Source organism: Microcoleus sp. AT9b-C3, assembly GCF_036705485.1.
Classification (GTDB): Bacteria; Cyanobacteriota; Cyanobacteriia; order Cyanobacteriales; family Microcoleaceae; genus Microcoleus.
In genome coordinates, this window is sequence record NZ_JAUBUR010000002.1 from 338,232 (window position 1) to 388,446 (window position 50,215).

Genomic DNA, 50,215 nt, shown 5'->3' on the forward strand with positions numbered 1-50,215 from the left:
TGGCTTTTTAATTAAAACATCAATCGCTCAAAACTCACAATTTGCAAAAATTTTAGGCGGCTACTATTGACTTTTGAGTGATTAATCAACTCATAAAATATTAATTATTTAACTGTGAACTAAACTCAAAACTCACAACTATTCGTTCTCAGCCGTTTTGGGTAATTTAAAGAGAAAAATTAAGATTGAGAAATTAGGAATCTGCACCGATTAACTATCAAGTGTGAAAATTACGCCAAAATATGAGGCTGCGAACAACTCTAGTCAGGGAATGGCTCACGCATTTTTTCCCTCACCTAGAATAGTTCCGAGGTTGTGATTTAGCCGAGTTCACTCGCCCACCACCTGTAGCTTTAGCCACGAAATCTGCAAGAGATCGCCCGCGCGATCTAAATTTCACAGCCGGCAGATTTCGCGCGCCGTCTGGGGCGAGAGCAGCTCAGTCGTTCCATTCACCGCGTGGCGGGACTGGGGGGTTGCGGCGTAAACTCAGAGCCAGCTCGTCTTCGCGGCGCTCGCCTCTGAGCCACTGCTTGATTGCTGTTTCAATGACTTTGCTGGGGTCATTCGTCAAGTGCTTAATTTGGTCCAGGAGTTCAGAATCTATATGGATAGATAGTTCCACTTTTTCTGACGAACTGTGGGAGGGTATACTTGACTGGCTCATAGTTAAAAAATCCTAGTTTTAATTCTTAAGTTTCAATTCTTTTCAGGACAACCCACTGGACTAGATATTTGCAGTCCCTGATTTGCACCCCACCTTTCCTCAACCGCTTAACCGCTTTCTGTACAATGAGACAGAGAAAAGTTTTTTCCTTTTGAGTGTCCGGGCTCGGTCGGACACTTGAAGGGTAATAACTGATACTCTTGAGGTTTGTCTCAGTTGTGGTTTCATCTCAATCCCCAGTAAGAGGTTGAAGTAAGCACTCTACTCTTGCTTGTGTAATCATACAACAAAAAGTATCCTTTGCCGATTAGCTCTTAGATAAAAAACATGACTAACGTCCCTGTATCTCGCATTCGTAATTTTTCGATTATTGCTCACATCGACCACGGAAAATCGACCTTGGCCGATCGCCTGTTGCAGGCGACGGGGACTGTGCAGGCACGGGAGATGAAGGAGCAGTTTTTAGACAATATGGATCTCGAACGCGAACGCGGCATTACGATCAAGCTGCAAGCAGCTCGGATGAATTACACTGCCAAGGACGGTCAGGAGTACGTGCTCAATCTGATCGACACTCCCGGACACGTGGACTTTTCTTACGAGGTGTCGCGATCGCTCGCTGCTTGCGAAGGGGCGCTGCTGGTGGTAGACGCATCTCAAGGCGTGGAAGCACAAACCCTGGCAAATGTCTACCTTGCCTTGGGAAATAATTTGGAAATTATTCCAGTTTTAAATAAAATTGACCTGCCGGGGGCAGAACCGGAACGGGTAAAAGGGGAAATTGAAGAAATTATCGGTCTGGACTGTAGCGGGGCGATTGAGGCTTCGGCTAAGGAAGGAATTGGTATAGATGAGATTTTGGAGTCGATCGTCGAATTGGTGCCTCCGCCGCAGGATACTGTGGACAAACCGCTGCGGGCGCTAATTTTTGATAGTTATTACGACCCTTATCGGGGGGTAATTGTGTATTTCCGGGTGATGGACGGAAGTGTCAAAAAGGGCGATCGAGTTTTGTTGATGATTTCGGGTAAGGAATATGTCATCGATGAATTGGGCATCCTTTCACCGACTCAAGTTCAAGTAGACGAACTGCACGCCGGGGAAGTTGGTTATCTGGCGGCGGCAATTAAAGCCGTAGCTGATGCTCGCGTCGGCGATACGATTACTTTGGTCAAAAAGCCTGCACCGGAGCCTTGGCCGGGTTATACAGAAGCAAAACCGATGGTTTTTTGCGGCTTGTTCCCGATCGATGCTGACCAATTTCCCGATTTGCGGGAAGCTTTAGAAAAACTCAAACTCAACGATGCGGCGCTTTCTTACGAACCGGAAACTTCGAGCGCGATGGGATTTGGTTTCCGCTGCGGTTTCTTGGGTTTGCTGCACATGGAAATTGTGCAAGAAAGACTGGAGAGAGAATACAATTTGAATTTGATTGTTACGGCTCCTTCTGTGGTTTATCAAATCACAACAATTAAAGGAGAAGTATTAACAATTGACAATCCCAGCCACTTGCCAGATCCTCAGTATCGCGAGAAAATTGAGGAACCTTATGTGCGGGTAGAAATGCTGTCGCCGGAGACTTATGTGGGCGCGCTGATGGAACTGTCTCAAAGTCGGCGGGGCATTTTTATGGATATGAAGTATCTGAGTCAAGGCCGAACTACGCTGGTTTACGAGTTGCCTTTGGCGGAGGTGGTGACTGACTTTTTTGACCAGATGAAATCGCGATCGCGCGGCTATGCGAGCATGGAGTATCACATAATTGGCTACCGCGAAAATCCGTTAGTGAAAATGGACATTTTAATTAATGGCGATCCGGTTGACGCTTTGGCGATGATCGTACACCGGGATAAGGCTTATAATGTGGGCCGCGGGTTGACGGAAAAACTGAAGGAGTTGATTCCTCGCCATCAATTTAAGGTGCCGATTCAAGCGACAATTGGCGCTAAGGTGATTGCTTCGGAACACATTCCGGCTTTGCGGAAGGATGTGTTGGCGAAGTGTTACGGCGGTGATATTTCGCGGAAGAAGAAGTTGCTGCAAAAGCAGGCGAAGGGTAAGAAGCGGATGAAGTCTGTGGGTACTGTGGATGTGCCGCAGGAAGCTTTTATGGCTGTGCTGAAGCTCGATCGAGATTCGTAATCTGTGTGGCATTTTGTTAGGAACAGGCAAGATACCTGTTCCACAAATAGTCATTTTTCTTGTAGTTATTTGCGATTACCTAGAACAGGCAAGATGCCTGTTCCACAAAGAGTCTGTTTGATTGTGGGATGGGCATCTTGCCCGTCCCCGTGGGGGCCCAGAAACCGGGTTTTTTTATGAAATACTTCGTTACACACGGTAAATTCGGTAAAAAACCCGGTTTCTTTGTCGCAGTGCGTCCAGGAGTGTTTAAATCCAGATAAATATAAAGAGTTAGGGAAGTTAGATTAATAGCGATTCCCTACGGGATAACTACGCTTCACGCACTTTTGGAGCTTAAGGGCGATCGCACTGTGGCATAATAAAGTTTAGTTTTCAGAGCTCAAATTTATCAAGTAGAATGAGGAACAATATGACAGCGCAGCCAGACTGCTCAATAATGCGCCGATAAAGTTCTAAGATTTCTGTTAAAGTTAGATACCGAATTACGCGAGCTTTTGGTAAAGTTCAGCATTCTTTTTGAGGACGTATTCCATAGTATTCTGGAACGATGTTTCTGGTGGTGCGAGCAAGTTTTCAGCACCCGCAAGCAGTAATGCTTCTAGGGAAACGCCGAGGATCTTGGCGATTTCTTGGAGCTTGTGCAGGCGATCGTCTGGAATTGTGATGGTAATGGTTTGCATTCTGTTTGTGGCTGTGACGATACTCTGAGTTTAGCACGTCAATTGTCTGAGCAGGAGTTAGGGTTTTTAAAAGGGCGATCGCACTTTTGGACGTGAAGGGCGATCGCTTTAATTCTAAACTTGTCTGGAGACTAGACTAGAGGATGATAAAATTGGCGGCAGTTAGGGGATCTTTATGGAATATTTGGATTGTATTTCCAGGACTGAGAGTGATCCGAGAAAACAGCTCTCCAGTAAAAGAATTTGGGCCATTAAAGAAGTTTCCTGGTGCTGCTAAAACATCAGCTCCACTGCTAAAACCAAGACTAGCAGCTAACTGTATCTTGTCATCAGCCGCTAAATCACCGATCTCATCTTGACCATTTGCTGCCCCAAAGACAAAAGTATCCTGACCTCCACCACCATAGAGCAGGTCATTGCCAGCACCTCCAATCAGGCTATCATTGCCAGCGACACCGTAAATGCGATCGTTACCGCCTACACCGTTGAGAGTATCAGGTAAACTTGTGCCAAGGACTTTATCATCTCCCTCAGTTGCAGTGGTTGGCGTTGAATCTTGAACAGTAAATCCGTCAAATTTGTAGCCAATATCTGCCAAAAGTGACAAGTCAACTTTTGTGGGGATTTGTAACCCTGCACCGCCACCGTCACCCAGAAGAGAGGGCAATCCACCACTGCTCACAATACTTCTTAAATGAGATAAGTCAGGAGCGGGTAGAAGAGGCATAGGATTCCCCCCATTAGCAGCCCTGGCGTTGGGGCCGTCAAAAGAGCTTCCATTTATTCGTGCGCTGAAAGCTGGTGGCCCATTCAAAAACCCCAGTGCGTGTTGTAATTCGTGCATGGCACTAATGAAAAGGCTGTTAACACCACCGAAAGCATTAGGAGTGCCAGATTCGCTCGGATTGTCAGTAAAGTCAAATGGCGTTGAATCGACCAAATAGGAGATATTAGTATCAAAAGCAATGCTCCCTACAAAAGGTTCGTAATTTACTCCGTCGATTCGATCGCGGAAAGCTTTTGGATCGGAATACCCGTAAGTTATCCCCGCAGCATTGATAGGACCAGCGCCTACAAAGATCAGGAAATCATCAATTTCCCGATCTAAAACCACAGTCTCTATCTCTTGTGTAGAAGGATTCTGCACTGAAAGTTTAGTGCCAAGGGGAATGTTTTCAAATTCATCTTGAATGACAGATTCCCAGTAGGTAGCTGCGGATTCCAAAACAGCTTGACGGTTGGGGTTATTCTTGAAAAACCCAGTCGTATCAAACCGATAGTCGAATTCAATGTTAAAAGTGCTCACAAAAGAAGGGGCACTGGCGCGACCTTCAACTTTACCTACAGTTTCGTAGTGTTCCAAAGCATTTTTTACGCTCCCAGTAGAAATAGCCTTGGTTGCATCGTAATTCATCATTAGATAGAATTTTTCATCAAACGCTGTCGGTTTTACACGTGCAGGCGTCGGAGTCGTCACAGGCGTTGGAGTCGTCACAGGCGTTGGAGTCGTCACAGGCGTTGGAGTCGTCACAGGCGTTGGAGTCGTCACAGGCGTCGGAGTCGTCACAGGTGTCGGAGTCGTCACAGGTGTCGGAGTCGTCACAGGTGTCGGAGTCGTCACAGGTGTCGGAGTCGGCGCAGGTGTCGGAGTCGGCGCAGGCGTTGGCGTCGTGATAGGCGTCGGAGTCGTCACAGGTGTCGGAGTCGTCACAGGTGTCGGAGTCGTCACAGGCGTCGGAGTCGTCACAGGTGTCGGAGTCGTCACAGGCGTCGGAGTCGTCACAGGCGTCGGTGCAGGTGTCGAAGTCGGCTCCGGTGTCGGAGTCGTTGCACTTGGGGTGATTGAAGGCTTCGGCTCCGGTGTCGGAGTCGTCACAGGCGTCGGAGTCGTCACAGGTGTCGGAGTCGTCACAGGTGTCGGAGTCGGCGCAGGTGTCGGAGTCGGCGCAGGTGCAGGCGTCGGTGCAGGCGTCGGAGTCGTCACAGGCGTCGGAGTCGGCAAAGGCGCAGGCGTCAGACTCACAATCCCGCTAGAATCAGCAATAGTCAATCTGCCATCACCCTCCAAAACTGCCAAATATTGCCTTGTTAACTCATCCTGAATAATCGTGTAGCCAGCATTAACTCCTGTGCCCACATAAATCTTGAGGTCATCAAAGGCAAGATCGTTGCTTAACTTAATTACATCCTCACCCTCTGTATAATCAACAATCAAATCGGCATCCGAAAGCTCAGAACCCCCAGTATTTTTACCAATAAAAAAAGTGTCGTTACCATTGCCCCCCGTTAATGTATCTGCTCCCTGATCTCCATAGAGAATGTCATCCCCGAAGTTGCCAAACAAGCTGTCATTACCTTTACCACCGTAAACTGTATCGTTATCTATTCCGCCATTAACTGTATCCTCGCCTTCGTTGCCGTATATCAAATTATCTCCAGCATTAGCAAATAGCCGATCGTCACCTTTGCCGCCGTAAACTGTATCCTTACCTTTGCCACCGTAAACGGTATCATTACCTTCATTACCGTATAGATTGTCATCTCCTTGCTTGCCGTAGATTAAGTCGTCTGCATCACGGCCAAACACTAAGTCAGAGCCTTGTTGTCCAAATATTAAATCTGTATCGGGGGTGCCATTGAGAGTATCGTCAGCCAACGTTCCATTAATGTTCATGTTGCAATCTCAGTGTGAATACTAGATTTATGCCTATTCGAGCTAAAAGTATTTCTCCATCTCTGAAAAAATGACTTGCTAGCCTGTATTTTGAGATCGAGCGATCGCCCTAAATTTATGCGAAGTCAGGGATTTGCTAGACAAAACTCTTGCATAGCAAAGCTTTGGCCGATCGCACTCACAAAGAGCTCAGTCCGCAGAAGGCGCATTGCTGCCTCCCATTTATTTATCAGGGGCAAATCCAGAAAATTATGCAAAAACCCAGAAAATAAATTAAAAAAATTACTGGCAGTGGCCGAAACTAGAGTCAAAGCGAGAAATTTACCAAAGTTCAGCCTTACTCCCCTGTGGGGTAGCTAACAGTAGTCAGTGACGGCTAAAAAGCCCTCCCCCAAAGGTTTTAACTGGTAAATTGCATTACTTGCGCTTCGGCATTCACTTATCATACGCTAGCTGAGTATGGCAATAAACTGACATACATCAGGAGTTATGTTAGAATTCCATCAGGAAATTTAGAGACACCCATCTATGGCATCCACAAACGATCGCTTCGTCGAAGCAGAAAGCCGCTGGGACTTAAAAACTCTGTACTCCGACTTGGCCGCCGTTAAGGGAAAACCTCTCACCCCCGTAGAAAAGCTGCATCTGCGGGGGTTGCTTTGTGGCTACAGTCCCGCTGAAATCGCCGAAAAGCTGCAAAAGAATCCCAAGGGTGTTGAAACTGACCTGTGTGCCTCTATTTATAAATACGTTAAAGCCTTTGTGGGTAAAGGCGTTGAAAAGATAGAAAACTGGAGAAATATTGCTGAATGGCTTGAGGAAGCTGGATATAAAACTAAGTCACCTGCTAAATTACCTATTCAAGACGATTTATGTGAAAATAGTAAAGTTAACATAACTAATATAATTTGTGATAATAATCAAATAACAATTGATGTTTTCCTACAAATAACTGTCCCGCTACCTTCAGAACTCTCAATACAAAATCTAGACATCAACGATAACAACGGTAACTAAAATTTGGCCACAATTCAACTGATTGGTAGCGTGAAGCGACTAAAATCAGGAAGCGCGATCGCCCTTACGGACTCAAGCAACAACCTCAGCAATAAAATCGATCTGACTATTATGCCAAATATTTACATTATTGGCGGCCCTAAAGGTGCAGGTAAAACTACAGTTTTCCCGACATTATTACCAAATTTTTATTTGGAGAATTTTTGAATATGTCAATGCAGATGCGCGGCCGGAATGTCCTAATTCACTGCTGAGTCACTTGCTATCCTCGCAGGAGGCTTAATGATACAAAGACTGCGAACTTTATCATACTCTGGCACCCATTCCGCCTTTGAGACAACTTTAGCGCCTCATAACTTTCCTCGATTCTTGAGAAACTGTAAGACTCAAGGCTACACAATCCACCTGATGCAAGTTCTGGCTGCAATCTCCCGAAATCGCAATTGAACGGGTGCAACGCAGGGTTGAAAGTGGCGGACATTCTCTTGGCGAAATCGACATAACTTCTCTCATATTGCTTTTGAGATAAATCGACCCTTGTTTTTTCCAACAAGCCCGTCAAGCGCAGCTATCCCGTAGGGCATCGCCCCACCTCAGACCGAAGTCATCAAATCACCACAAACCACAAACCAATAACTGAACTCTGTCAACAGTATTTTTTCGGAAATATTGAAGCTTAAATAAAAATTGCAAGCTGATATTTGCGAATTATAGCACTTTGTTCAAAGTATTGGCAAATGCTAAGTTAATTAAAGATTTTATGAAGTTGAGGTATAAGTCTTTACGCCGATCGCAATTTTGTTATTCTATTAGTAAGTTTCATTCGAGCGACTGAATTTTTGTACTCCAGTCCTACCCCTAAACAGAACGGCAGTTTCCACAATGAGAATTTTAGTCACAGGCGGTGCGGGTTTCCTCGGTTCCCACCTAATCGATCGCTTAATGGCCCAAGGACACGAGGTAGTCTGCCTGGATAATTTTTACACCGGGACTAAACGCAATATCCTCAAATGGCTGGACAACCCGTATTTTGAGCTGATCCGCCACGACATCACGGAACCGATTCGGTTAGAGGTAGATCAGATTTACCATCTGGCTTGTCCCGCTTCTCCCATACACTATCAGTACAACCCTGTCAAGACAATTAAAACAAATGTCATCGGCACGATGAATATGTTGGGATTGGCAAAACGGGTAAAAGCAAGATTCTTTCTCGCTTCCACTTCCGAAGTGTACGGAGATCCTGACGTACATCCACAAACAGAAGATTATCGTGGCAACGTTAATTGTATCGGAATTCGCAGTTGCTATGACGAAGGGAAGCGAGTAGCTGAAACCTTATCTTTTGATTACCATCGGCAAAATGGGGTAGACATTCGAGTTGTGCGAATCTTCAATACCTACGGCCCCCGGATGTTGGAAAATGACGGCAGAGTAGTGAGCAATTTTATTGCTCAAGCTTTGCGAAACCAACCGCTGACTGTATACGGCGACGGTTCCCAAACACGTAGTTTTTGCTACGTTTCTGATTTGGTGGAAGGATTTATTCGTTTGATGAATAGCGACCAAATCGGGCCGATGAATTTGGGTAATCCCGGCGAATACACTATTTTGGAACTGGCACAAAAAATTCAAAACACGATTAATCCAGGGGCAGAAATTATCTTTAAACCGCTGCCGGAAGACGATCCAAAACAGCGACAACCAGATATTACTCGTGCTAAAAATTGGTTGGGGTGGGAGCCAACTGTGCCCCTGGATCAAGGTTTAGAGTTGACTATAAAGGATTTTCGCGATCGCATCGAGGGAAACCAAAAGTAGAGACGTAGAGAGGGGGAGACTGAGAGAGGGGGATGGGAAAAATATTCCGAATTCCCGATTCCCAATTCCCAATTCCCGATTCCCGATTGCCATCTGATTTTTTTTACTAACTTTGAGGACATTTGTATGCATGTTTGCGTCATCGGTACAGGATACGTTGGTTTAGTCACCGGCACTTGTTTGGCCCACATCGGCCACCACGTGATTTGCGTAGACAACAACGAAGAAAAAGTTAAATTAATGAAGTCTGGACAGTCGCCTATTTTTGAACCCGGACTGTCGGAATTAATGTCCTCTGCCTCTGCGTCTGGCAATCTAGAATTTACTTCGGATTTAGCAGCAGGAGTGTCTCACGGAGATATTTTGTTTATTGCCGTGGGGACGCCTCCTTTGCCTACTGGGGAAAGCGATACTCGCTACGTGGAAGCGGTTGCTCGCGGCATTGGAGCTCACCTCGACGGCGATTACAAAGTAATCGTAAACAAATCGACAGTTCCCATCGGTTCGGGGGATTGGGTGCGAAGAATTGTACTCGACGGTTTAGCAGAACGTCAAAAACCTCAAAGCGGTGACGCGGCTACTGGTGAGGAAGTAGCAGCAAAAACAGGCGTTCAATTTGATGTGGTTAGCAACCCGGAATTTTTACGCGAGGGCTGTGCTGTTTTCGATACTTTTAATCCCGATCGCATTGTTCTTGGCAGCAACTCTCGGCGGGCTATGGATATGATGCTACAGTTATACCGGCCGATTGTCGATCGCAAGTTTGCAGAAAATCAGTCTTTGCCGGAAGTTCCTGTGGTGATGACTGATATCAGTTCAGCGGAGATGATTAAGTACGCAGCTAATGCTTTTTTGGCTACGAAGATTAGCTTTATTAATGAAGTTGCTAATATTTGCGATCGTGTCGGTGCAGATGTTAGTCAAGTTGCCCGAGGTATCGGTTTAGATTCGCGGATTGGCAACAAGTTTCTGCAAGCTGGCATTGGTTGGGGCGGTTCTTGTTTCCCCAAAGATGTCTCGGCTTTAGTTCACACTGCTGACGATTACGGCTACGAGGCGCATTTGCTGAAAGCTGCGGTGGAAGTTAACGAACGCCAGCGGTTGATTGCTATTGAAAAGTTGCAACAAGTTTTGAAGATTCTCAAAGGTAAAACAGTAGGACTTTTGGGTTTAACTTTCAAGCCGGATACTGACGATTTGCGGGATGCTCCAGCGCTGAATTTAATCGATAGTTTGAATCGGTTGGGAGCGAAAGTTAAAGCTTACGATCCCATTGTTTCTCAAACAGGGATGCGTCACGGTTTGTCGGGAGTTTTGGTAGAAACTGACCCGGAAAGGTTGGCAGACGGTTGCGATGCTTTGGTGTTGGTGACTGACTGGGAACAGTTTCGTAATTTAGATTACGATAAAATGGCGAAGTTGATGGCTCATGCAGTGATGATTGATGGCCGTAATTTCTTAGATAAGAAGGCTTTAGAAGCGGCTGGTTTCCAATATGTGGGGATTGGAAGGTAAAGAAGAGTTTTGAGTAGAATCTCTATTTCGTAGGGTGCGCATTGCGCACCTTACATTTATCTTGCTAGTGGCAAACAATCGCGGGTTTACTCGCCCCGACTGCTTTAAAAATTCTCCATCAATGTTTTTTCTTGAGCGTAAACATCTCGTAGCTGTTGAAGCGCTGAGGCAGAAATTACCGATTTAACTGTAGCGACTAATTTACCCCACTCAAGCAAGCTGTCAACTGAAACAGCGGCTTTGAAGTTATACGTATAGAATTTAGTCCAAAATTCTGGTGCTTGTCTTCGTTTCCAGCGTTTGTACCATGCTACAAAATCTTGATCACACGGCGGTTTTACTTCTAAGATTGGGGGGAAATCGGCGTAGCTGACAAATCGACTCATGCCTTTGGCATGAACGTACACCACATTGTGGCAGCATTCGATCCGGTATATCTGTTCGGGAGAGATGTTGAACAGGAGTGCCACTGTTTCTTCGGTGACAAATCTCGATCGCGGATTGACGATCGACGATTTGTGAATAATTTTTGATGCGCCGATCGCTGACGATCTTAGCTGATTTTCTGATATCATTGTAGTTGCATCTGGTGGTAGTAGGTAAATCTATCTCTGCTAAGTGCGATCGACAGAAATTCTCGGTCGGGGTTAATTATAACTGGCGATCGTCTTTAGTTTCGTTGACTCCGCCGCAAAACGGAGACAAGCCCCGACTTCTGCCATGAGAGGCGCCAAATTTTAGACCAACGTTCAAGCTCCCAGATTTATCTTTAGAGTCAATCTAAAATCTAAAATCTAAAAATCTAAAATCGAACTTCTGCCATGAGAGGCGCAAAATTTTAGACCAACGTTCAAGCTCCCAGATTCATCTTTAGAGTCAATCTAAAATCTAAAATCTAAAATCTAAAATCGAATGACCGGGGCGATCGCTTTTTGATATATTATACTAAATCCAAAATTTTGTAAATAGTGAATATGAGCAAAGGCTTAGTCAGATTGCGGGTTCGAGAGTTGGCGGCCGAGAAGGGATGGACGCTCAAGGAAGTTGCGGAGCGATCGGGCGTGGGCTACAGTACGATTAGCAATTATGCCCGTTCTCAGGGTATGGCAATGGTTGACTTTGCAGCCGTCCACAAGCTGGCTCGAACTTTTGATGTGATGATTGAGGATTTCGTGGTAATCCTCGAAAAATAGTTGAAAGTTTTGCCTAATTCAATGTTTGAGCGATCGACTTTTGATGTGACGATCGAAGTTTTGATGTGATGCTTTCAGCAATTGTCGATCGCCCGCAACCAAAGTCGATCGCCTATCATTAAAGTAACCCGCTTGGAGCCTGAAATTAGGAGAACCGTCAATCGATTTTAGATTTTAGATTTTAGATTTTAGATTAACCCCACCGATAAATGCTCTTTCTTGAGGATTTTCGATTTGCGATTTTGGATTGATTCCACGGATAAATCACGTGGCGGGTACCACCTTTGAAATTCGCTTGTCAAATGCTAGATGCTGTGCTATTGGGATATCTTTTCAAGGTCGCTTTCGATGGGATAGTGGGCGCTCAAGCCAATGATGCACTCAAGCACCTCTGTTTGAAGGGAGTAAAAAAGCTATCACGAAACGGTAAAATTGTCAATTACGATTTAGAAAAAGCGCTGAAACGTTCTTTCCTGAAAGCTCAGCAACAAATCGCCTCAGAATGTTATAAAGAATTGGTTGAGCCGTCTCGCAGGGCTTCTAAAGGTATAGTTATTTACTTGCCTCAAGACCGTCCTTATTTAGAATGGCTAGATAAGAAGATTAAGCAGTTAAAATCTCAATTAAAGCAGGTTAACAAAGAAACAGCCCCTTCAGGTATTCCAATAGAAGGTTTAGATGAGATAGAATTGCTGCTAAGTTCCAGAAACGAGTCAAGCCAAAATCGCTTTCAACAAGTTGAAAATAAACTTCTGGAAATTGCACTCAAAAATTGTGATGTCACACTTTATAAAGCTAAATTAAAGGAAAATTTGTTTAGCTTAGTATCTGCATACTTTGCCGAGGAAATCAAGGACAATCAAAAGGTGTTCCAGATTTTTACAGCGCAAACATTAACGCGGAATGATACCCAAACCGCAGAAACTCACGCTTTGATGGAAGAGCTAAAGGCTTTGCTTGAGGAGATAGTTGAAAAGAGCCGCATTGCTTACCTGCCGATTGACTGGCAAGCTATTTGCCAGCAGATATTAGACGAGAAAGAACAGCAGCGGCTTAGTAGCAATCAGCTAACTTTTGGCAACCATCAAATAGATGATGTTTATGTGCCGCTGGGATTGGTGGAACGGCAGAAAGTGACTCAGCGACGCGAGGATGTTGCGGCTGAGGAAGGTTCGGATTTGTACCGGGAAAAAGAAGTTACTCAAAAATTTGAACACAGCGAGTTTCTCGAGCAAGTTATCCAGCAAGGAAGTAGCCCGAAAAGCAATGGCAAGCGGTTAGGAATTATTGGAGAACCGGGGGCGGGGAAAACAACGCTGTTGCGGCAGATTGCTAATTGGGTAGCGGCTGAAATTTCCGAGGCGATTGTAATTTGGGTATCCTTGGCGGATTTGCAGGGGAAGGAATTAGAGCCGTATTTATTTGATAATTGGCTGCTGGCGGCTATTAAGAGAATTGGGAAGGCTGAGGCGACTGCGGATATTAAGGATGATTTTTTAGCACAGTTTAATGCTGAGCGCGTGTGGTTGGTGTTGGATGGGGCGGATGAGATGGCTGTCGGAGATGGCAATCCTTTGGCGGAAATTCAGCGGCAAATTAGAACTGGCGGCTGTATTCAAAAGGCGCGAATTGTGCTAAGTTGTCGGCAGAATGTTTGGGATGCGATCGGCACTGCGTTGGATACTTTTGATACTTATCGCACTCTGGAATTTTCCTATCCCGAACAGGTGGAAATGTTTATCGATAAATGGTTTTTAACCCCCCCTAACCCCCGGTTTGGAACCCCCCCTAACCCCCCCTTGGTAAGGGGGGGGACAAGAGATGATGGGGAAACTATCGATCGGTTTTTAACCCCCCCTAACCCCCCCTTGGTAAGGGGGGGGACAAGAGATGATGAGAGTACAGAATTAGATGAAACTCTTGCTCCCCCCTTAGCAAGGGGGGCTGGGGGGGTGCTTTCTCAACAGCTACCGGAAGCATTAGATGAAACTCTTGCTCCCCCCTTATTAAGGGGGGCTGGGGGGGATCTTTCTCAACAGCTACGCGAAGCATTAGCAGCATCGGGAAAAGAGCGAATTCGAGATTTAGTCAAAAATCCCCTGAGATGTTCGCTATTGTGCGCCACTTGGCAGTCGTTGGATGGGGATTTGCCGGATACTAAGGCTAAGCTTTATCGGCGGTTTGTGACAACTTTGTATCAGTGGAAAAAACCGCGCCTGAATTGGATTCAGCAGCAGGAATTGAATGCGGCTTTGGGGAAATTGGCTTTTTCTGGGATGTTAAATGAAACGGATCGGTTTCAGTTGCCAGAAAGTGTGGGATATCGGGTGATGGGTGCATCGCAGTTTGAGTTAGCTTGTCGTGTGGGTTGGCTGAATTTGGTGGCGAGGGATGCGGAGACGGCGGAAGGGATTTATGCTTTTTATCATCCGACTTTTCAGGAATATTTTGCTGCCTTGGCGGTTGAGGATTGGCACTTTTTCTTGAATCATTTTCCTAAGAATCCGCAACATCCTGACGCTAGATATCGCATTTTTGAGAAGCAGTGGAAGGAGGTTATTTTGCTGTGGTTGGGGCGCGAGGAGGTTGGGAAGGAGGAAAAGGAAGCGTTTATTAAGGCGTTGGTTAAGTTTAAGGTTGGGTGGGATAAATTTTATGGATATCGGGCATATTTTCTAGCGGCTGCGGGGATTGCTGAGTTTAAGGATTGTCGCCTTGCTGATGAGATTGTGTCGCAGATTGTTATTTGGGGATTTGGTTATTTTAATAAGCAAAAACAGGAGTGGCGGACATTTCTCGATCCAATTGTTGATAGAGCAAGGGAAGTTCTGAAAGAGACGGATCTGGAAAAGGCGAGTTCCGCTTTAGTCGAGTTAATCCGCAATTCAGGTGATGAATATACTCGGAGGCGAGCGACAAAAAGCTTAGGGGAAATAGGCAAAGGTAGCCCAGAAACTATCTCCGCTTTAGTCGAGTTAATCGGTACTTCTCAGGATGAACATACCCGGTGTGTAGCGGCAGAATGCTTAGGAAAAATAGAAAAAAATAACCCAGTTGCGATCGCCACTTTAGTCGAGTTACTCCGCAAGTCAGTTGAGAAAAAGACCGGGAAGCGAGTGGCATATAGCTTGGGGGAAATAGGAAAAGATAGCCCAGAAGCGATCGCAGCTTTAGTAGAACTAATCCGCAATTCAGTTGATAACCATTTCTACCCGTTTTTCGATCGGCATAACGTACCTACCTGTATAATATTGGCATATAGCTTAGTGAAAATAGGGAAAAATAATCCAGTTGCGATCGCCGCTTTAGTCGAGTTAATTCGCAGTTCCGAGCATAAAGTTACCCAAGAGCGAGCGGCAGAAATTTTAGGTAGGATAGACAAAGATAACCCGGTAGCGATCGAAACTTTATTGGAGTCAATCCGCAACTACCGTCCTAAAGATACTCGTTATCAAGCAGCAGAAAAATTAGCAAGAATCGGCAAAAATAACCCAGTTGCGATCTCCGCTTTAGTCGAGTTAATCCGCAAGTCAGGTAATAAAAAAGTTACCCGGTGGCGAGCTGCAGAATGCTTAGGGAAAATAGATAAAGATAACCCAGTTGCAATCAGCGCTTTAGTCGAGTTAAGCCGCAATTCCAATGAAAAAACCCGGTGGTCAGCGGCAGATAGCTTAGGTAAAATAGGCAAAAACAACCCAGTTGCGATCGCCGCTTTAGTCGAGTTAATCCGCAATTCCGGTGATGAAAGAACCCGGTGGTCAGCGGCAGAAAGCTTAGGAAAAATAGGCAAAAATAACCCAGAGGCCATCTTCGGTTTAGTCGAGTTGCTCGGTAATTCTCAAAGTGAATCTACCCGGCTTCAAGCGGTATCTAGCTTAGGGAAAATAGATAACAATAACCTAGTTGCGATAGCCACTTTAGTCGAGTTGCTCGGCACTTCTCAGAATGCATATCATCGGTGGGAATTGGGAATTTATTTAAAAAAAATAGGCAAAAATAACCCAGTTGCGATCGCCGCTTTCGTCGAGTTAATCCGCACTTCAGGTGATGAAGAGACCCGGCTTCAAGCGGCAGAATGTTTGGGAGAAATAGACAACAATAACCCAGTTGCGATCGCCACCTTAGTCGAGTTGATCCGCAATTCAGGCGATCCAGATACCCGGTGTCGAGCGGCATCTAGCTTAGGTAAAATAGACATAGGTAACTCAGTTGCGATCGCGACTTTAATAGAGTTGATTCCTAATTATCACCCTGAATATTATATTTTTGACCCGGCAGATAGCTTACTGAAAATCATGAAAGGTAAACAGTTCGCCACAGCAGTCTCAGGTTTAAAAAATCGCCTAACTTCCGAAATCTACAAAAATGATTTTGGGCGGAATGAAAGATGTCACAGAGTCATCTGGAATTGCGCTGAAAATATGACTTACCCAGAATTTTATCAGGCATGGCACGCTTAACCCACCGCTGGAATTGCCCTTCACAGATTTTCCGTCAAATCAAGAGGACTTGCTGAATGCGGTACAGAATTGGATTGGGGCGAGGGGATAAGTCGCAGATGCAGGGGCCGGACTTAGCCTGGGCCGTTTCCCTACTGCGGTGTCCCTACACATATTGCGTACCAGACCCTCGCGGATGACAGACAAAAACGTGCGATCGACCAAAAGCAGATGCGAACAAATCCTTTAACCTGCGATACTAATTCACAGATGCGATCGACAGAGCCTCCCAAAGACTCCCTCAAACCATGCCCAAGCCAAAAAAGACCCCCCCCAAAACCTACACTGAAATCAACCTCAGCGATCCTCAATATTACTTCAACCGAGAACAAAGCTGGCTAGAATTCAACAACCGCGTGCTCCACGAAGCCCTCGACCCCCGCACGCCCCTCCTCGAAAGACTCAAATTTCTCGCTATTTTTAGCTCCAACCTAGACGAATACTTCATGGTGCGCGTAGGCGCCCTCAAACAGCAAGTACACGCAAAAGTCAGCAAATTGACCTCCGACGGCAGCACGCCTCAACAACAGCTAGATGCCATTAACAAGCGGCTTTTGCCCATGGTTACTCAGCAGCACTCGTATTTTGAGCAAACCCTGCGACCGAAACTAGCAGCAAGCGACATCTACATTCTCGACTACATTGACCTCAATCAAGAACAGCGCAATTACTTGCACCGCTACTTCAAAGAACAAGTATTTCCCGTACTCACTCCCCTAGCAGTTGACCCCAGCCACCCATTCCCCTACCTTTCCAATCTCAGCCTCAATTTAGCAGTAGTAGTCAGAGACCCCGACACGCGCGAAGAATTGTTTGCCCGCGTCAAAGTACCGCAGGTTTTGCCGAGGTTTTTGCCGCTACCGGGGGATTTGCAGTGGCAGCAGAGGGGCAAATCTCCTGTTTGGACTGGCGTGCCCCTAGAACAGGTGATTGCCCACAATTTAGAAGCTTTGTTTCCGGGGATGGACGTTGAAGAATATCACCCGTTCCGCATTACTCGCAATTCCGATTTGACGGTCGAGGAAGATGAGGCAGAGGATTTGCTGCTGGCAATAGAACAGGAGCTCCGCAAGCGCCGGTTTGGAGGTTCTGCGGTGCGGATGGAAATTCAAGCGATTATGCCGCCTGCGCTGCGAGATATGCTGATGGAGGAGCTGGATCTCGGTGAGCAAGATGTTTACGTCGTAGAGGGGCTGCTAGGCCTCAAGGATTTGATGTCTTTTGTGGGGTTGCCGGTGCCGGAACTGAAAGACCCGCCTTGGACTCCGGTTGTGCCGCCGCGCTTGCGGAACTCGGAATCGGTAAGGATTTTAGACAAATCGAGGTTGGATGCTGAAGAGGGTGAGGATATTTTCACGACCATCCGGCAGGGGGATTTGATGCTGCACCATCCTTATCACTCGTTTGCGGCGACGGTACAGCGGTTTATTACTGAGGCGGCGCACGATCGCTCCGTGTTAGCGATTAAGATGACTTTATACCGCACTTCTGGAGATTCGCCGATCGTCAGCGCCTTAATTCAAGCAGCGGAAAACGGCAAGCAGGTAGCCGTTTTAGTAGAGCTCAAAGCTAGGTTTGACGAAGAAAATAATATTAATTGGGCTCGCAAGTTAGAACAAGCAGGAGTCCACGTAGTTTACGGTTTGGTGGGACTCAAAACCCACACCAAAATTGTGATGGTAGTGCGTCGCGAGGACGGGTACATCCGCCGCTACGTCCACATCGGCACCGGCAATTACAATCCCAAAACAGCCGGACTGTATACGGATGTGGGTTTGTTGAGTTGTCGCGAGGATTTGGGATCGGATTTGGCGGATTTGTTTAATTATTTGACTGGTTATTCCCGGCAGGTATCTTATCGCAAATTATTGGTGGCACCTGTCAATATGCGCGATCGATTTTTAGCTTTAATCCGCCGCGAGGCAGAATTTTGCCGCTTGCAGACCGAAGGCGGCAGCGGTAGCTGTGGCCGCATTGTCGCTAAAATGAACGCTTTAGTTGACCCTCAAATTATTGTTGCTTTGTACGAAGCTTCGCAAGCTGGAGTTAAAATTGATTTGATTATTCGGGGGATTTGCTGTTTGCGTCCCGGCGTTGAGGGTGTTAGCGAAAATATCCGAGTTATCAGTATTATCGGCCGCTTTTTAGAGCATTCTCGGATGTTTTATTTTTTCAACGGTGGCGACGAAGAGGTGTATATTGGTTCTGCTGACTGGATGCAGCGCAATCTCACCAGACGGGTTGAGGCGATCGTTCAGGTGGAAGATCCGACAATTGCCATGGAATTGCAAGAAATTTTGGGTGTAATGCTGGCTGACAACCGCCAAGCTTGGGATTTACAGCCGGGAGGACACTACTCTCAGCGGCGACCGCCTGCTAATTGCCCGGAAGTGAGTTCTCAGCAAATTTTGATGGATATGGTGATGAATTAGTCAGAAGTTCAGTTGTCAGTTGTCAGTTGTCAAATTTGCAGTTAGCAGTGGCCGGTTCTTGTTAGCTATTAAGCTGTACTGCATTTAATTTTTACTTTTTGGGCGGGCTCTCCGGCTCACCCCACAAGATGTTTACCAACATAACTATAGCAATCCTTCCAGGATTTGTGGGATTGGCTTCTAGCCCGTCCCTCCCTGTTGTGGGATGGGCTTCTAGCCCGTCCCGACTAGAAACCCAAACCACGTTTATAACTGACGAAAGGATTGCTATGTGCAAAATAAATGCGCGACAGCTTAGCCGACCACTGACAACTAATGACTGCTGACTACTTAACTGTTAAAAGTGCGCTTGAATTCTTCTAAGAGATCGTCAATTTCTTCGATCGCCTGACTCACATCTATTCTCAGGGCTCCCAAGTCCGATCGATCTAACAGCCGCACGAGGGATTCCCGCTTGCTCTCGATCTGTGCAACGCGATCTTTGATTGTTTGTGCATCCATGGTTTTTTGCCTTTGCTACTATTAACAAAAATATTTGACATTCCCCCCTGCGAACAGACGGGGATTCTAAATTCACCGACATACCTTTATGGGCAAATCCTTCACTGTTTTTATATGGGAAGTGATGAACCTGCTCAGGGTTTTTGGGTCTGTGTTATAGTTTGATTGTACATCAAAACTTCCCCCAAACTCCAGCCACATTTTAGCGTAAAAAAGGCGGACGTTTGGTATCTGCGGGTTTATTTTTCATCATTCCAGCTAAAAATCGCTTCAGGGCCTTCTCCCGGTTTTTCATAAAAGCAGCCCAAAATCCTGGTTGATATTCATCCATCGTCTTGGCTAGGGCCCAGACATCGATCGCTAAGATATTATAAAGCCTTTCATCTTCGCGTTTGAGCGAGTTAATCTGCTCCAGAACTGCCTTGTTTGCGCCAGCAGTTTGTTTGTCTTCGTCTTTAATCATGTCCGAAAAATGGTTGAAAGGGCAAGAGTGTCGATCGCGATCGCCACTCTGTATACTTTGATGATACTGCCGATCTCGATTGCCTTCTGGAACCAACGCCGCGCAATTAACACGGATATTTACCGATGGCGTGCCCGGGCGAGTCCGGCAGGATAAGCTTCTGAACCTAGAGACAAGACTGTGGATGCACACCGCTCCCGCGCTCATAGATGCTAGCAGTTTTTGCAGGTCTTTTGGCAAAAAAACTAAATTTATTCAAGACTTTTTGACAGATAATAATTAAAGTATATTATTTCTGTCCGACTACTTACCTCACTAATATGTTACGCAAAATTTCTTTAGCAAACCTAGCCTTAGTTGTTGGCGGTATTATAGCAGCAGTCGGTTTCGGAGCCTACTTCACAGACAGACCTACCCTGAACCTAGCCGGTTTTTTTTATGGAATTCCGCTGTTGCTGGGAGGTTTGGCTCTGAAAGCGGCCGAACTCGAACCAGTGGATTTCACCGAACCTACCTCTGCTGAAGTTCTCCTCCTGCGAGAAAGTCAGGCGACAGATACTCAAAACCAAGTCCGCAAAGATGTCACCCGATTTCGCTACGGCCAACAAGCGCACTTAGATGATGCTTTGGAGCGCTTGGGCCTGGCTCCGACAGACGAGGAACGGCCGCTCCTGCAAGGGTTGCGGGAAGTTAATGTTGACGGTGCTTATGGGTTAATTTTAGAGTTTTATTCGCCGCTAATGCCGATCGACTTATGGGAAGAAAAGCAAGACAAAATAGCTACTTTTTTTGGGCCGGGTTTGCGCGCAGAAGTGAGTCAAAAGGCTGGTGACAAAATTGAATTGGCTCTCATTAAAAATACTAAAGCTTAAAGTATTTTTAAGTTTGGAGTTCGGTAATTTTGAAGTGACCAATTAATAATTAATCCTGGATCGTCCCCGATACTGATAATAGCTGCCGGTTTCAAGCTGTAGCTATTATCAGCAAAATCTCAATCCGCAATTGAGCGATCGCCCCAATTTGATTTTCCTTAATTACAATAGTGGTTGAGAACCGCTCGGCAATCTTAAATCAGGAGAAGGACAAATGGTTTCGTGCCAAAGCAGGATAGGTATTATCGGCGCCGGATCATCAGGAGTTTATCTGGCAATTTTGCTCATTCAACAAGGATTTCAAGTTACCTTGTTTGAAAAAGCACCCCATCCGCGCACCGATGGCTGTGGTATCCTGATCGTGCAAGCAGGCATGGAAGCGCTGCATCAAGGAAACCCTCAAATTAGCCAGAAAATTATTAACTCAGGCGCTCCGGTTAAATTATTCGAGTTTCGCAACCTCCGCGGCGATGTCATCAATTCTGAACCCGTCACCTATGAGGAAAATGAACTCCCAGGAATGCTGGTACACCGCAAAGCTATTTTAGAAGCACTCCTGGAAGAGTTACCCCCTGACACTATTCGTTTTAATGCTGAATTATTGTCGATCGCCCAAACCGAGCATAGCGCGATCGCGCACTTTAAAGATGGCAGTCACTGGGAAGGAGATCTGTTAATTGGTGCCGATGGAATAGTTTCTAAGGTTCGTCAATTTGTGGTTCCGGGTGTAGAACTGTGTTATTTAGGTGATTTAGTATGGCGAGCAATTGTAACAGATAATAACTTCTGTCCAGAAGGAAACTATTTGCTTTATGTACGCGACCGAGGAATTTATGCAAATTTCGTTAATCTTGGTGCAAATCGTACTCATTGGGGTTTCTTTCTGGAAAAGGATCTGGCCGATTTTGAAGTAGGCACGCTACAACCAACTAATACCATTATTCCTCCCCAAGAATTGGCCAAACTCCCAGAGGATGCGCGAAATGTCATTGAGTCAACCCCTTTGGAAAATATTGTCTGTCGTTATTCCTATGACATTGATCCCCTGCCTCAACTATATGATGGCCGTGTTATCTTAATTGGTGACGCGGCTCACGCGAAAAGTCCGACACGCGCTAGAGGTATGACTTCAGGTTGGGAAGATGGTTTGTCTTTATCACGACATCTCATATCTAGTGCTAATATGGCAGAAGCTCTGGCAAATTTTCAAGCTGAAAGATTACCGATTGTCCACGAATATCAACGCACTAGCCGTGAAATTAGTCAGCAAATCAGGGCAAACGCCTCTAAATCCTGAAAGCTTTACCCTATCAGGGATTTAATTTTGGGCCACCAAACTCAAATCATGGCTGAAACCTTTATCCAGCAAGTATTCTCAAAATAAGATGCGTTTGCCCTCCTCAGAAAATTGATCGTCGTTAGCCAACGCCAGAAACTTAGATAAAAACTTAAATAAAAATAGGTTTTTTCGCTCCCATGAAAGAAATCGGCTTTCAGGCTTAAGCAAATTCATGTTTTTAGAGAAACTGCAGGCAAGTTAAGGATAAACAGAGTTAATCAGCCTTAACAAACAACCGGGAACGAGTAATAAAACGCTCTCCATCCGGCCCTTCCAGGGAAAAATCGCTGCCTCCGGGCCCCGATGCCACGTCTATAATTAACTGCGTGTGCTGCCAATATTTGTATTGCTGCGCTGCAATATAAAAGGGACAACCGCCTATTTCGCCCAGCAATACGTCACCATCACCGATTATCAATTCGCCATTGGGAAAGCACATGGGGGAACTACCGTCGCAGCAGCCGCCCGATTGGTGAAACATCAATTCTCCATGTTGAGTTTTGAGATGGTTTATTAATTTTAAAGCGGCTTCTGTTGCGGTGACTTTTGCGATCGTTTCCATTTTAGAATAAGAAAGAAGGAAGATGGAATATGGAAGCTCGACATCTGCGTTAATCTGCGTTAATCCCTTCTCATCTGCGGTTACAAAATTTTTTTTTTTTGACCGCAGATGAGGGCAGATTAACACAGATTAACGCAGATGGATTAGATCGATTCCAGTTGGACGGGATTTGATGTGACTTAGAAGAAACCTAATGCTTTGGGGCTGTAGCTGATTAACAAATTCTTAGTTTGCTGGTAGTGATCTAACATCATTTTGTGATTTTCGCGGCCGATACCAGATGATTTATAGCCGCCGAATGCTGCGTGCGCGGGATACAAATGATAGCAGTTTGTCCACACGCGACCGGCTTGAACGGCGCGGCCCATGCGGTAGGCGGTGTTGATGTCGCGAGTCCAAACTCCTGCACCTAAACCGTAGAGGGTATCGTTGGCAATTTCTAATGCTTCTGCTTCGTCTTTGAAGGTGGTGACTGCTAATACTGGGCCGAAGATTTCTTCTTGGAAAATTCGCATTTTGTTGTTTCCTTTGAAGACTGTCGGCTGGAAATAATACCCGTCTTGCAAGTCGCCGGATAAGATGTTTCTTTCGCCACCAATCAGACATTCTGCCCCTTCGGCATGACCGATTTTGACGTATTCGGCGATTTTTTCCATCTGGTTGACGGAGACTTGCGCGCCGAGGGCGGTTGTCGGATCTAAGGGGTTGTCTTGTTTGATTTGACGGATGCGATCGATCGCCCTTTCCATGAATCGATCGTAGATTGACTCCTGAATTAAGGCGCGGGAGGGGCAGGTACACACTTCGCCTTGGTTGAAAGCAAACATGACTAATCCTTCGACTGCTTTGTCGAGGAATTCATCATCTTGGGCGCAGATATCTTCAAAGAAAATGTTGGGGGATTTGCCGCCTAATTCTAGGGTGACGGGGATGACATTTTGGGAGGCGTATTGCATGATTAGCCTGCCCGTGGTGGTTTCGCCGGTGAAGGCGACTTTGGCAATCCGGGGACTGGTGGCGAGGGTTTTGCCGATTTCGGCGCCGGGCCCGTTTATGACGTTGATGGCGCCGTCTGGTACTAAGTCGGCGATGATTTCCATCAGTACCAAGATTGAGGCGGGGGTGGGGCCTGCTGGTTTGAGGACTACGCAGTTTCCGGCGGCGAGGGCTGGGGCGAGTTTCCAGGCGGCCATTAATATCGGGAAGTTCCAGGGTATGATTTGTCCGATGACGCCTAGGGGTTCGTGGAAGTGGTAGGCGACTGTTGTTCCGTCGAGTTCGCCGATCGACCCTTCTTGAGTTCGGATGCAGCTTGCGAAGTAGCGGAAATGGTCGATCGCCAGCGGTATGTCTGCGGCGCGGGTTTCGCGAATTGGTTTACCGTTGTCCCAGGTTTCGGCGATGGCGAGGCGATCGAGGTTTTCTTCGATGCGATCGGCTATTTTGTGCAAAACCCGCGCCCTATCGGCTGGGGAAGTCTTACCCCACTTGTCTTTCGCGGCGTGGGCGGCATCCAGTGCCAATTCTACATCTTCGGCGGTCGATCGGGGAACTTGACAAATTGATTTTCCGGTAATTGGAGACAGGTTTTCCGAGTATTTCCCTTTCACCGGTGGCACCCACTGGCCGCCGATAAAGTTGTCGTAGCGAGGTTGAAAAATCGACTGACTGCCGGATTGAACAGGTGCTGCTACTACCATTTTATTACCTGATTAAAATTTGTTTTGGCGAACTATCGAAAGAAATCTGTTGAATATCAACTATCGTCTATTCTCTGGCATTTTTGTTCGTTAATATACAAAATTTTACATTTTTCAAATATTTGAAATCAAAGTTGTTTCTAGGTTCCGGGGTCGGGCGGGTAGTTAATAAGATTTTTTTTATAAACCGCAGAGGACGCTGAGTACGCAGAGGAAGAGAATAACGAGAGCATAAAAAGATAGTTTTACAAATTATTTAAATCTGCTAATATAGAGATATAAACTTTGCAATTTATCAAAAGTACCAATCAAATGTCTACCTTAAATACCGTTGTTTTTTCTTCCGATATTGAGCCTGGGTCAAAGCATTTAGACGCTGCTAAAATCCGGTGGTTTCAACGCCGCCTGAAAGCTTGGGCCCGGCAGAATTTCCGTGATTTTCCTTGGCGGCGCACCTGCGACCCCTACGCGATTTTGGTGGCGGAGTTGTTGCTGCAAAAGACTACTGCCGCTACAGTGGCTCCAATTTATCAAGAATTTGTCGATCGATATCCGACTCTCTCGGATTTAGCGGCCGCGCCTGCTGCGGAAGTTGCTAGTTTGTTGCAGCCTTTGGGTCTTTTTTTTCGGGCACAAAAGCTGCGGGAATCCGTGCTGGTTATCTTAGAAAATTATCAGGGAAATGTTCCCCGCACGGAAGCTCAGTTGCTGGAACTTCCCGGAGTTGGCAAGTACATTGCCAGATCGGTTTGCGCTAATGCTTTCGGACAGCCAAAAGCGGTACTCGATACGAATGTTGCTCGGATTTTGCAGCGTTTTTTTGGAATTGACGGCGGTAAAGTAAAATCGCGATCGCCCGAACTTTGGGAAGCCGCAGAACGAGTCGCTCCCAAACAGCAAGTCGGGCCCTGGAATTTGGGTTTGCTGGACTTCGGGGCGGCAGTTTGTACCGCAAGAAACCCCCGCTGCCGCGAGTGTCCGCTGCAACAGCAGTGCGAGTACAAAATTAGCAGCGAACTCAACTCTAGGCTCATTGCCGAACTCAATTGACAAATTTTGTGCAGTCCTTATAGGGGCGGTTCCAAATAATTTATGACTCAAACCAACAATCTCAAAAACCCGCCCCACCACTGTAAATAATATTAATTAACTGTGCCACATCGGAAGTTATATCCGAAATTTAGTACCTTTACCAGGTTGCTAAAAACACTTTAATTCTCCTTTTGGTGGTTCTACAATTATCTGATATTTGAGAGTAATTCTTGACGAGATGGCTGGTTCTGCTAACCAACAAGGAAGCAGAAAGTGGCGCTGTGACATATTTGCTAATTGCCATGTCGTTATCACCCACCTTAATATAAATCCCCTGAGCATCGACCACCTCAGTGCCAATCCAAATCACCGGCTTAACTTTGATTGATTGCAACTTTTACAACTGTTGACCAGACTTTTCTAAAACATCGATCGCGTGAGTGATGATATTCAGAAAAGCTTGATTGATCCGATCGGCATACCGCTTAATCTGTGGCAAATTGCCGAATTGTTTCATCAGCTTGATGCCTAGCTGTCCCTCGCAAATGGTCACCTTTTTTAAATTTGCACCCAGAAAGTCAAACCTTCGCAGCGTTTTATTGCTAAAATTGAAAAAATAGTAAATAAGTGCATTCATCATTATCAAGGTGACGATTTTGCATAATATTTATTAGCACCATAAGCAATCAGGGTTAAAACACTCAATGTCTGCTAAAGGGTTTTATCGTCGTTCACTCCCAGATTCTGCTATTGCCTTTTCCTCCGTAGAGGGAAAGCAAATATTTCGAGAAGCGTTGGCACTGGGAGGTATGGAAGGGTATTTTGCTCTAGCGGAACAGTTTCATACTCAAGCAGAACCCGCTTTTTGTGGATTGGGTAGTTTAGTTGTTGTTCTTAATGCCTTATCCATCGATCCGGGTCGCATTTGGAAAGGGGTGTGGAGATGGTATGGAGAGGAATTTTTAGACTGTTGTTTACCTCTTTCAGTCATTAAAGAAAACGGTATCACCTTTGATGAGTTTGTCTGTATAGCACGTTGCAACGGTGCGGTTGTAAAACCTAATCGTTACCACCAAAGCAGCTTGGAAAAATTTCGGCAAGCAGTTGAGGAGGTGACTGCGGCGTCAGGTGATATTCATCTAGTTGTTTCCTACAGCCGAAAGGTATTGGGACAAACGGGTGATGGTCACTTTTCACCAATTGGTGGCTATCATCCCCAGCGGGATCTAGTTCTTCTGCTGGATGTTGCCCGTTTCAAATATCCACCTCACTGGGTTTCTCTGCCTTTGTTATGGCAAGCATTTGAATCTGTAGATCCTGTCACTAATCAATGTCGAGGTTATATTTTATTACAGAAGAGTGAAAGGTTGCCAGAAACCTTCTTTCATGTTGCTTGTGATTTACATCAGTGGCGTAGTGTTGCTCCTTACTTTACAGAAATACTCCCAGAAATTATAAGAAAAGAGCAACCTGATTCAATTGCTTCATTTGTCAGTACCATTCTGCACCATTGGCCTGTTGAATTCACAACTATGGTGAATACCTCCTCAGAGACAGCAGAGACACTTGAGAAATTACGGGCAGCTATTCAGTTAAATTCACTGTTTGATATTGTTCACCAATGCTTGTCAAGCGATGACTCGGATGCAATGTCTGTTGTAGGGAAGTGGCCGCACCAGCCATTCGTAGCAGAGATAATAACAGCAATATTACTCTCCTGTCCCGAAACGCTCTATGCAACCCTCAAACCCGAGTTACGACTGTGGTTTAGTGAGGTTCGCCACCTTGAGAAACTACTCCCTCCCTGGGATATAGAGATATCTAGATTGAGAGAACAAATGTCAGCACTCCAGGAGTTTTACACTTTATATTCCAAGGGACATCAGTGCAATATCCCTCAGAGTTAGTACCTACAGCCTTTTGAACTCCCCACACCTAGACTAACGACAAAAGTGAAAATTAAATAGCAAGATTTAATAATCCCATGCTGGTTCTGGTTGTGGATGAAGAGAAGATTCGTCGCAGCGAAATCTTAGGCTTGTAACTGATGCGAGTGAGGAATGGACAACGGAAAAAGTGGAAGTAGTGGGAAAAAAATGTAGGGCGAACATCTGGTTGGCTGCAGGTTTTTGCCTAAATTCTATTTGATTGACTGTTGACTGAGGTAATCAGCACACATCTTTTTATCCTCTGCTGTCACTTTCGGGTTGGTTCTGAGATAATCGTCGATCCAATTGCAACCTAATGCCATTAGTTTATCGAAATCCCAAACCCACAGTTTGATGGTGTTGTCACTGCTTGCAGAAGCCAAAGTTTTGCCATCGGGACTAAAGGCGACGCTCCAGACCAAACCTTGATGCCCGGTGAGGGTAGCGAGGGGTTTTTGGCTTTGCAGGTGCCACAGTTTGATGGTGTTGTCACTGCTTGCAGAAGCCAAAGTTTTGCCATCTGGACTAAAGGCGACGCTATAGACCGAATTGCTATGCCCGGTGAGGGTAGCGATGGGTTTTTGGCTTTCCAGATTCCACAGTTTGATGGTGTTGTCACTGCTTGCAGAAGCCAAAGTTTTGCCATCTGGACTAAAGGCGACGCTCAAGACCGAATTGCTATGCCCGGTGAGGGTAGCGATGGGTTTTTGGCTTTCCAGATTCCACAGTTTGATCGTCTTGTCGTCACTTGTAGAAGCGAAATTCAAGCCATCTGGACTAAAGGCGATGCTCAAGACCGAATTGCTATGCCCGGTGAGGGTAGCGATGGGTTTTTGGCTTTCCAGATTCCACAGTTTGATGGTGTTGTCGTCACTTGTAGAAGCCAATGTCTTGCCATCTGGACTAAAGGCGACGCTATAGACCGGATTGCTATGCCCGGTGAGGGTAGCGATGGGTTTTTGGCTTTCCAGATTCCACAGTTTGATGGTTTTGTCAAAGCTTGCAGAAGCCAATGTCTTGCCATCTGGACTCAAAGCGACGCTATAGACCGAATTGCTATGCCCGGTGAGGGTAGCGAGGGGTTTTTGGGTTTCCAGGTGCCACAGTTTGATGGTTTTGTCACTGCTTGCAGAAGCCAACGTCTTGCCATCTCGACTAAAGGCGACGCTATAGACCGGATTGCTATGCCCGGTGAGGGTAGCGGTGGGTTTTTGGCTTTCCAGATGCCACAGTTTGATGGTGTTGTCACGGCTTGCAGAAGCTAATGTCTTGCCATCTGGACTCAAGGCGACGCTATTTACCTCATTGATATGCCCGGTGAGGGTAGCGATGGGTTTTTGGCTTTGCAGGTGCCACAGTTTGATGGTGTTGTCACTGCTTGCAGAAGCCAGTGTCTTGCCATCTCGACTAAAGGCGACGCTCAAGACCTCATTGCTATGCCCGGTGAGGGTAGCGATGGATTTTTGGCTTTCCAAGTGCCACAATTTGATGGTGTTGTCACGGCTTGCAGAAGCCAATGTCTTGCCATCTAGACTAAAGGCGACGCTCCACACCGGATTGCTATGCCCGGTGTGGGTAGCGATGGGTTTTTGGCTTTCCAGGTGCCACAGTTTAATCGTCTTATCGCTGCTTGCAGAAGCCAATGTCTTGCCATCTGGACTAAAGGCGACGCTATTAACAGAATTGCTATGCCCGGCGAGGGTAGCGATGGGTTTTTGGCTTTCCAGGTGCCACAGTTTGATGGTGTTGTCACTGCTTGCAGAAGCTAATGTCTTGCCATCTCGACTAAAGGCGATACTCCAGACAGAATTGCTATGCCCGGTGAGGATAGCGATGGGTTTTTGGCTTTCTAGGTGCCACAGTTTGATGGTGTTGTCACTGCTTGCAGAAGCTAATGTCTTGCCATCTGGACTAAAGGCGACGCTATTAACAGAATTGTTATGCCCGGTGAGGGTAGCGATAGGTTTTTGGCTTTCCAGGTGCCACAGTTTGATGGTGTTGTCACTGCTTGCAGAAGCCAATGTCTTGCCATCTGGACTCAAGGCGACGCTATTTACAGAATTGCTATGCCCTTCCAAATGATTGCGCTCTTTTACTGCGGACACTGCTTGTTGCAGCACAGCTATCACTCGTCCTCTAATATGTTTTGTCGTCTCGGATGAAGAATCTAGCTGTTTGAATGCTTGCCCTGCCTTTAATGCTTCCAACAGTGCTTGGAATGTCTGTCCTGAACGAAATGATTCATTAGAAAAAGCAGTTTCCTGGATTACATTTGCTAAATTCTGGGCTTGAGTGACTTTATACGTGGCTAATTGCTCTGCTTTAATTAGCGTCTGATTCGCTTGAGTCAAAATTTTATTCGCTTGTCTCTGTGCTTCTAACTCTCGTTCAACTTCCCGTTGTTGGACTTCCCGACTGGCATTTAAAAACTGATAATCCAAATCGCTCAAACTTTTATCTGCTGCCCAAGTTTGAGCATCGTGCAAGGCTTGACCCCGCAACAGTCGCGATTCATCTTGGCAATCAGACTCTATCCAAGCTTTAAAACTTTCGCTGTAAGGGCGGAGTTCCGCTAATTGTTTTTCCACCCAATCCAGGTTAAAAACCGATTGATAAATCCGGTTATAAACTTTAAGTTTGCCAGACTGCTTAACCACCAACCCAGTTAATCGTAGTTCCATTTGTTCGGGAGTATCATCAGTCGCTATTTCATTGTGCTGCAAAATTTGCTGATAGAGTCCCAATAACCGACTGGCACGCTGTTCGCTGCGTAAAATGCGTCCTCTAATCGTTTTTAAATGTTCTGGTTCATCCTGTGCTTCCCAATTATCAATCACCTTTTCTTGGACTAAACTTTCTACCCACTCAGCGGGATTTGGCATGGGTGTAGGATTGGCACTACCGAGCATTAGTTTACAAAGCTTTTGTGTTAAAAATGGCTGTCCGCCCGTCCAATATAATACTGCTTCTAACACAGCTTGAGAATTTTCCGCTTGAGTTTCTAACCCCACTGCTAAAGGTTGGGCTTCTGCTAATTGAAACCCCGTTAACTCTATTCCTCGACCAATATTAAACGGAGTGCGTCGCTTGTCTTGAATTAAATCTGAGGGAGTAGCTACCCCTAACATCGTAAATGTTAATCGACGATAGTCGGGTTTATCAGCTCGATTATTATAGCAATCACGAATTACAGCAAAAAAATCTTCTATTTTAAAATTTAAGCTGAGTAAACTGTCCGATTCATCGACAAAAATTACTATATTTTCTGAAATTATCTTGAGTAATACTTCTTCAAAAAATTTACTGAATCGTTTAACATTCGATAGTAAGCTGTTCTGATCCCACCATTCATCTAAATCAAAAACGTCATACAAATCTAATCGGCTGACGATGCTATCAATCACGCCTGCATACCACTCTTCTGGCGTAATGTCTGAGGTGCCAATTTCTGTGATATCAATGCTACTACAGGCAATTCCCTCTGCTTGTAACCGCTGCATTGTCCGCACTCGCAGGGATGATTTTCCCATTTGTCGGGAATTAAGAACATAGCAAAATTCTCCAGCTTTTAAAGCTTGATAAAGTTCTTCATCCGCCTTTCTAGTGACATAAGTTGGGGCGTTTGCAGGCAGGCTACCCCCAACTTGATATTGATAATCCTTCATAGGTCATTGTTAATTTATAGGTGGAAAATCAGAGAATCAAGGAATCAATTTGTACAGCCGTACAGGTTCAGTAATTCCCTTTAACTGTTGCATACCTAAGTCAATCACATTTAAAGGAGAGTGGGTTTTAACGACTTGATAAACTGTTTCAGAAATACAGATTCCTCCTGGCTCTGCTTTCCCTTCTAAACGAGCCGCTAAATTTACACCAGCTCCTCTGATATCATTATTAAGAAAGAAGATTTCCCCCAAGTGAATACCAATCCGGTGTTGCAGGACATGACTCGCAGGTAAGGTTGTAGCAGCTTCGGCGAGACTTCGCTGTATTTCTAGCGCACAGGCTACTGCTTTTACGGCACTTTCTGGAAAGAAAATTAATAAACCATCGCCCATTTCTTTAAGGACTTTGCCTTGATGTTTAGCGCAGATGTCTCGGATGATGTTGAAATCTCGATTCACTAATTCTAGTGTCAGCTTTTGGTTGGCCACTGATAAAGCGGTGGAATTAACTACATCGGAAAAAATAATAGCTGCTAAATTACTCTCTACGCTAAAGCTTAATGGGTTATTAGATTGTTGCACAGCAGTCATATTTGGTTGGGGAAAAGCTAGGCGATGGCTAAAATATTGACGATACAAACCACACAATGGCATGACAGCATTTCCCTGAAATTTGATCAACCCCATGCTTCGCAATTTAAAAGCCTCTCCGGTATTAATTTCTACAGGTTGTTCGCTGTTAATGACTTGTCTAATTGTTGCTGCTAGTTCTGCATCTTGTTCTAAGTTAACTAAATGCCGTCGTAAATGATCGTAGTAAGGGCCTTCTTCAGTAGGAGCGACTTTTAGCAAGCTATCTAAGCTAATTCTCCCTCTGGCAATTTGGTAGAGAGCAACTCGCACTAAATAAGGATGACCGCCCACCATTTCCATCAGGTCACAAATCTCTTGATTTGACCAATTTAATTGGTGTCGATTCACTAAATCTGTTACCTGTTTGTGATTGAGTTCAGGTAATTCTATGGGCAATCCTACGTTAAATGGCGACTGATTAATATTGAGAGGAATATAAACTTCTTGAGAGTGAGAAATGACCAACCTCAGCTTTTTCCAAATTTCCTCATTTTTTCCCCGTTCGTGCCAAGCTCGTAATAATCCAAAGAAGTCGGTGGCTATTTCGGAATGCTCAAAAATGCGATCGACTTCATCTAACCCTAAAACAACAGGCCGATCGCTGTTAGATAGTAGATAGCGTTGGAAATACTTCGTGCTTTTATTTTTACTGCCGAGAACGCCTTTCCAATATTCTCCTAACCTATCTTCTAAATTTAATTCGTTGGTAATCTCACCACAAAACCACTGCAACAACTCATCAAGATTGGTGAGAAAACTGCCATCAGCCCATTGAAAGTTTAAATAAGCCGTTTGATAACCCTGTTCCTTGGCGTTGTATAAAATTCGCTGCACTAAGGAAGTTTTTCCCATTTGTCGGGGGGCTTTGATTCGGATTAAAGCTCCGGGCTTAACAATAGTTTGGTAGCAGTCAGATTCAATGGGAGGCCGATCGATATATAGGGGTGAATCTAAACTAACAGAACCTTCTGGGTTGTCTAAGTTGGAACTCGCAACGGGAGATACGGCGCTAGAGCGCGGATTTTCCACCACAGGCGACGACTCCTCAACGATATCGCTAACAGAAGCATCGCCCGATCGCCCTGCTGCATCCAACTCAGAAAAATCCGACTTTTTCTTTAATACCGGAGTCAGCTCTTCTGGAATACCAGCCATGCTGATGCTAACGCAACCCAATTTATAGGCAAATTCGATCGACTCCCCCGCCGCCAACGTATCGTAAAAACCTACAGCAAATTCTCGTGCGGCGCTATCTCCCACCGCTTGCTTCATGCCGATCACATAGGGAATGTGACGTGCGATCGCCTCAGCTTGCACTTCTGAATAGCAAGCGTTGAGTATTACGCACTCCACGTACTCATTAAACGCCTCAAACAAAGCTGCCAAAGCTTTGGTATTTACCAGCTTAATTTGTCCCGCCTCATCTTCCAAGGCTAAACCGCCTTCTCCTGCACCATGCCCAGAGAAATGCACAATCTCTGGTTTATAATCTAATATGGCTCGCTGCATTTCTCTGGGTGTCACCGCCCACTGTTGCTCAAGTTGGAACTTGTCGGCCTTTTTAGAGCGTTGTAACCCCTCTGCAACTTCCTTCGCCTCTTTCTGTAAGTCCACAGGGGTGGTATTTTTGGGGTTGGCTGCCAAAAACAGGATAATTTTTTTATTTCTAGGCGAAATACTCATTAATGGAACCTTTAGGAGAGGAGATACAGGAGCTTAACGACACTACCTCAGTCAGGGCGAGATATTTCTTGCCTTTATACGATATTTAACCACAAACATCTTTATTTTTGTTGAGCAGTAAACTGACAGAAACGATCGCCCTCAGTCAAGCATAACCAATCGAAAAGGCGATCGCTACCTGACGGGGTGACAACCCCGCCGAAAGCATTATCTGTAGAGCTTTTGGAGCTTTTGTGGTAAAAAAAGATGGGGTCGTGATTGTGAAAAATCCCCATCTATTAAATATGCTTCCTTCATTTTACCAAATCAACCTACAACAACAGCTAAAAGTCACCGAATATCTGACTTTAAAGATTTTGGTATATCTACTTGCTTGCCATAAACAAGTAAGCCTGGAATTGCTAGCTTCTTTGATGCCTTATCCGATTCTATTTGAAAGCCGCAGGCGCAGCCTACAACGATTTATCAAATGGGATTGCCTCCAAATAGAACGCCTGTGGTTCCCTATCGTTCAAGAAATATTGAAGCAGAAATTTAAAAATCATAAATGGTTAAAACTCGCTATCGATCGCACTTGTCGGGCGATCCAAAAACCTTTTTGTAATTAGTCTGATTTGGAACAAGCGAGCTATCCCCTTATACTGGCAACTCTTGGATAAGAGAGGAAGCAGTAATATTGCCGAGCAGCAAACTCTAATTACACCGATTTTAGAGCTTTTAAAGGATTACAAAATTATCATTTTAGGAGACGCCTCAATTTGGCAGCGTCAAACTAGGGAGCTGGCTGTATGAGCAAGACGTGAAATTCGTTTTTAGGGTGAAACAGGAACGCTATATTCAGCAAGAATTTGCCGAATATACTCATTTGTCCGAGCTGGGATTGTTACCCGGAAGTCGCTTTTTTCTCACGGGTGTTAAAGTCACTAAACAAAAAGGATTTGGCTTGTTTAATATAGCTGGTTATTGGCGTCGTAAATATCAGGGCAAGGTGGAGGATGAAGGTTGGTATCTTCTCACTAACTTAGAAACCCATAATACAGCAATTTCTACTTTCAAAAGTCGTATGGGTATAGAAGCCATGTTCAAAGATTGTAAGACAGGTGGTTACAACGAGCGAGAAGAGTCATGCTAATAATGAACGGTTACAAAAATTAATTCTCCTCATTGCTCTCGCTTACAGTTCTGCTATCCTGCCAGGTCAAAAAATCAAGCACCAGGGAATTCAAAAGTATGTTAGTCGCCTCACAGAACCTCAACGTTCCCAGCCCCGACACAGTAGCTTTTGGATTGGGCTATATGGTCAATCTTGGGTAGTTGGAATGGAGTTTTGTCAAGATATTATTGCAGAATTAATGAGGATGAAGGATGAGGCGAAATAAGCTACCCTTTTTTCAGAGGGGTCTGAGGGCTATGTCCTTGATTTTATCAAGCTTTTGACTCTTGTTGTCACCCGTCAGGATCGCTACTCTCAACTAATCTTTTTAGCTACGTATTCAACAAGTGCGATCGCCTTCCCCTTTTGCAGTTTTATTTCATAAATATCGAGATTTTTTATAGTTTTATTCTCATGCCAAATCCAGGATTTTTTGATGATTATTATTGCCTAAATTAGTACATAAAATCTTCTATACTTCCGCCTTTATTTAATCCACGCACTCCGAAAAAAAACTGGTTTTTAATCAAATCTGTGGATAACAACAAGAATTTATTTTAGTTTACTTAAACAATCATTCAATTCCCCTACCAACCATTCTTTCTCAGCTTGCGGCAAAAATAAGCCAAAACAATAGTTACGCGACTTGGTGCGAATCCGGCAAAAAGTCATCGATTTTTTGAGCAATGGCAGATGAATTCCGCTCAACTTTACCCGCTGGATATCTTGGGGAGTGATTTTAATTGGTCTGATGAATAGACGAGAAGCAATCCTAAACAAGCACCTACACAACCACATCAAAGCATAAAATACGGTAGCTATTATTATAGCTAGGATTGATATAACGAAAAATTGGTTAAATAATTTATCTAGCCAGTCGGCAGGAGCGTATTGAGACAAGCTAAATATAAAAAATACCAGAATCAAAGAGAAGGGAAGTAAAAATTTATAACTCAGATGAATGAACTGGAAAAAACACTTGATTTTGCTAGGTGCACGATCGGGGTGTATCTTGATTAATAACCACCGTTTAGCATCAATTAAAGTAATTCGTGATTGGGGCGATCGCTTAAACATTTTTTCGGGACTAATCCCGCTTGGCTGTTCCCCTCGCAGCGCTGATAAAGCATCTTTTGCTGAGTCAAATCGATCTTCACTTGCGGGTTCAATTATCTTCTCTAACCAGTCGGCAAACTCTGGAGAAATAGAGACGCGATCGCGGAATTGTACCTTCAGCTTGTGTCTGGGTAGATCGGATGGAAATTTCTGGGTTAACAAGAAAAGCAGCGTTGTGCCTAATCCATACAAATCTGTTGATAATACAGCTTTTCCTCTGAATTGTTCAGGTGCCATGTAACCGTAGGTTCCGACAACGGTACTGCCTCCTGTAACGGTATGATGGTAAGTATTTTGAACTGCACCAAAATCAACTAGGAAGACTCGCCCATTTTTTTGCAGAATTATATTTTGAGGTTTAATATCTCGGTGGATAGTAGCAGGTAACAGCGATTGCAGATAAACTAAAATTTCTAGCAATTGAGAGGCGATATGACGAACTTGCGATTCATTTGGTTTCCAGCCATTTTCTATCAATTGTGCGAGAGATTTTCCAGGTGCGAGTTGTTGGGCGATATAAAAACAACGATCTTGGGAAGTATCAACTTGAAAGTAGTCAATGTAGCGAGGAATTCCCGGATGATTCAATCCCGATAAAGTTTTGGCTTCTCGTTCAAATAACTCGACTTTCTTCCATTCAGTTGTCAGGCGCAGGGATAAAGCTTTGAGTGCAACTTTTTGATTGCTGTTTAAATCTACAGCAGCATAGGTGATTCCAACTCCACCCTGTCCTAATTTGCCGAGAATGCGATATCTTTCAGCAATGATTTTTTCCGATCGTTGTAGTGTTTCCATATTTTTCTGCCTGGGTTGATTTTGGATAATTAGTCTGTTGCGCCGCGAGATCTGAGTATTTTGGCTGCTGGGTCTCGGTCGGGGTTCCAGTTGGTTTTTACTATCTTGAGTGGCGTGTCGCCATAGCAGTTTGTAGCGTCAATTTTTGCACCTTTATCAATCAGCAATTGTAAGATTTCTACAGTGCCATAATGTGCTGCTTTGTGGAGTGGAGTTGTATCACACATAGCTCTATTATTAACATCTGCACCGTTTTTAATTAGCAGTGCAGCAATATCATTGTGTCCGATCGCGATCGCTTGATACAATGGAGTTTGACCGTCCGCATTTCTAGCGTTAACCCTTGCGCCATTAGCAATTAGCAGTTCAGCGATATCTTGAGAGCCTTGAGCAACAGCAAGATGCAGGGGAGTTTGAAGCAAGTTATTTTTGGCATTAACGAATGCACCTTTGGCCATGAGTTGTTTGGCTACATCCTTAAGTTTGAAATCGACAGCGATATGCAGTAAATTGCTGCCATATTCATCTTCACTATTAACATCTGGGTTTTTACTAATTAGCAGCGCTACTGTATCCTGAAGTTTCAGGTCTAGGGCGATATCCAGTGGAGTTTTTCTTTGATTATCCTGGATATTAATTTCTGCACCTTTAGCAATCAGCAATTTTAAAATTTCTACATTGCCATAATGTGCGGCTTTGTGCAGTGGAGTTGTGCCAGATCCATCTATATTATTGACATCTGTACCGTTGTTAATTAGCAGTGCAGCAATCTCATTGTGTCCGATCGCGATCGCTCGATACAATGGAGTTTGACCGTTCTCATTTCTAACGTTAACCCTTGCACCATTAGCAATTAGCAGTTCAGCGATATCTTGAGATCCTCGATCGACAGCTAGGTGTAACGGAGTATTTCCAGATTGGTCTATAGCGTTGATATCCAGCATTAGCAAAGCAGCAACTTCTTTTGTGGTTGCATAGTGCAGTGGAGTTCTTTTTGCACTATCCCGAATCGCAACATTTGCACCGTCTTTAATTAGCTGTTGTACCAACTCCTTAAAACCTATTTTGGCTGCATTATGTAATAAAGCTCTACTCTTGCCATTTCGGGCATTGTCTTCTTTGATGTTAATTTTTGCGCCTGCGGCGAGTAGTATCTTTGCGATCGCCTTTGATTTCGTTATATGTAGAGGAGTCAAGCCATTTTCGTTTTTGGCATTGACATCCGCACCTTTAGCAATCAGCAACTTGGCCATTTCAGGCGATCCGGCCCAGAACAGAGGAGTTGTATTAGAATATTGACTTCCTGTCCAGGCGTTAATATCTGCACCTTTAGCAATTAGCGTCTGTGCCACTTCTATGCGATCCAACATAGCAGCAAAGTGTAATGGGGTAAAGCCATATGGACCCTTAGCGTTGACATCTGCACCTTTGGCAATTAACAATTCTGCCACCTCTTTTGAGCCAGCCAAGTGTAGTAAATTCTCGTCGTTCTTTACCCTGCTATTGGCACTAATGCCAAGATCCAGATAATGCCTAACAGTTTGAGTATCTCCATGTTTGACAGCATTGACAACTGCATTGGGTGTAAATCCAATCCGGTTGAGTATCGGATATTTAAAGTGATTAAAAACAGCAACAGTAGCAATAGCAGCAATTCCTATTTTGAGGCGTTTTTTCCATTGCGTCGGATTGGATTTAACGCTACATATTTGAGGATTGCGAAGAGATTCAAGCGCTTCTTGTGCCGATTCAAAGCGGTTTTCTAAATCTGGCGCGATCGCTTTTTCTAACCAATCGGCAAATGCTGAAGAAATCTGAATTTGAGAGCGAAAATCTTTCTCTAGTATATTTGTTGGTAATTCGGCGGGCGAACGGTGGGTTAGTAAATACAACAATGTCGCTCCTAAACCATATAAATCTGTTGCAGGTACGGCTTGTCCGAGAAATTGTTCTGGAGCCATATAACCATAGGTTCCAACTACGGTACTTCCTCGCATTAAAGTATTGTGATAAGTGTTTTGCACTGCTCCAAAATCTACTAAGCAGACTGCCCAGTCTTTTTGTTGGTGGGAATCGATCGGCGATTTGAAAACAATATTTTCTGGTTTAATATCCCGGTGGATAACAGGTGGTGTCTGTGAATGGAGATAAACTAAAATCTCCAAAATTTGTGCGGCAATGCGTTGAATTTCGGATTCGCTAGCGTGCCAGCCATTTTCGACTAAACTGGCTAGAGATTGCCCTTGGGCCAGTTCTTGTACTATATAAAAACAACGGTTATCGGGAGTATCGACATAAAAATAATCCAAATAACGCGGAATTCCCGGATGATTCAATTTTGATAAAACATTGGCTTCTCGTTCAAATAGTTCCAGGACTTTCCACTCATTCATCTTCTGTAAAGACAAAGCTTTGAGTGCGACTCGCTGGTGTGTTTTGAGGTCAATGGCTTCATAAGTTGTGCTACTACCGCCTTCTCCGAGTAGCTTTTTAATCTGATAGTGTTTGACTAAGTTATGGGGAATTTGTTCAACAATATCCATAGCATTATCCTGAGTTGATGAGTACCAACAAACATTTTTTATTGGGGTTTTTACAACCCCTGTTTTGAGAAAATATTCAATAAAAATTGAGCGTTTGAGTAAAATTCAAACAATTCAATAGAAAAGTCAATGAATGACTATGTATATTTGCTTAAACGCTCAATGACCGTATTCCTACGGGTAGCTTACCCAGAATTTTAGAGTGTCATATCACCTTTAGCAAAAATTTGCGGTTGACAGATTTTGCCGTAGTCAATTCCAATAAGCACTTGTAACAGAGCGGGTTCGATCGTAATTTCAGGCTTTGAGTTGTCAATTATTAATCTTATTTGACTATCTCGAATGGCAAACAGGACGATCGCTTTTTTGCAAGCCCATACTTTCTCCCTCTGCGCCCTCTGCGTCCTCTGCGCCCTCTGCGTTAAATAAAAAATTAGGCATCGGGAATACACGCAGCAGACCAAACAATCGATCGAACTCCTCAATTTTCGATGCGGATCTAAAATTCACCTAAAGTTCGACGCCCTTTGGCAAAACCCTCCCTAAGATAGAAGTTAGGGGACGATCGGTCTCGTAGCCGATTCAGGAGCAAGTGTCAAGGACTCCATCGAACCCACATCTAGAGCCACAAGACAGGGAGGACATCAAAATCATGGTAAACGCGCCGACAGGGGAAGCCCGTCTGGGCCCGATCGATCAGGTGCAAGCCTTAGACCGCGATTGCACAACCCTATCTCGTCACGTACTCCAGCAACTTCACAGCTTTTCAACAGATGCTCAGGATCTTAGCGCCCTGATGAATCGCATCGGACTAGCTGCCAAGCTGATCGCGAGGCGGCTCAGCAGAGCCGGATTAATGGCAGATGCCTTGGGGTTTACAGGGGCTACGAACGTGCAGGGAGAATCCGTCAAAAAGATGGATATCTATGCTAATGAAGTGTTTATCTCAGTATTCCAGCAAAGCGGACTTGTCTGCCGCTTGGCTTCGGAGGAAATGGAAAAACCCTACTACATTCCCGAAAATTGTCCGATCGGGCGTTACAGTCTGCTCTACGACCCCATAGACGGTTCTTCCAATCTTGACATCAATCTCAATGTCGGCTCCATATTCAGCATCCGCAAGCAAGAGGGCGACGATGAAGACGGTTCTGCTTCCGACTTGCTGCAACACGGACACAAACAAATTGCCGCTGGCTATGTACTCTACGGCCCCAGTACCATGCTGGTTTATTCGATCGGTCAGGGCGTTCATTCCTTTACCCTCGATCCGAGTTTGGGCGAGTTTATTCTAGCTAACGAAAACATTAAGGTTCCCGATCGCGGCCCGATTTACAGCGTTAATGAAGGCAACTTCTGGCAGTGGGAGGAATCTTTGAGAGATTACATTCGCTACGTACACCGCAGCGAAGGCTACAGCGCTCGGTACGGTGGGGCTTTGGTGGGAGATTTCCACCGGATTTTATTCCAGGGAGGCGTGTTTTTGTACCCCGGAACGGTGAAAAAACCGGAAGGCAAATTGCGTTTGCTCTACGAATCGGCTCCTTTGGCGTTTTTGATGGAGCAAGCCGGCGGGCGCGCCAGTACCGGAGTTCAAGACATCTTAGACGTTGTGCCGACCCAACTGCACGAGCGATCGCCCTTGATTATCGGCAGTAAAGAAAATGTAGCGATGGTTGAGTCTTTTATTCAAGATCGATCGCGCAATCCTAGAACAGTCCAAGGGTGAAGGAAAAGGGAAGTTCGGCAACGGATTCGCTCCACGGATGTAAAGGATAGAAGGAAGTTCGGCAACGGATTCGCTCCACGGATGTAACGAATGTAATGGATGTCATGAAGAGGGAAGAAGGAAGAGGGTTTTAACTTATAACTTTCGACTCCCAATTACCAATTCCCCCTTGCCAATTACCAATTTTCAATTTTCAATTTTCAATTCCCAATTTCCAAGTTCCAATTAACAGCTATCAAATTGTAGGAGTTACAGTAATGACAGCAACACCAACGAATCACCTGTTAGAAATCAAAGAAATTGGCCAAAGTATCTGGATGGACAATTTGACTCGCGATCTGATTGAGTCCGGCGAACTCAAACAGATGATTGAAAGTAGGGGATTGCGCGGGATTACATCTAATCCGGCTATTTTTGAGAAAGCGATCGCGGGTAATGTGATTTACGACGCGGATATCGAAGCGGGCATCCGGGCGGGTAAATCTGTAATGGAGATTTACGAATCTCTGGTATTTGAAGATATCCGCAACGCTTGCGACATCTTCGCCCCAGTTTACGCAGAGTCAAAGGGTTTGGACGGCTACATTAGCATTGAAGTGCCACCGACGATCGCCAACGATACAGAAAGCACGATTAGCGAAGCCATGCGCTATTACGAAGCCCTCGGCAAAGAAAACGTGATGATTAAGATTCCGGGAACCGCGGAAGGTTTGCCTGCAGTCGAGCGAGTCATCAGCGAAGGGATTAACGTTAACGTGACTTTGCTGTTCTCGGTTGACAGCTACGTCGAAACCTTCTGGGCTTACATTCGCGGTTTGGAAGCGCGGGTGGCTAAAGGTTTGGATGTGAGCAATATTGCTTCTGTGGCCAGTTTCTTCTTGAGCCGGATCGACATCAATGTCGATGGCAAGATTGATGAGAAACTCAAAAATGTCACAGATATTTCCACCAAAGCCAAACTGGAAGCAGTGAAGGGGAAAGTTGCGATCGCCAATGCGAAGGTAGCTTACCAGAAGTATAAAGAAATCGTAGCGAGCGATCGCTGGCAAGCTTTAGCGGCTAAAGGAGCGAAAGTACAGCGCTTATTGTGGGCTTCCACCAGCACCAAAAACCCCAACTACAGCGATGTCATGTACGTCGATGAACTAATCGGCCCCGACACGGTTAACACTTTGCCGCCGAACACCGTGGAAGCTTGTTTCGATCACTGCGATGTCGCACCCCGGATTGAGAGCAACGTTGAAGAAGCTTACACCCTGATCGAAAGTCTCAAAGATCCCGACATCGACATCAACTTGGACAAAGTGATGGAAGACTTGCTCCTCGACGGGATCGAGAAATTCGTCAGCCCGTTCCAATCCCTGATGGATTCCTTGCAAGAAAAAGTGCAGAAGTTGTCGCCCGTGGCTTAGGCAGATATCTGTATCCTTGAAGGCAGAAGCATTGAGGAGTCGGAATAGATAATTGTTTTGCTTCCTAAATGCTGAGTTTTAAATCCTCTCTAGGAAAAATGTGCGCAATTGCGCACATTTTTCCTAGAAAAAAAAATCTAGTCCGTCCTCTATCACGACTCTAGCCAGAACTCCAACTCGAATTCTCCATCTCCCACCGCTGAGAAATTGCTATGCAAAGTACCAATACCCTACTCGATCGCGAGTATGCAACCGACCCACTTGATGTCGCCGAACGGGCGAGGCTTCAAGAACTGGAATTGATAGTAGAACAAGGACTTCAGACTTTTTACGAAGTCGGCAAAGCCCTTAACGAAATTCTGGTACAGAAACTGTACCGGGAAACCCACAAGACGTTTGAGGTTTATTGCTTAGAAAAGTGGAACATCGCCAGACGGACAGCCTATCAATTTATTGAGGCAGCTCTAGTGATGGAAAATTTGTGCGCAATTGCGCACATTTTGCCTAGAAAGGAAAATCAAGTTCGTCCTTTGACCAAACTATCCCCAGAATTACAAATTCAAATCTGGCAAGAAGCAGTAGAGTCATCACCCAACGGCATTCCAACTGGTGCAGCCGTTAAGCGCTTGGTTGAGGAGCGATTTCCTTCAGACGGCAGCGGGCGAACTGGCAAGGATGGTGCTTCAGAATTGGAGAAATTGCGATCGGACAATCAGCACCTTAGAGAGCAAATCCGAGAGCAAAACAGAGAAAGGGATCGCCGCGCTGCTGTGGCGTTGGAGTTGGAGCAACTGCGAGCAGAAAATAGGCAGTTGAAAGCTGAACTGCGACAACGGGATAAAGATTGGGAAGTTCGACTGGCTGCTGAGAGAATAAAAATCCGGGCGGAAGTTAGAGAGGAAATGAAAGCTGAATACGAAGGACAGATTAACTCTCTCACCCAGCAACTAGCAGAAATGACCGCCAACTATCACGCGGTATTGGCAAGATTAACAGCACTAGAAGCAAAAGGAAAATAAATGGTAACGCTACTTGAAAATCCACTGCGCGTCGGTTTACGAAAAGAACGAGTGCCGGAACCACAAATTCTGGTAATCTTCGGAGCTTCTGGGGATCTCACCCAGCGCAAACTGGTACCTGCAATTTATCAGATGAAGCGCGATCGACGCTTGCCACCGGAAACTACCGTCGTGGGAGTAGCCCGCCGCCCTTGGAGTCACGATTACTTCCGCGAGCAAATGCGCGAAGGCATTGAAGAATTTGGCGGCGGCATTGGCAATGAAGAATTTTGGCAAGATTTCGCTCAAGGTTTGTACTACTGTCCCGGCGACATTGACAACCCGGAAAGCTATCAAAAACTCAAAGCTTTCTTAGCGGAACTCGACGAAGACAGGAGAACTCGCGGCAATCACATATTTTATCTCTCAGTTTCCCCGAACTTTTTCCCAGAAGCAATTAGGCAACTGGGCGCGGCTCAAATGTTGACAGATCCAGCAAAACACCGCTTGGTAATTGAAAAACCCTTCGGCCGCGACTTGAGTTCGGCAAAAGCTCTCAACCGAGTCGTGCAGAAGGTTTGCCAAGAACAGCAAGTTTACCGGATCGACCACTATTTGGGTAAAGAAACTGTTCAGAATTTAATGGTATTCCGGTTTGCTAACGCGATTTTTGAACCGCTGTGGAATCGGCAATTTGTCGATCACGTACAAATTACAGTTGCAGAAACAGTAGGCGTAGAAGACCGGGCGGGTTACTACGAATCCTCTGGGGCGTTGCGGGATATGCTGCAAAACCACTTGATGCAGATTTTCTGTCTGACGGCGATGGAACCGCCGAACTCGCTCGACGCTGACAGCATCCGCACCGAAAAGATGAAAGTTCTGCAAGCAACTCGCTTGGCAGATTTGCATAACTTGGACTTCTCAGCGATTCGGGGTCAATATTCCGCAGGTTGGATGAAGGGCAAACCGGTGCCAGGTTATCACGAAGAACCGGGTGTTGCTCCCAACTCGACAACGCCGACTTTTGTGGCGATGAAGTTTATGATTGACAACTGGCGCTGGCAGGGAGTTCCTTTTTACCTGCGAACCGGCAAACGGTTGCCGAAAAAAGTTAGCGAAATTGCGATTCAGTTCCGCGAAGTTCCGCTGCTAATCTTTCAGTCCGCGGCCCAACAAACTACTCCTAACGTTTTGACCATGCGCGTGCATCCCAATGAGGGGATTTCGCTGAGGTTTGAGGCGAAAATGCCGGGGCCGGATTTGCGGACGCGGACGGTGGATATGGATTTCAGTTACGGTTCTTCGTTTGGGGTGACATCTTCGGATGCTTACGATCGCCTGTTAATTGATTGTATGCTGGGCGACCAAACTTTGTTTACCCGTTCTGATGAAGTGGAGGAAGCTTGGCGGGTGGTAACGCCGGCGCTGATGGAGTGGGAATCGTCCAACGACCAAGATTTGGTTCCTAAATACGAAGCGGGTACTTGGGAACCGGCGGAAGCAGAACTGCTAATTAACAGAGACGGCCGCAAGTGGCGCAGACTTTAAAAGTCAGTCGATTTTAGATTTTAGATTTTAGATTTTAGATTTTAGATTTACTGCACAGATGAATCTGACAGCTTAAACTAGGGTCTAAAATTTTGGGATCTCCAGGACTATTGAACTAATGACCAATCACTGATGACTAAAAACTGACAAAGGAGAAAAAACCGATGACGATGACACCGATGAAAGCTCCGCCTCTGGTTTCGCTGCAAAATCCTAAAGATGTGTCGATCGACCAAATAGAGGCCGAATTGAGTCAAATTTGGGAAAGTTACAGAGAATCGGGGTCGAAAGGGGATGTTCCGATCGCTAGTAGGGCAACAACTTTTACTTTTGTAGTCTACGAACCCGAAGAAACTCAGCGGTTATTGGCGGATCTGGGGTTTTACGACGGGCCGGTGGACGGTATTACCGGACCGATGACGGCATCTAGCATCAGGGCGGCTCAAAAAGCTTACGGGCTGCCGAGAACTGGCAAACCTAACGCTGAATTGCTGGCGACTTTGCGGGAAGAAGTGGCTCGCAAAAATTCAAAAGGCGAGGAGATGGGATCGAGTGGTTTGGGTTCCGGGGGTTCGGGCGTGGCTGACGCGATCGTGGCTGCCAATCCCTGCCGGATTATTGCTCTGTGCCCGACGGCGGGGGAAGATACGGGCGTGCAGGCTCAAGTGGCTGCTTATTGTCCTGTCCACAAGCGCACCACTGGCAATCTGATCTGCTGCGAGTACATTACCCTCCGGGGTACGGAAGCTGCGCTGGAACGGGTGAGCGGCATCGTGACGGCGCTGACGATCCCGGATTTGCCGACGCTGCTGTGGTGGAAGGCGAACCCGGATGCCGATCGAGGTTTGTTCCAGCGGCTGGCGGCAATTAGCAGTTCTGTGATTGTTGACTCTAGCAGCTTTGCCGAGTGTGAAGCGGAATTGCTGTTGATGCAAAGTCTGATCGAGGAGGGAATTCCGATCGCGGATCTCAATTGGCGCCGGCTGGCCGCGTGGCAGGAGTTGGCTGCTGAGGCTTTTGACGCCCCGGAACGCCGCGCTGCGATTCGGGAAATCGATCGGGTGACGATCGATTTCGAACAGGACAATTCTACTCAAGCGCTGATGTATTTGGGTTGGCTGGCGAGCCGGCTTCAGTGGCGTCCGGTTGCTTTCAAACAGGAAGAGGGCGATTACTACATCAAGCGAATTAAATTCGCGGGGCCGGACGAACGGGTTGTCGAAGCCGAGTTGGCTGCTATTCCTACTGCTGATACGGGCGATGTCCCGGGCGATTTGATTGCTCTGCGTTTGAGTTCTACGAACGAGAAGGCTGACTGCGGTACGGTTCTGTGTTCGGAAGTGGGCGGCTGTATGCGGATGGAAACGAAGGGCGGCGCTCAAACCGATCGGTTTAACCAGGTGAGTCCTCTGTTCGATCAGGTGACGGAACATTTGCTGGGTCAGCACTTGCAGAGTTGGGGTCGAGATGTGCTTTACGAAGAAAGTTTGGCAGTGACGGCTCAAATGCTGAAGTTGGCTAAGCGGTAAAAAGAGGGAAGAAGGAAGAAGGAAGAAGGATTGAGCTAATATTCAGTGGGGCAGGCAATGTCTGCCCTACTTTTTTAGGAGTTATGAATTTTAAGTTAGGAGTTTTGAATTAATCATGTTATTTAACTCAAAACTCTAAATTAATTCCCAAACGCCACTAAATTACCTCTCTTCTTCTCATTCTTCCTTCGCGCCCTAGCGCTTACGCGCGGCTTCGCCTAACGCGTCTTCGCGGTTCGTTAAATATGTATTTTTTGTAACTAATCTAGAACTATGGCTTTAGTAATTGCTGGTGAACGCAGCGGTGCGGGAAAGACGACTGTGACGATCGCCCTTTTAGCTTATTTAATCCGTCGCGGCTTGAATGTTCAATCTTTTAAGGTAGGCCCGGATTACATCGATCCGATGTTTCATGCTTTTGTCACGGGTCGCCCCTGTCGAAATTTAGACGCAATATTAACCTCTGAATCTTATGTAAAAAAGTGTTTTTCTCGTCATATTCAAGATGTCGATTATGCCTTAGTTGAAGGGGTGATGGGTTTATTTGATGGAGTGAGTCGAAAAAATCAGGAATCAGGAAGGCACGAGACGGATTTTGACACGGATACACGGATTAATTATCGAAAAGAAGAAGGCAATTATGATTTTTCCTTTGCTTCTACGGCTCATGTTGCTTATTTGCTGAATTTGCCGGTATTGTTTGTGATAGATTGCAGCAGGCTCTCTGGTTCTGTGGCTGCGATCGCGCATGGTTTTCGTTCTTTTAACCCTGACCTTAAATTCGCTGGTTTGGTGCTCAATCGGGTGGCCAGTGATCGACATTTGGAACTGCTTCAAGATGCTCTCCAACCGCTCAATTTACCTATTTTGGGGGTTTTGCGTAGGGATGAGGCTGTTACTATTCCCGATCGACATTTGGGGCTGATTCCTGCTGAGGAGTTGCCGAATCTTCATGCTGCGATCGATAAACTGGCTGATTTGGCTGCTGTTAGTTTTGACTGGGAGCAACTTTTGCCTTTGTTGGCTGCAACTCGAAATGGGGGGGGTGAGGGGTCTGAGCAACTTTCGGGTAGGCACAGTCTCCCTTCGGTTACTATAACTCAAAAAGATGATGTTGTCAACTCTTTGGGAAAACAATTTGGAGTGAGGATTGCAGTTGCGCGCGATCGGGCTTTTAATTTTTACTATCAAGACAATCTTGATTTGTTGGAAGAGTTGGGTGCCGAGTTGGTATTTTGGAGTCCCCTTGATGACTCGGCTTTTCCTGACAATGTGCAAGGGTTATATTTTGGCGGTGGTTTTCCCGAAGTTTTTGCTCAAAAACTAAGCGGTAATGTTTTAATTCGGGATGCGGTAAGAAAGGCGATTTTTTCGGGAATGGCGACTTATGCGGAGTGTGGCGGTTTGATGTATTTGTGCGATTCTATTGTAGACTTCGATGGCAATTCTTGGCAAGGGGTGGGGGTGTTGGAAACTTCTGCTGCGATGGGAAAGCGTTTGACGCTGGGATACCGAGAAGCTGTGGCGGTGAGGGATAGTTCGGTGTTAACTGCTTTTGATGAGGTTTGGGGACATGAGTTTCATCGATCGCATTTAACTGTGGAACCGACTAATCCAGTTTATCACAGTTGGAGGTATGGCAAGCGGGGGGAGGTTGAGGCGGTTGCTGAAGGTTGGGGAGTTTGTCAGGTACACGCTTCTTATTTGCATTTGCACTGGGGTGCTCGGCCTGATATTCCGGCTCGTTTTTTGCAGCAGTGTGCTGATTTTGATTGTAAGGGTGTTTTGGGCGATCGATCTCAAGTAATATCTTTTTAACGAACCGCGAAGACGCAAAGGACACGAAGGAAGAGAATGAAGAGGAAGCAGAAGATAGGTAATGTGTGTAGCGCTTTGGCAGTAAATTAATTCAGTTTTTTGGGAAGTCGCAAAGCCTGTTCGTGGCTGCGCGCCGAGTAGAAATAAAGTGGTCTTACTATTTATATTAGAATATTTATGACGGAGAAAGCTAGGGAGGTTGGGATTTATGAGCGAATCAATTTCAACTAAGCAGTTGTTTGCACAATGGGTGACACCGGAGAATTTTCGGCGTTACGGTCAAGTTATCTTTGCGGCTGTTGATGGCAAGTCTTTTGATGCTGAGGATGCTCAGTTAAGTTTGCAAAATGGTATTCCTAGATTTTACATCATGCGGCTGCAAAAGAAAGGTCGCAAGTTTGGCAAAATTACGCGACACGTTCAATGTACTCAGTGTTTGGGTTCTTTGGAGGGGAAGGATTGGTTGATGGCGGTTGCGCCTCCTGGGGATAGCTATAAACCGAGTTTAGAGGATATGGCTGCTTTTCGGATTCCGGGCAATTGTTTTATTAAGTTAGATGTGGGAACTTGGCACGCTGGGCCTTATTTTGATGCGGATTTTGTTGATTTTTACAATCTGGAATTGAGCAATACTAATGTGGTTGACCATTTTAGCTTTGATTTGATAAAAAATCACAATCTGGAGTTTGAGATTGTCTGAGGTTTGCGATTTGTAGTTGCGCTTTTTTGTGGGTGATTATGGTTATAGGTTGCTTTTTTGAGTAAGATTTTTTAACCGCAGAGGGCGCAGAGGACGCAGAGGAGGAGTAGGAGGGGGTTCGCAAGTGATTGGGGAATGCTTTTGGTCTCACTAGGCTGAGTAGCAACTAGGAAGTATAAAGTTTACAAGTGTTAAAATAGGTGCAATTGTCATGCCTGAGCAAAAGTATAGCATTGTTCTGCGCGAATGTCGTTTGTTAGGTGCGGGCGACGATCGCCCAACGGTAGATATTGCTATTGAGAATGACCAAATAGTCGCCGTTTCGCCCCATATATCAGAATTTGGCGAACGCGAAATCGACATTCAAGGCAATTTAGTTAGTCCTCCCTTTGTGGAGTCGCACATTCATCTCGATTCGGCTTTGACTGCGGGGGAACCGCGATGGAATCAAAGCGGCACTTTGTTCGAGGGAATTCAAATCTGGGGGGAACGAAAGCAATGTTTAACTCTGGATGATGTCAAAAAACGGGCTGTTGAAACTTTAAGGCTGCAAGCGTCTCAAGGGATTTTGTTTGTCAGGAGTCACGCTGATGTTAGCGAACCGACGCTGACTGCTTTGCAAGGACTTTTGGAAGTTCGCGAACAAGTGAAAGATTGGATGACTCTGCAAGTTGTGGCTTTTCCCCAAGACGGGGTTTACGGAAGTCCAGAAAATGACAAACTTTTAGAGAAGTCTCTGGATATGGGTGCGGATGCTGTGGGCGGGATTCCGCATTATGAGTTGACGCGGGAAGATGGGGTGAAGTCGGTTGAAAGAATTTTTGAACTTGCTGAAAAATACAATAGATTAATAGATGTTCACTGCGATGAAATCGATGATGAACAGTCGAGATTTTTGGAGGTGGTAGCAGCTTGTGCTATTAGAAGCGGGGCTGGTTCGCGGGTGACGGCTAGCCACACGACAGCCTTCGGTTCTTATAACAATGCTTATGCTTTTAAGCTGATGGGAAGTTTGGCAAAATCGAAAATTAATTTCATTGCCAATCCTTTAATTAATATCACCCTGCAAGGCCGCGCTGATACTTATCCCAAACGCCGTGGGGTGACGCGAGTTAAGGAGTTGTGGCAGCAGGGATTGAATGTGAGTTTTGGCCACGACTGCGTGCAAGATCCTTGGTATAGTTTAGGTACGGGAAATATGTTGGATGTCGCTTATATGGCGGTTCATGTTTGTCAGATGACGGGAATGGCCCAGATTGCAGCTTGTTTTAATATGGTCACTGTCAACGGTGCTAAAACTCTCAATCTGGGAGATGATAATTATGGGATAGAGGCGGGGAAACCTGCAAATTTGATTGTGTTGGATGCTGAGGATTGTTGTGATGCAATTAGGAGGCGCGCTGCGGTTCGGTATGTGATTTCGCGGGGTAAGTTGTTGGCGGAAACTGCACCTGCTAAAGTTAGTTTTTATGGTATTTGACAAACAATATTTTACGTTGTTAAATTGTGAATCAAGGTGCTATTCCCGATGAGAGTCCGAGAAATTTGCAGGAGCAACTCCTACTGCAAGATGCCAAGGCTGGTAATTGCATAGTAATTCATTGCGGTACAGATAGATTGTTGGGGGATGCACCGAGACTTATTGCTGTTTATGGCGGGAATTCTGAAGATTGGGATAAAATGACAAGTATTGAGGCTTTTGAAATTAATGGAGCTTCCGTACAAGTCCATTGGTTTCGGAACAGTCAGACTCTTCAAGATGTGGAGTTTAAGTTCATACCAATTTAATATGAAGCTGCATAGAATAGGGCTTCAAGAATAAACTTGTAAGATGACAACGAACTAATTTGGTC

General features: G+C 45.5%; 36 protein-coding genes. 23 read left to right on the top strand and 13 right to left on the bottom strand.

Going from position 1 to position 50,215, the window contains the following annotated elements:
* Positions 1 to 439: 439 nt before the first annotated feature.
* Positions 440 to 667, bottom strand: a complete 228-nt coding sequence (locus QUB77_RS03245; protein ID WP_015176471.1) for a type II toxin-antitoxin system CcdA family antitoxin — start codon at positions 665 to 667, stop codon at positions 440 to 442.
* A gap of 327 nt (positions 668 to 994) precedes the next feature.
* Here QUB77_RS03245 and lepA point away from each other — a divergent pair, with 327 nt between their 5' ends.
* Positions 995 to 2,809 carry a translation elongation factor 4 gene (gene lepA, locus QUB77_RS03250; RefSeq protein ID WP_333172838.1) on the top strand — a complete coding sequence of 605 codons (1,815 nt, stop codon included), beginning with the start codon at positions 995 to 997 and terminating at the stop codon, positions 2,807 to 2,809.
* A 485-nt stretch (positions 2,810 to 3,294) separates the two neighbouring features.
* On the opposite strand, the gene QUB77_RS03255 is transcribed toward lepA, so the two are convergent.
* Positions 3,295 to 3,492, bottom strand: a complete 198-nt coding sequence (locus tag QUB77_RS03255; RefSeq protein WP_333172835.1) for a DNA-binding protein — start codon at positions 3,490 to 3,492, stop codon at positions 3,295 to 3,297.
* Positions 3,493 to 3,628: 136 nt separating this feature from the next.
* A complete protein-coding gene (locus QUB77_RS03260; protein ID WP_333172833.1) occupies positions 3,629 to 6,166 on the bottom strand; it encodes a calcium-binding protein in 2,538 nt (845 codons plus the stop codon).
* A 528-nt stretch (positions 6,167 to 6,694) separates the two neighbouring features.
* Here QUB77_RS03260 and QUB77_RS03265 point away from each other — a divergent pair.
* The 4 genes from QUB77_RS03265 to QUB77_RS03280 all read left to right on the top strand — a co-directional run bounded on the left by QUB77_RS03265 (position 6,695) and on the right by QUB77_RS03280 (position 10,519).
* Positions 6,695 to 7,183 carry a helix-turn-helix domain-containing protein gene (locus tag QUB77_RS03265; RefSeq protein ID WP_333172831.1) on the top strand — a complete coding sequence of 163 codons (489 nt, stop codon included), beginning with the start codon at positions 6,695 to 6,697 and terminating at the stop codon, positions 7,181 to 7,183.
* A 3-nt stretch (positions 7,184 to 7,186) separates the two neighbouring features.
* Positions 7,187 to 7,390, top strand: a complete 204-nt coding sequence (locus QUB77_RS03270) for a hypothetical protein (protein WP_333172828.1) — start codon at positions 7,187 to 7,189, stop codon at positions 7,388 to 7,390.
* Between the two features lie 675 nt (positions 7,391 to 8,065).
* Positions 8,066 to 9,004, top strand: coding sequence for a UDP-glucuronic acid decarboxylase family protein (locus QUB77_RS03275; protein WP_333038674.1), 939 nt, complete (start codon positions 8,066 to 8,068; stop codon positions 9,002 to 9,004).
* 126 nt (positions 9,005 to 9,130) lie between these two features.
* A complete protein-coding gene (locus tag QUB77_RS03280; protein ID WP_333172826.1) occupies positions 9,131 to 10,519 on the top strand; it encodes a UDP-glucose/GDP-mannose dehydrogenase family protein in 1,389 nt (462 codons plus the stop codon).
* 104 nt (positions 10,520 to 10,623) lie between these two features.
* Here the strand turns inward: QUB77_RS03280 and QUB77_RS03285 are convergent, their stop codons facing one another.
* Entirely contained in the window at positions 10,624 to 11,094 is a 471-nt protein-coding gene (locus tag QUB77_RS03285) for a hypothetical protein (protein WP_333172823.1), read from the bottom strand.
* 399 nt (positions 11,095 to 11,493) lie between these two features.
* Here QUB77_RS03285 and QUB77_RS03290 point away from each other — a divergent pair, with 399 nt between their 5' ends.
* The 3 genes from QUB77_RS03290 to ppk1 all read left to right on the top strand — a co-directional run bounded on the left by QUB77_RS03290 (position 11,494) and on the right by ppk1 (position 18,643).
* The gene (locus tag QUB77_RS03290; protein ID WP_006632503.1) at positions 11,494 to 11,712 is read left to right on the top strand and encodes a helix-turn-helix domain-containing protein; all 219 of its coding nucleotides are present in this window, start codon (positions 11,494 to 11,496) and stop codon (positions 11,710 to 11,712) included.
* A 302-nt stretch (positions 11,713 to 12,014) separates the two neighbouring features.
* The gene (locus QUB77_RS03295; protein WP_333172820.1) at positions 12,015 to 16,172 is read left to right on the top strand and encodes a HEAT repeat domain-containing protein; all 4,158 of its coding nucleotides are present in this window, start codon (positions 12,015 to 12,017) and stop codon (positions 16,170 to 16,172) included.
* Between the two features lie 287 nt (positions 16,173 to 16,459).
* Positions 16,460 to 18,643 carry a polyphosphate kinase 1 gene (gene ppk1, locus QUB77_RS03300; protein ID WP_333172818.1) on the top strand — a complete coding sequence of 728 codons (2,184 nt, stop codon included), beginning with the start codon at positions 16,460 to 16,462 and terminating at the stop codon, positions 18,641 to 18,643.
* A gap of 330 nt (positions 18,644 to 18,973) precedes the next feature.
* On the opposite strand, the gene QUB77_RS03305 is transcribed toward ppk1, so the two are convergent.
* Both QUB77_RS03305 and QUB77_RS03310 read right to left on the bottom strand, forming a co-directional pair.
* Positions 18,974 to 19,144, bottom strand: a complete 171-nt coding sequence (locus tag QUB77_RS03305) for a hypothetical protein (protein WP_333172814.1) — start codon at positions 19,142 to 19,144, stop codon at positions 18,974 to 18,976.
* A gap of 202 nt (positions 19,145 to 19,346) precedes the next feature.
* The gene (locus QUB77_RS03310) at positions 19,347 to 19,607 is read right to left on the bottom strand and encodes a hypothetical protein (RefSeq protein WP_006632500.1); all 261 of its coding nucleotides are present in this window, start codon (positions 19,605 to 19,607) and stop codon (positions 19,347 to 19,349) included.
* A 320-nt stretch (positions 19,608 to 19,927) separates the two neighbouring features.
* Here QUB77_RS03310 and QUB77_RS03315 point away from each other — a divergent pair, with 320 nt between their 5' ends.
* Positions 19,928 to 20,479, top strand: coding sequence for a DUF2854 domain-containing protein (locus QUB77_RS03315; RefSeq protein WP_333172811.1), 552 nt, complete (start codon positions 19,928 to 19,930; stop codon positions 20,477 to 20,479).
* Between the two features lie 214 nt (positions 20,480 to 20,693).
* Positions 20,694 to 21,776 (top strand): FAD-dependent monooxygenase, encoded by a 1,083-nt coding sequence (locus tag QUB77_RS03320; protein WP_333172809.1) that lies wholly within the window; start codon positions 20,694 to 20,696, stop codon positions 21,774 to 21,776.
* Positions 21,777 to 22,032: 256 nt separating this feature from the next.
* On the opposite strand, the gene QUB77_RS03325 is transcribed toward QUB77_RS03320, so the two are convergent.
* Complete coding sequence (locus QUB77_RS03325; protein ID WP_333172807.1) at positions 22,033 to 22,380, bottom strand: DUF779 domain-containing protein; 348 nt, start codon at positions 22,378 to 22,380, stop codon at positions 22,033 to 22,035.
* A gap of 179 nt (positions 22,381 to 22,559) precedes the next feature.
* Entirely contained in the window at positions 22,560 to 24,080 is a 1,521-nt protein-coding gene (gene exaC / locus QUB77_RS03330) for an acetaldehyde dehydrogenase ExaC (RefSeq protein WP_333172805.1), read from the bottom strand.
* A gap of 312 nt (positions 24,081 to 24,392) precedes the next feature.
* Here exaC and QUB77_RS03335 point away from each other — a divergent pair, with 312 nt between their 5' ends.
* Positions 24,393 to 25,130, top strand: a complete 738-nt coding sequence (locus QUB77_RS03335) for an A/G-specific adenine glycosylase (RefSeq protein WP_333172803.1) — start codon at positions 24,393 to 24,395, stop codon at positions 25,128 to 25,130.
* Positions 25,131 to 25,509: 379 nt separating this feature from the next.
* Here QUB77_RS03335 and QUB77_RS03340 read toward each other — a convergent pair whose 3' ends face one another.
* Positions 25,510 to 25,665, bottom strand: coding sequence for a hypothetical protein (locus QUB77_RS03340; protein WP_333322828.1), 156 nt, complete (start codon positions 25,663 to 25,665; stop codon positions 25,510 to 25,512).
* 151 nt (positions 25,666 to 25,816) lie between these two features.
* Here QUB77_RS03340 and QUB77_RS03345 point away from each other — a divergent pair, with 151 nt between their 5' ends.
* Positions 25,817 to 27,019, top strand: coding sequence for a phytochelatin synthase family protein (locus QUB77_RS03345; RefSeq protein ID WP_333172798.1), 1,203 nt, complete (start codon positions 25,817 to 25,819; stop codon positions 27,017 to 27,019).
* Positions 27,020 to 27,252: 233 nt separating this feature from the next.
* Here QUB77_RS03345 and QUB77_RS03350 read toward each other — a convergent pair whose 3' ends face one another.
* Together QUB77_RS03350 and QUB77_RS03355 are read right to left on the bottom strand one after the other, a co-directional pair.
* Positions 27,253 to 30,705, bottom strand: a complete 3,453-nt coding sequence (locus tag QUB77_RS03350) for a WD40 domain-containing protein (RefSeq protein ID WP_333172796.1) — start codon at positions 30,703 to 30,705, stop codon at positions 27,253 to 27,255.
* A 36-nt stretch (positions 30,706 to 30,741) separates the two neighbouring features.
* Positions 30,742 to 33,021: an AAA-like domain-containing protein gene (locus QUB77_RS03355; protein WP_333172793.1), complete on the bottom strand. Its 2,280-nt coding sequence runs from the start codon at positions 33,019 to 33,021 to the stop codon at positions 30,742 to 30,744.
* 233 nt (positions 33,022 to 33,254) lie between these two features.
* Between QUB77_RS03355 and QUB77_RS03360 the strand changes: the two genes are divergently transcribed.
* Entirely contained in the window at positions 33,255 to 33,629 is a 375-nt protein-coding gene (locus tag QUB77_RS03360; protein ID WP_333172792.1) for a hypothetical protein, read from the top strand.
* A gap of 209 nt (positions 33,630 to 33,838) precedes the next feature.
* On the top strand, positions 33,839 to 34,153 hold the full coding sequence (locus QUB77_RS03365; protein WP_333172790.1) for a hypothetical protein: 315 nt from the start codon (positions 33,839 to 33,841) through the stop codon (positions 34,151 to 34,153).
* Positions 34,154 to 34,726: 573 nt separating this feature from the next.
* Here QUB77_RS03365 and QUB77_RS03370 read toward each other — a convergent pair.
* Entirely contained in the window at positions 34,727 to 36,085 is a 1,359-nt protein-coding gene (locus tag QUB77_RS03370) for a serine/threonine-protein kinase (protein WP_333172788.1), read from the bottom strand.
* Between the two features lie 29 nt (positions 36,086 to 36,114).
* Positions 36,115 to 38,628: an ankyrin repeat domain-containing protein gene (locus QUB77_RS03375; protein ID WP_333172785.1), complete on the bottom strand. Its 2,514-nt coding sequence runs from the start codon at positions 38,626 to 38,628 to the stop codon at positions 36,115 to 36,117.
* Between the two features lie 652 nt (positions 38,629 to 39,280).
* On the opposite strand from QUB77_RS03375, the gene fbp reads away from it, so the two are divergent.
* From fbp to QUB77_RS03420, 9 genes are all read left to right on the top strand, one after another.
* Positions 39,281 to 40,354: a class 1 fructose-bisphosphatase gene (gene fbp, locus QUB77_RS03380; protein WP_333172783.1), complete on the top strand. Its 1,074-nt coding sequence runs from the start codon at positions 39,281 to 39,283 to the stop codon at positions 40,352 to 40,354.
* Positions 40,355 to 40,611: 257 nt separating this feature from the next.
* A complete protein-coding gene (gene tal / locus QUB77_RS03385; RefSeq protein WP_333172781.1) occupies positions 40,612 to 41,766 on the top strand; it encodes a transaldolase in 1,155 nt (384 codons plus the stop codon).
* 212 nt (positions 41,767 to 41,978) lie between these two features.
* Positions 41,979 to 42,785 (top strand): hypothetical protein, encoded by an 807-nt coding sequence (locus QUB77_RS03390; protein ID WP_333172779.1) that lies wholly within the window; start codon positions 41,979 to 41,981, stop codon positions 42,783 to 42,785.
* The gene (gene zwf, locus QUB77_RS03395; protein ID WP_333172776.1) at positions 42,786 to 44,315 is read left to right on the top strand and encodes a glucose-6-phosphate dehydrogenase; all 1,530 of its coding nucleotides are present in this window, start codon (positions 42,786 to 42,788) and stop codon (positions 44,313 to 44,315) included.
* Between the two features lie 164 nt (positions 44,316 to 44,479).
* On the top strand, positions 44,480 to 45,844 hold the full coding sequence (opcA, locus tag QUB77_RS03400) for a glucose-6-phosphate dehydrogenase assembly protein OpcA (RefSeq protein WP_333172774.1): 1,365 nt from the start codon (positions 44,480 to 44,482) through the stop codon (positions 45,842 to 45,844).
* A gap of 273 nt (positions 45,845 to 46,117) precedes the next feature.
* Entirely contained in the window at positions 46,118 to 47,662 is a 1,545-nt protein-coding gene (locus QUB77_RS03405; RefSeq protein ID WP_333172771.1) for a cobyrinate a,c-diamide synthase, read from the top strand.
* A 208-nt stretch (positions 47,663 to 47,870) separates the two neighbouring features.
* Complete coding sequence (locus tag QUB77_RS03410; RefSeq protein ID WP_333172768.1) at positions 47,871 to 48,362, top strand: ureidoglycolate lyase; 492 nt, start codon at positions 47,871 to 47,873, stop codon at positions 48,360 to 48,362.
* A 211-nt stretch (positions 48,363 to 48,573) separates the two neighbouring features.
* Positions 48,574 to 49,842 (top strand): cytosine deaminase, encoded by a 1,269-nt coding sequence (codA, locus tag QUB77_RS03415; protein ID WP_333172765.1) that lies wholly within the window; start codon positions 48,574 to 48,576, stop codon positions 49,840 to 49,842.
* A gap of 26 nt (positions 49,843 to 49,868) precedes the next feature.
* Positions 49,869 to 50,150, top strand: a complete 282-nt coding sequence (locus tag QUB77_RS03420; protein WP_333172762.1) for a hypothetical protein — start codon at positions 49,869 to 49,871, stop codon at positions 50,148 to 50,150.
* The last annotated feature ends 65 nt before the right edge of the window (positions 50,151 to 50,215 follow it).

What these genes read in the sequence shown, in the direction of transcription:
- QUB77_RS03245 (WP_015176471.1), bottom strand. Translation starts at nt 667, where the DNA reads ATGAGCCAGTCAAGTATACCCTCCCACAGTTCGTCAGAAAAAGTGGAA.
- lepA (WP_333172838.1), top strand. Translation starts at nt 995, where the DNA reads ATGACTAACGTCCCTGTATCTCGCATTCGTAATTTTTCGATTATTGCT.
- QUB77_RS03255 (WP_333172835.1), bottom strand. Translation starts at nt 3,492, where the DNA reads ATGCAAACCATTACCATCACAATTCCAGACGATCGCCTGCACAAGCTC.
- QUB77_RS03260 (WP_333172833.1), bottom strand. Translation starts at nt 6,166, where the DNA reads ATGAACATTAATGGAACGTTGGCTGACGATACTCTCAATGGCACCCCC.
- QUB77_RS03265 (WP_333172831.1), top strand. Translation starts at nt 6,695, where the DNA reads ATGGCATCCACAAACGATCGCTTCGTCGAAGCAGAAAGCCGCTGGGAC.
- QUB77_RS03275 (WP_333038674.1), top strand. Translation starts at nt 8,066, where the DNA reads ATGAGAATTTTAGTCACAGGCGGTGCGGGTTTCCTCGGTTCCCACCTA.
- QUB77_RS03280 (WP_333172826.1), top strand. Translation starts at nt 9,131, where the DNA reads ATGCATGTTTGCGTCATCGGTACAGGATACGTTGGTTTAGTCACCGGC.
- QUB77_RS03285 (WP_333172823.1), bottom strand. Translation starts at nt 11,094, where the DNA reads ATGATATCAGAAAATCAGCTAAGATCGTCAGCGATCGGCGCATCAAAA.
- QUB77_RS03290 (WP_006632503.1), top strand. Translation starts at nt 11,494, where the DNA reads ATGAGCAAAGGCTTAGTCAGATTGCGGGTTCGAGAGTTGGCGGCCGAG.
- QUB77_RS03295 (WP_333172820.1), top strand. Translation starts at nt 12,015, where the DNA reads ATGCTAGATGCTGTGCTATTGGGATATCTTTTCAAGGTCGCTTTCGAT.
- ppk1 (WP_333172818.1), top strand. Translation starts at nt 16,460, where the DNA reads ATGCCCAAGCCAAAAAAGACCCCCCCCAAAACCTACACTGAAATCAAC.
- QUB77_RS03305 (WP_333172814.1), bottom strand. Translation starts at nt 19,144, where the DNA reads ATGGATGCACAAACAATCAAAGATCGCGTTGCACAGATCGAGAGCAAG.
- QUB77_RS03310 (WP_006632500.1), bottom strand. Translation starts at nt 19,607, where the DNA reads ATGATTAAAGACGAAGACAAACAAACTGCTGGCGCAAACAAGGCAGTT.
- QUB77_RS03315 (WP_333172811.1), top strand. Translation starts at nt 19,928, where the DNA reads ATGTTACGCAAAATTTCTTTAGCAAACCTAGCCTTAGTTGTTGGCGGT.
- QUB77_RS03320 (WP_333172809.1), top strand. Translation starts at nt 20,694, where the DNA reads ATGGTTTCGTGCCAAAGCAGGATAGGTATTATCGGCGCCGGATCATCA.
- QUB77_RS03325 (WP_333172807.1), bottom strand. Translation starts at nt 22,380, where the DNA reads ATGGAAACGATCGCAAAAGTCACCGCAACAGAAGCCGCTTTAAAATTA.
- exaC (WP_333172805.1), bottom strand. Translation starts at nt 24,080, where the DNA reads ATGGTAGTAGCAGCACCTGTTCAATCCGGCAGTCAGTCGATTTTTCAA.
- QUB77_RS03335 (WP_333172803.1), top strand. Translation starts at nt 24,393, where the DNA reads ATGTCTACCTTAAATACCGTTGTTTTTTCTTCCGATATTGAGCCTGGG.
- QUB77_RS03345 (WP_333172798.1), top strand. Translation starts at nt 25,817, where the DNA reads ATGTCTGCTAAAGGGTTTTATCGTCGTTCACTCCCAGATTCTGCTATT.
- QUB77_RS03350 (WP_333172796.1), bottom strand. Translation starts at nt 30,705, where the DNA reads ATGAAGGATTATCAATATCAAGTTGGGGGTAGCCTGCCTGCAAACGCC.
- QUB77_RS03355 (WP_333172793.1), bottom strand. Translation starts at nt 33,021, where the DNA reads ATGAGTATTTCGCCTAGAAATAAAAAAATTATCCTGTTTTTGGCAGCC.
- QUB77_RS03370 (WP_333172788.1), bottom strand. Translation starts at nt 36,085, where the DNA reads ATGGAAACACTACAACGATCGGAAAAAATCATTGCTGAAAGATATCGC.
- QUB77_RS03375 (WP_333172785.1), bottom strand. Translation starts at nt 38,628, where the DNA reads ATGGATATTGTTGAACAAATTCCCCATAACTTAGTCAAACACTATCAG.
- fbp (WP_333172783.1), top strand. Translation starts at nt 39,281, where the DNA reads ATGGTAAACGCGCCGACAGGGGAAGCCCGTCTGGGCCCGATCGATCAG.
- tal (WP_333172781.1), top strand. Translation starts at nt 40,612, where the DNA reads ATGACAGCAACACCAACGAATCACCTGTTAGAAATCAAAGAAATTGGC.
- QUB77_RS03390 (WP_333172779.1), top strand. Translation starts at nt 41,979, where the DNA reads ATGCAAAGTACCAATACCCTACTCGATCGCGAGTATGCAACCGACCCA.
- zwf (WP_333172776.1), top strand. Translation starts at nt 42,786, where the DNA reads ATGGTAACGCTACTTGAAAATCCACTGCGCGTCGGTTTACGAAAAGAA.
- opcA (WP_333172774.1), top strand. Translation starts at nt 44,480, where the DNA reads ATGACGATGACACCGATGAAAGCTCCGCCTCTGGTTTCGCTGCAAAAT.
- QUB77_RS03405 (WP_333172771.1), top strand. Translation starts at nt 46,118, where the DNA reads ATGGCTTTAGTAATTGCTGGTGAACGCAGCGGTGCGGGAAAGACGACT.
- QUB77_RS03410 (WP_333172768.1), top strand. Translation starts at nt 47,871, where the DNA reads ATGAGCGAATCAATTTCAACTAAGCAGTTGTTTGCACAATGGGTGACA.
- codA (WP_333172765.1), top strand. Translation starts at nt 48,574, where the DNA reads ATGCCTGAGCAAAAGTATAGCATTGTTCTGCGCGAATGTCGTTTGTTA.